Origin of the sequence: Paenibacillus sp. cl141a (assembly GCF_900109305.1) — a bacterium.
GTDB lineage: Bacteria > Bacillota > Bacilli > Paenibacillales > Paenibacillaceae > Paenibacillus_AQ > Paenibacillus_AQ lautus_A.
Window position 1 is genome coordinate 803,270 of sequence record NZ_FNZO01000002.1, and the last position, 57,671, is coordinate 860,940.

General features: G+C 52.7%; 48 protein-coding genes and 3 pseudogenes (1 of these 51 cut by a window edge). 32 read left to right on the forward strand and 19 right to left on the reverse strand.

Going from position 1 to position 57,671, the window contains the following annotated elements:
* Positions 1 to 7 precede the first annotated feature (7 nt).
* Positions 8 to 808, forward strand: a complete 801-nt coding sequence (locus tag BMX45_RS08810) for a TetR/AcrR family transcriptional regulator (RefSeq protein ID WP_090909546.1) — start codon at positions 8 to 10, stop codon at positions 806 to 808.
* Positions 809 to 1,087: 279 nt separating this feature from the next.
* Here BMX45_RS08810 and BMX45_RS08815 read toward each other — a convergent pair whose 3' ends face one another.
* The 3 genes from BMX45_RS08815 to BMX45_RS08825 form a co-directional block, all read right to left on the reverse strand.
* Complete coding sequence (locus BMX45_RS08815) at positions 1,088 to 1,879, reverse strand: ABC transporter permease (RefSeq protein ID WP_015736796.1); 792 nt, start codon at positions 1,877 to 1,879, stop codon at positions 1,088 to 1,090.
* Entirely contained in the window at positions 1,876 to 2,760 is an 885-nt protein-coding gene (locus BMX45_RS08820; protein ID WP_090909340.1) for an ATP-binding cassette domain-containing protein, read from the reverse strand. The genes BMX45_RS08815 and BMX45_RS08820 overlap by 4 nt, the downstream gene beginning before the upstream one ends.
* 226 nt (positions 2,761 to 2,986) lie before the next feature.
* A complete protein-coding gene (locus tag BMX45_RS08825; RefSeq protein WP_090909341.1) occupies positions 2,987 to 4,336 on the reverse strand; it encodes an alpha-L-fucosidase in 1,350 nt (449 codons plus the stop codon).
* Between the two features lie 119 nt (positions 4,337 to 4,455).
* On the opposite strand from BMX45_RS08825, the gene BMX45_RS08830 reads away from it, so the two are divergent.
* Entirely contained in the window at positions 4,456 to 5,283 is an 828-nt protein-coding gene (locus tag BMX45_RS08830) for an AraC family transcriptional regulator (RefSeq protein ID WP_090909342.1), read from the forward strand.
* Positions 5,284 to 5,352: 69 nt separating this feature from the next.
* Here the strand turns inward: BMX45_RS08830 and BMX45_RS08835 are convergent, their stop codons facing one another.
* The 3 genes from BMX45_RS08835 to BMX45_RS08845 all read right to left on the reverse strand — a co-directional run bounded on the left by BMX45_RS08835 (position 5,353) and on the right by BMX45_RS08845 (position 7,214).
* Positions 5,353 to 5,655 (reverse strand): putative quinol monooxygenase, encoded by a 303-nt coding sequence (locus BMX45_RS08835; RefSeq protein WP_009591286.1) that lies wholly within the window; start codon positions 5,653 to 5,655, stop codon positions 5,353 to 5,355.
* Between the two features lie 5 nt (positions 5,656 to 5,660).
* Positions 5,661 to 6,653 (reverse strand): helix-turn-helix transcriptional regulator, encoded by a 993-nt coding sequence (locus tag BMX45_RS08840; protein ID WP_090909343.1) that lies wholly within the window; start codon positions 6,651 to 6,653, stop codon positions 5,661 to 5,663.
* Positions 6,654 to 6,716: 63 nt separating this feature from the next.
* Positions 6,717 to 7,214, reverse strand: coding sequence for a DinB family protein (locus BMX45_RS08845; protein ID WP_090909344.1), 498 nt, complete (start codon positions 7,212 to 7,214; stop codon positions 6,717 to 6,719).
* A 268-nt stretch (positions 7,215 to 7,482) separates the two neighbouring features.
* Here BMX45_RS08845 and BMX45_RS08850 point away from each other — a divergent pair, with 268 nt between their 5' ends.
* Entirely contained in the window at positions 7,483 to 8,418 is a 936-nt protein-coding gene (locus BMX45_RS08850) for an aminoglycoside phosphotransferase family protein (protein ID WP_090909345.1), read from the forward strand.
* Between the two features lie 73 nt (positions 8,419 to 8,491).
* Positions 8,492 to 8,863 carry a VOC family protein gene (locus BMX45_RS08855; RefSeq protein ID WP_090909346.1) on the forward strand — a complete coding sequence of 124 codons (372 nt, stop codon included), beginning with the start codon at positions 8,492 to 8,494 and terminating at the stop codon, positions 8,861 to 8,863.
* Between the two features lie 204 nt (positions 8,864 to 9,067).
* Here the strand turns inward: BMX45_RS08855 and BMX45_RS08860 are convergent.
* From BMX45_RS08860 to BMX45_RS08870, 3 genes and pseudogenes are all read right to left on the reverse strand, one after another.
* A pseudogene (locus BMX45_RS08860) lies at positions 9,068 to 9,403 on the reverse strand (glutathione-dependent formaldehyde dehydrogenase); the annotation flags it as partial.
* Between the two features lie 723 nt (positions 9,404 to 10,126).
* A complete protein-coding gene (locus tag BMX45_RS08865) occupies positions 10,127 to 11,488 on the reverse strand; it encodes a dipeptidase (RefSeq protein ID WP_036660112.1) in 1,362 nt (453 codons plus the stop codon).
* A gap of 133 nt (positions 11,489 to 11,621) precedes the next feature.
* On the reverse strand, positions 11,622 to 12,512 hold the full coding sequence (locus BMX45_RS08870; protein ID WP_175495065.1) for a LysR family transcriptional regulator: 891 nt from the start codon (positions 12,510 to 12,512) through the stop codon (positions 11,622 to 11,624).
* Between the two features lie 163 nt (positions 12,513 to 12,675).
* Between BMX45_RS08870 and BMX45_RS08875 the strand changes: the two genes are divergently transcribed.
* The 4 genes from BMX45_RS08875 to BMX45_RS08890 are packed head-to-tail and all read left to right on the forward strand — an operon-like array spanning position 12,676 to position 17,267.
* The gene (locus tag BMX45_RS08875; RefSeq protein ID WP_090909348.1) at positions 12,676 to 13,800 is read left to right on the forward strand and encodes an extracellular solute-binding protein; all 1,125 of its coding nucleotides are present in this window, start codon (positions 12,676 to 12,678) and stop codon (positions 13,798 to 13,800) included.
* Positions 13,801 to 13,810: 10 nt separating this feature from the next.
* A complete protein-coding gene (locus tag BMX45_RS08880; protein WP_090909349.1) occupies positions 13,811 to 15,520 on the forward strand; it encodes an ABC transporter permease in 1,710 nt (569 codons plus the stop codon).
* A gap of 17 nt (positions 15,521 to 15,537) precedes the next feature.
* On the forward strand, positions 15,538 to 16,617 hold the full coding sequence (locus tag BMX45_RS08885; RefSeq protein ID WP_090909350.1) for an ABC transporter ATP-binding protein: 1,080 nt from the start codon (positions 15,538 to 15,540) through the stop codon (positions 16,615 to 16,617).
* Complete coding sequence (locus BMX45_RS08890; protein ID WP_090909351.1) at positions 16,614 to 17,267, forward strand: metallophosphoesterase; 654 nt, start codon at positions 16,614 to 16,616, stop codon at positions 17,265 to 17,267. The genes BMX45_RS08885 and BMX45_RS08890 overlap by 4 nt, the downstream gene beginning before the upstream one ends.
* Before the next feature lie 430 nt (positions 17,268 to 17,697).
* Here BMX45_RS08890 and BMX45_RS31740 read toward each other — a convergent pair.
* Positions 17,698 to 18,246 (reverse strand): annotated as a pseudogene (locus BMX45_RS31740) (cupin domain-containing protein); the annotation flags it as partial.
* Positions 18,247 to 18,407: 161 nt separating this feature from the next.
* Positions 18,408 to 19,583 carry an MFS transporter gene (locus tag BMX45_RS08900; RefSeq protein ID WP_090909352.1) on the reverse strand — a complete coding sequence of 392 codons (1,176 nt, stop codon included), beginning with the start codon at positions 19,581 to 19,583 and terminating at the stop codon, positions 18,408 to 18,410.
* Positions 19,584 to 19,782: 199 nt separating this feature from the next.
* Between BMX45_RS08900 and BMX45_RS08905 the strand changes: the two genes are divergently transcribed.
* The 5 genes from BMX45_RS08905 (at position 19,783) to BMX45_RS08925 (ending at position 26,355) form a co-directional block, all read left to right on the forward strand.
* Positions 19,783 to 20,127: a winged helix-turn-helix transcriptional regulator gene (locus BMX45_RS08905; protein WP_090909353.1), complete on the forward strand. Its 345-nt coding sequence runs from the start codon at positions 19,783 to 19,785 to the stop codon at positions 20,125 to 20,127.
* A 152-nt stretch (positions 20,128 to 20,279) separates the two neighbouring features.
* The gene (locus tag BMX45_RS08910; protein ID WP_090909354.1) at positions 20,280 to 22,553 is read left to right on the forward strand and encodes a helix-turn-helix domain-containing protein; all 2,274 of its coding nucleotides are present in this window, start codon (positions 20,280 to 20,282) and stop codon (positions 22,551 to 22,553) included.
* Between the two features lie 333 nt (positions 22,554 to 22,886).
* A complete protein-coding gene (locus BMX45_RS08915) occupies positions 22,887 to 24,503 on the forward strand; it encodes an ABC transporter substrate-binding protein (protein ID WP_090909355.1) in 1,617 nt (538 codons plus the stop codon).
* Between the two features lie 10 nt (positions 24,504 to 24,513).
* Positions 24,514 to 25,425, forward strand: a complete 912-nt coding sequence (locus BMX45_RS08920; protein WP_009595317.1) for an ABC transporter permease — start codon at positions 24,514 to 24,516, stop codon at positions 25,423 to 25,425.
* 45 nt (positions 25,426 to 25,470) lie between these two features.
* On the forward strand, positions 25,471 to 26,355 hold the full coding sequence (locus BMX45_RS08925) for a carbohydrate ABC transporter permease (protein ID WP_090909547.1): 885 nt from the start codon (positions 25,471 to 25,473) through the stop codon (positions 26,353 to 26,355).
* A 193-nt stretch (positions 26,356 to 26,548) separates the two neighbouring features.
* Here BMX45_RS08925 and BMX45_RS08930 read toward each other — a convergent pair whose 3' ends face one another.
* Positions 26,549 to 27,436, reverse strand: coding sequence for a LysR family transcriptional regulator (locus BMX45_RS08930; protein ID WP_090909356.1), 888 nt, complete (start codon positions 27,434 to 27,436; stop codon positions 26,549 to 26,551).
* Positions 27,437 to 27,569: 133 nt separating this feature from the next.
* On the opposite strand from BMX45_RS08930, the gene BMX45_RS08935 reads away from it, so the two are divergent.
* Positions 27,570 to 28,250 carry an O-methyltransferase gene (locus BMX45_RS08935; protein ID WP_090909357.1) on the forward strand — a complete coding sequence of 227 codons (681 nt, stop codon included), beginning with the start codon at positions 27,570 to 27,572 and terminating at the stop codon, positions 28,248 to 28,250.
* A gap of 158 nt (positions 28,251 to 28,408) precedes the next feature.
* On the opposite strand, the gene BMX45_RS08940 is transcribed toward BMX45_RS08935, so the two are convergent.
* The 3 genes from BMX45_RS08940 to BMX45_RS08950 form a co-directional block, all read right to left on the reverse strand.
* Entirely contained in the window at positions 28,409 to 31,576 is a 3,168-nt protein-coding gene (locus tag BMX45_RS08940) for an MMPL family transporter (RefSeq protein WP_090909358.1), read from the reverse strand.
* Positions 31,573 to 32,025, reverse strand: coding sequence for a MarR family winged helix-turn-helix transcriptional regulator (locus tag BMX45_RS08945; protein ID WP_090909359.1), 453 nt, complete (start codon positions 32,023 to 32,025; stop codon positions 31,573 to 31,575). Before BMX45_RS08945 ends, BMX45_RS08940 begins: the two co-directional genes overlap by 4 nt.
* A gap of 189 nt (positions 32,026 to 32,214) precedes the next feature.
* Positions 32,215 to 33,411 carry an oxalate decarboxylase family bicupin gene (locus BMX45_RS08950; protein WP_090909360.1) on the reverse strand — a complete coding sequence of 399 codons (1,197 nt, stop codon included), beginning with the start codon at positions 33,409 to 33,411 and terminating at the stop codon, positions 32,215 to 32,217.
* A 235-nt stretch (positions 33,412 to 33,646) separates the two neighbouring features.
* On the opposite strand from BMX45_RS08950, the gene BMX45_RS08955 reads away from it, so the two are divergent.
* From BMX45_RS08955 to BMX45_RS08985, 7 genes are all read left to right on the forward strand, one after another.
* Positions 33,647 to 35,035 (forward strand): four-carbon acid sugar kinase family protein, encoded by a 1,389-nt coding sequence (locus tag BMX45_RS08955; RefSeq protein WP_090909361.1) that lies wholly within the window; start codon positions 33,647 to 33,649, stop codon positions 35,033 to 35,035.
* Positions 35,036 to 35,069: 34 nt separating this feature from the next.
* Complete coding sequence (locus tag BMX45_RS08960; RefSeq protein WP_090909362.1) at positions 35,070 to 35,726, forward strand: GntR family transcriptional regulator; 657 nt, start codon at positions 35,070 to 35,072, stop codon at positions 35,724 to 35,726.
* A gap of 54 nt (positions 35,727 to 35,780) precedes the next feature.
* Entirely contained in the window at positions 35,781 to 36,803 is a 1,023-nt protein-coding gene (locus tag BMX45_RS08965; RefSeq protein ID WP_090909363.1) for a zinc-dependent alcohol dehydrogenase, read from the forward strand.
* A gap of 78 nt (positions 36,804 to 36,881) precedes the next feature.
* Positions 36,882 to 37,868 carry a TRAP transporter substrate-binding protein gene (locus BMX45_RS08970; RefSeq protein ID WP_090909364.1) on the forward strand — a complete coding sequence of 329 codons (987 nt, stop codon included), beginning with the start codon at positions 36,882 to 36,884 and terminating at the stop codon, positions 37,866 to 37,868.
* A 30-nt stretch (positions 37,869 to 37,898) separates the two neighbouring features.
* Positions 37,899 to 38,399 (forward strand): TRAP transporter small permease, encoded by a 501-nt coding sequence (locus BMX45_RS08975; RefSeq protein ID WP_090909365.1) that lies wholly within the window; start codon positions 37,899 to 37,901, stop codon positions 38,397 to 38,399.
* Entirely contained in the window at positions 38,399 to 39,679 is a 1,281-nt protein-coding gene (locus tag BMX45_RS08980) for a TRAP transporter large permease (protein ID WP_090909366.1), read from the forward strand. The genes BMX45_RS08975 and BMX45_RS08980 overlap by 1 nt, the downstream gene beginning before the upstream one ends.
* 73 nt (positions 39,680 to 39,752) lie before the next feature.
* Positions 39,753 to 40,415 (forward strand): class II aldolase/adducin family protein, encoded by a 663-nt coding sequence (locus tag BMX45_RS08985; RefSeq protein ID WP_090909367.1) that lies wholly within the window; start codon positions 39,753 to 39,755, stop codon positions 40,413 to 40,415.
* 239 nt (positions 40,416 to 40,654) lie between these two features.
* On the opposite strand, the gene BMX45_RS08990 is transcribed toward BMX45_RS08985, so the two are convergent.
* From BMX45_RS08990 to BMX45_RS09000, 3 genes and pseudogenes are all read right to left on the reverse strand, one after another.
* Positions 40,655 to 41,209 carry an HXXEE domain-containing protein gene (locus BMX45_RS08990; RefSeq protein WP_090909368.1) on the reverse strand — a complete coding sequence of 185 codons (555 nt, stop codon included), beginning with the start codon at positions 41,207 to 41,209 and terminating at the stop codon, positions 40,655 to 40,657.
* Between the two features lie 154 nt (positions 41,210 to 41,363).
* On the reverse strand, positions 41,364 to 41,972 hold the full coding sequence (locus BMX45_RS08995; protein WP_090909369.1) for a TetR/AcrR family transcriptional regulator: 609 nt from the start codon (positions 41,970 to 41,972) through the stop codon (positions 41,364 to 41,366).
* Between the two features lie 310 nt (positions 41,973 to 42,282).
* Positions 42,283 to 43,160 (reverse strand): annotated as a pseudogene (locus BMX45_RS09000) (LysR family transcriptional regulator).
* 132 nt (positions 43,161 to 43,292) lie between these two features.
* Between BMX45_RS09000 and BMX45_RS09005 the strand changes: the two are divergent.
* Together BMX45_RS09005 and BMX45_RS09010 are read left to right on the forward strand one after the other, a co-directional pair.
* Positions 43,293 to 44,213 carry an NADP-dependent oxidoreductase gene (locus tag BMX45_RS09005; RefSeq protein ID WP_090909548.1) on the forward strand — a complete coding sequence of 307 codons (921 nt, stop codon included), beginning with the start codon at positions 43,293 to 43,295 and terminating at the stop codon, positions 44,211 to 44,213.
* A 281-nt stretch (positions 44,214 to 44,494) separates the two neighbouring features.
* Complete coding sequence (locus BMX45_RS09010) at positions 44,495 to 45,400, forward strand: DUF4097 family beta strand repeat-containing protein (RefSeq protein ID WP_254778001.1); 906 nt, start codon at positions 44,495 to 44,497, stop codon at positions 45,398 to 45,400.
* Positions 45,401 to 45,487: 87 nt separating this feature from the next.
* Here BMX45_RS09010 and BMX45_RS09015 read toward each other — a convergent pair whose 3' ends face one another.
* A complete protein-coding gene (locus BMX45_RS09015) occupies positions 45,488 to 46,189 on the reverse strand; it encodes a MerR family transcriptional regulator (RefSeq protein ID WP_090909371.1) in 702 nt (233 codons plus the stop codon).
* A gap of 497 nt (positions 46,190 to 46,686) precedes the next feature.
* On the opposite strand from BMX45_RS09015, the gene uvrA reads away from it, so the two are divergent.
* The 9 genes from uvrA to BMX45_RS09055 form a co-directional block, all read left to right on the forward strand.
* Positions 46,687 to 49,188 carry an excinuclease ABC subunit UvrA gene (gene uvrA / locus BMX45_RS09020; RefSeq protein WP_090909372.1) on the forward strand — a complete coding sequence of 834 codons (2,502 nt, stop codon included), beginning with the start codon at positions 46,687 to 46,689 and terminating at the stop codon, positions 49,186 to 49,188.
* 29 nt (positions 49,189 to 49,217) lie between these two features.
* Entirely contained in the window at positions 49,218 to 50,981 is a 1,764-nt protein-coding gene (locus BMX45_RS09025) for an ABC transporter ATP-binding protein (protein WP_090909373.1), read from the forward strand.
* Between the two features lie 98 nt (positions 50,982 to 51,079).
* Positions 51,080 to 51,469: a tautomerase family protein gene (locus BMX45_RS09030; RefSeq protein ID WP_090909374.1), complete on the forward strand. Its 390-nt coding sequence runs from the start codon at positions 51,080 to 51,082 to the stop codon at positions 51,467 to 51,469.
* Positions 51,470 to 51,806: 337 nt separating this feature from the next.
* Entirely contained in the window at positions 51,807 to 52,709 is a 903-nt protein-coding gene (locus BMX45_RS09035; protein ID WP_009593611.1) for a LysR family transcriptional regulator, read from the forward strand.
* A gap of 277 nt (positions 52,710 to 52,986) precedes the next feature.
* Entirely contained in the window at positions 52,987 to 54,177 is a 1,191-nt protein-coding gene (locus BMX45_RS09040) for a glycine C-acetyltransferase (protein WP_090909375.1), read from the forward strand.
* Between the two features lie 17 nt (positions 54,178 to 54,194).
* On the forward strand, positions 54,195 to 55,163 hold the full coding sequence (locus BMX45_RS09045; protein WP_090909376.1) for an NAD-dependent epimerase/dehydratase family protein: 969 nt from the start codon (positions 54,195 to 54,197) through the stop codon (positions 55,161 to 55,163).
* Positions 55,164 to 55,196: 33 nt separating this feature from the next.
* Complete coding sequence (locus BMX45_RS09050) at positions 55,197 to 55,766, forward strand: helix-turn-helix domain-containing protein (RefSeq protein ID WP_090909377.1); 570 nt, start codon at positions 55,197 to 55,199, stop codon at positions 55,764 to 55,766.
* 270 nt (positions 55,767 to 56,036) lie between these two features.
* A complete protein-coding gene (locus BMX45_RS30980) occupies positions 56,037 to 56,303 on the forward strand; it encodes a hypothetical protein (RefSeq protein WP_139212442.1) in 267 nt (88 codons plus the stop codon).
* A gap of 956 nt (positions 56,304 to 57,259) precedes the next feature.
* Positions 57,260 to 57,671 carry the 5' portion of a TetR/AcrR family transcriptional regulator gene (locus BMX45_RS09055; RefSeq protein WP_090909378.1) on the forward strand. Its footprint extends 233 nt past the window's final position, so 412 of the gene's 645 nt are visible here — the first part of the coding sequence; its start codon is at positions 57,260 to 57,262; its stop codon lies beyond the right edge, outside the window.

A 57,671-nucleotide genomic window follows, 5' to 3' on the forward strand; every position in this document is an offset into this window, starting at 1 on the left:
CATGATCATGTCTAACGATGAGACGATGGATCCGGATATTGGATCCAAGCTGCCCAGAGGGGCGGCTCTCAGCTGGGGATTGGTAAAGCCGCCGCAGCGTGGACCGAAACGGGAGATGAGCCTTTCGCAGATCGTAGAGACGGCCATCGACATCGCCGATAAAGAAGGGCTTTCAGCTGTCTCCATGAATCGAATTGCGTCCACTTTGGGTTTTACCGCCATGTCCCTGTACCGGTACATATCCAGCAAGGACGACCTTTTGGTGCTGATGCAGAACGCCGCGTGCGATATTCCCATTCCGCCCGAAGATTCTGCTGACTGGCGCGAGAATATGCGGATCTACGTCAAATCGACTATGCAGGTATTCCGGGATCACCCCTGGTTCGGAGACATTCCGATTACGGGTATTCCCATTACGCCGAACAATCTGCGATTTATCGATTGGGGTCTGCGGTTTATGAAGGATCTCCCGCTGAATGATTATGAGCGGATGTCTTTGATTCTCTTGTTAAGCAATTACGCTAGATCAAGCGGCATGATGCAGCGGGATATGGACCGCGCCATACAGGCAGGCTCCACCCCGGAACAGTTCAATGGACTCGATTATACGGAAGCGCTGAAACAGCTTATGAAGCCGGATCGGTTTCCGTTCTTGTACCCGGTAGTGATGTCGGGGGTCTATACGGAAGACAGCGAGGAAGAGAGTCCGATAGGTAATGACATTGATTTCGGGTTAGAACGCATTCTGGATGGCATCGAGCAATATTTTCAAGCCAAGAAACAACAGGGACCATCGGACAAGGTATGATGTCGGTCAAGTTACGGGGCTTGGTCGATCCAAAAAGTGCAGCAACAGCCGAGCAAAAAAAACGATCCTCATGAGGATCGTTTTTTTTGCTGATTGAGTCGGCCCAAGCCCGACTTGTTCAGCGCCCGGTTGGTTGGTATCGTTCCGGCCAGACTTTCATTAACGTTAGTTACGGGGGTACTGGTGGAATGACCGACTATGAGATAGGAAGGACACGGCAGCCTTCCGGAAGCGGATGGAGTATCCTTCGTGCGCCCTTAGTAACGCAACCACCCGTATTTAGCGTCGCCCGGCTTTCCTCTTAAACGTCCACATGCTCCATACCATCGAGCCAATCAGGATGAACAGGCACCATCCGATCGCCCAGCCGATCTGATCCTGGATGGAGCCTCCCGTCAGTAATCCGCGAATGGATTCGATGACCGGCGTAATCGGCTGGTTGCTTGCGATCCCTTGCAGCCAAGCCGGCATCGTCTCGGTGGGAACGAAAGCACTGGAGAGGTAAGGGAGAAAGAGCAGGATGAATCCATAACTGCTGGCCGCTGCCGGACTGCCTGCAACGAGACCGATAGCGGCGTAGAGCCAGGTAAAGGCAAAGATGAAAAGCGCGATCAAACCGATGGCGAGTATCCAATCCATAAGCCCTGCTGATGGCCTGAATCCAACGAGCAGAGCCACTGCGATAACAACGCCTGTCGCAAGCATGTTCCGGGCAAGGCTGGCGACCACATGCCCCGTGATGACACTCAAGCTTTGAATGGGCATCGTGCGGAAGCGATCAATGATGCCATTGGTCATATCCTGGGAGACGTCGACGGCCGTGCTGGACGATCCGAAGCCGGCGCATAGCAGGATGATCCCCGGAACCACGTAGTTAACATACTGTCCGCTGGGATCGAGGGCACCGCCAAATACATAGGTGAACAGCAGCATCAGCATGATCGGCAGCACCATTGCCGTTATCATCGCCTCCGCGTTGCGGATGCTGTGACGCAGGCTGCGGCCGATAAAGACAGACTGGGTAACTGCTAGGGACGTTGTTTTTGTTTTCGCAGCCGTTGCTCTTATCATACAATTCCCTCCATTTTCTTGTCGGTAAGCGACAGGAATACATCATCCATATTGGGTCTGTGAAGACTTACGCGCGTCTCATTCGGGAGCAAGCGTATAAAATCCTGAAGCGTATGTGCGACGTCGCCGATGCTGCCGCTTGTCGGAATCCTGTGGATCACTTCGTCACGCGCATCGCGAAGCTCCAGCATTTCACCACCGACCCGGGTCTTCAGCTCGGCCGGACTACCTTCAGCCACGATTCGTCCCCCATCCAGAACCGCAATCCGGTCCGCGAGCTGGTCGGCTTCCTCCAAATACTGCGTGGTCAGCAGGATGGTAATGCCTTGGCTCTTCAATTGCAGGATGATATCCCACAGCGCACGGCGGCTGCGCGTATCAAGTCCTGTGGTCGGTTCATCGAGGAACAGCACGGGCCGCGGCACGGCAAGGCTGATCGCCAGATCAAGCCGTCTCTTCATCCCGCCGGAATACGTCTTCACGCACTTGGCCGCCGCGGCCGCCAGATCGAAGTGCTCCAACAGCTCGGCGGTTCTCCGCCCGGCTTCCGCTGCGGATAGACCCGACAGCCTGCATATCATCCTGAGGTTTTCTTCGGCGGTCAGCACTTCGTCAACGGCCGCGAACTGGCCCGTCAGACTGATGGACCGCTGCACATCCTGCTTGTGACCGCGGAGATCGAACCCGTTGATCCTCACGCTCCCGGCATCGGGCGTCACCAACGTGGACAGGATGTGAATCAAGGTCGTTTTGCCGGCCCCATTAGGACCGAGAAGAGCAAATACGTCTCCTTGCGGCACGCTCAGGTCGATCCCGTCCAATACGGTCTGGTGCCCAAAGCTTTTACGAAGCTGACGAATTTCAACAGCATGGTTACTCATGAGCCGAACATCTCCTTCAATTAATTGTATATTATATAAACAGTTTAATTAATAATTAGTATATTGAATAAACAGTTATTGTGCAATACGATTTTTTCTTGCGTTTGACAACTGCGTGATGATCTGGGAGGAGTAGGCGTCCGGACATAAAAAAACCTGACGCGATGTAGCAAAACATCGCGTCAGGCTCTTATAGAGCTTAGTTCATGTATAAGCGATCTTATCGTTACGAACGATCTGATTCATCATAAAGCTCCAGTTCAATGACGGTATTGCGTTTGTCGGGGAGCGGATAGGTGAAGTGTTCAGGACGCGCGAAGTTGACGAATGCGTCTTCGACGAATTCGGCCGCGCTCCATGGGCGGCTGAGGAACAATTCGTATCCGTCCGCGAGCAGCCGGGCCTTCTTCACCTTGTCGGCCATGCCGATGAGATTGATCGGTCCGATGGACTCCTCAAAGACGTGGGCATAGAGCGTATTGCCTTTTTGGGTATAACGCCCCCACTCCGGTTTCGGATAATCGGCAGCCGCGCAGCCATAGATGCTGTCTCCGTTCTTGCTCATCCATTCGCCGATCTCCTCCAGCACGTCGAGGCTCTCCTTCGGGATGGAGCCCTTCGCGTCAGGACCGACGTTCAACAGCATGTTGCCGTTCTTGCTGACGCATTCCACCAGCTTGCGGATGATGGTGGTTGCCGATTTGTAATTGCGGTCAGCTGCGGCATAACCCCAGTTGTTGTTCAGCGTAATACAGGCTTCCCATGGAATCGGGGCACCTGTCTGGTCCACAACCCCGTGCGGCGGAATGATCTGTTCCGGCGACGCGAAGTCGCCGCTGTATACGGACGGATCGGTGGTATAGATGCTGCCGCCGCTCTCGCCGCTTCCCTCCAGCCGATTGTCGATAAGAATGTGCGGCTGAAGCTCGCGGATCATTTTCATCAGCTCGGTGGCGCGCCACACCTCGCCGCGCATGTTATCATAAGAGAAGTCAAACCACATGATATCGAGTTTGCCGTAGCCTGTGAGCAGCTCACGCACCTGTCCATGCATGTAATCCAGGTATCGGTCGAAGTTTTTCGGATCGCGCTTGAAGGCTTCGTTCGCCCGCATCGGATGGATCCGGTCTCCATAAGCCGGGTAGTCCTCATGATACCAGTCGATCAGCGAGAAATAGAGGCCGACTTTAAGGCCTTCTTCACGGAAAGCTTCCAGAAACTCTTGTACGAGATCCCGGCCGGCTTTGGTATTCGTCGACTTATATTCCGTCAGCTTGCTGTCGAACAAACAGAATCCGTCATGATGCTTGGCCGTCAGCACCGCATATTTCATGCCTGCTTTCTTGGCCGCTTTGGCCCACTCCCGAGGATTATAGTCAACGGGATCAAATTCATCGAAATAGGCCTGATAGTCCTCGATGCTCATTTGTTCCGTGCTTCGGAGCCATTCGCCTCGGGCCGGGATGGAGTAAAGCCCCCAGTGAATGAACATGCCGAAACGGTCGTTCTGGAACCATTGCACGCGCTGGTTTCGATCATGGATGACTTGATTGGTTGGAGTGGTAGTCGTTGTCATGGATTCAAACCTCCGATTCTTGGAATTGTCGAGTTTGATTTTAACAAGAATGTGTTAGTATGAATAGATAATTACTTAACTCCGACGGGTATTATAATAACTTTAGAGGATAACTGAAGATGAAGAATGAACGAAATGAACATGAGGCCATTCAGCAGATGCTCCTGAACATGCAGGTCCAGATCTGGGAGGCCGAAAGAACGCAGTGCTGGCCGGAATGGAAGGAATTCGACTACACCGTGTCGTACAACAAGCTCTATTTTATCCTGGATGGGGAAGGGTGGGTGAAGATCGGCGACGAGGAGCTGTATCCCGTACCGGGTCAATTGGTTCTGATGCCGGCACGGACCCGGCAGTCCTACTCTGTCATCAGCGGCCGTCCCTATCTTAAATACTGGTCTCACTTCTCGGCGACCGTGGGCGATTCCGATGTGTTTTCCTGGCTGAACGTGCCCCATTGCTACGATTTGTCGGAGAACGAAGAGATGCCGGCATTATTCCAGCAGCTCGTCGATGCGCATCGTTCCGATACCCTCGCCGCGCGATTGAGGGAAAAGTCCGTGATGCTGGACATTCTCTCCCGCGTGTTCGAACACCAGCAGCCGCAGATTCATGCGGACAAAATGGAGGATATGGGCAGGCTCCACAAAGTGCAGCAGTACATCAAAAATCATCTGCATGAGGAGATTACGCTGGAGCAGATGGCGGGAACGCTGCATTTGCACCCGAATTATTTTATTAAGTATTTCAAACGACATTTCGGAATCACGCCGCAAAAATATTTAAGCCTCAAACGGATGGAGCAGGCCAAGCTCATGCTGAGGACGACGTCCCTAAGCATCAAGGAAATTGCGGATGCCACCGGTTTTGAATCGGCGAACTATTTCTCGAAAACGTTTCGGAAAGAGGTAGGCTACAGCCCCTCGGAATATCGCAACAATATATAGCAAAAAAAAAAGAGGCTGCTCCTGAATTTCGATTCGGAAACGGCCTCTTTTATTCCTAACGGGAATTACCTAAAACCCTTTGCCTCCAAGCGGCTTAAGCCTGAGCGGCTCTGCGCCGGCTATCAGCGCCCGCCCGCGCTGCAGCAGCTCGGACGTATCCGCCCCCTGCAAGGAAGCGGCATGCGCGTCTTGGCTGCTCCACAATTCCGTGACCCATACGGCATTCGGATCGCTGTCCGAGACGTTGACGATATAAAGCTCACAGTCTTCGTTATCGCGGAGCATTGCGGCTGCTTCGAGCAGGATCTCCGCAAGTTCATCCCGTTTGCCGGGATGGGCGATCAATTTCCCGTACATTGCAAATTTCTCCATGGGAATCATCCTTCCTTAGTGGTCATGCCGGTTAACATGCGTTCGTAATGGAGCGCCAAGCTTGTCGTGATCTCGGACAGTTTCAGGACAAGCGAAGCGGGCTCCAGAATGGTTAAAGCTTTACCGTAGGGGAGAAGGAAATAGGGCACATAGGACGTCAGCGAAGACGTGTCCAGCCCGAAACGAGCCTCGCCATCATGGCGCGATACGAGGGTATGCCCAAACAACCAATGCTGGCTCAATTCGTTCAGAACATGCTCGTGGGCTTGGATGACAACATCGACCAGGGTTTCCGAGCTGCCTGGATCCGGGAGAAGACTGCCAAGCAATACATCCCTGGCCGAAAAATCAACGGGCCGCTCAAAGACCAGGGCTGTCGTCTCCAGACCGAGAATCCGGTCCACGCGAAAATTGCGAATCTCTTGGCGCAGACGGCAGTAACCCGCAGCATACCATTGGCCCTTCCAATGGATAATGCCGTAGGGATCGAAGTCTCGGACGGCTTCGGCGCCTTCCCGGCCCTTCGAATACGTCATCTTCAGGGTTTGTCCCTGTGCCGCGGCATTCTCCAGCATCTGCAGCAGCGGGCGAAGCCCGTCATGGACCGGAGGCTGCAAAACGGCGATGCCGCTGCTGTGCCGTTCGATCTGATGAAGCTGCTCCTCGTTCGTATAAAGCTTCAGCTTGCCGATCGCCCGCTCCAGCGCGTCCGTGAACGGATAGCCGGTTTCTTTGGCAAAAATTGAGGCATGCACCAAAGCCTTCTGCTCTTCCGCATCAAACATCAGCGGGGACTCGGCGAACGGTCCGAGAATCCGAAAGCCGCCGTTGGGCCCGGAATCGGCGATGATGGGCGCGCCGCTGGCGCATAACGAATCGATGCAGCGGTACACCGTTCGAACATGGATTTCCAGCTCATCGGCGATTTGCTGCGCGGTCATCTTTTTGCCCGAGCGAAGCATCCACAGGATCGACAGCATATTATCCGCTTTGGACATCAAAACGCGCTCCTTCCTTAGGGACGATCCCGACTGTTTACTTTTAAGTAGATTGTATCTTTTTTATACGAGCGGGTCCATGCCCTTGTCGATCCAGGAATCGTAGGTCGGACCGTAGAGCTCGGGAATCCGCAGGCCGGCTTGTCTCATCAGCACCGTCATCTGTCCGCGGTGATGCGCTTGATGAACCAGGGTAAAATGCAGGAATGCCGCATTGGTCCAAAGCTCTCCGTCGAATTCACGGGTAGCGCGAAGATCCTCCTCGCTCCACTGCGACTGAACCGCATCCAGGAGGGCATGCCGGATCCGGCGGTAGCTGTCGGTCATTTCGGCAGCCGAATCGGGAATTTCTTGCTCGCGGGACGGGCCCTCAAATTCCAAACCGAGCATGGTCATGTATTGAATCGACATAACCAAATGCCACGCCAGCTGACCGAGCGTGCGATGCTGCTCCGTCATGGCGGTTTTAAGCGAATCGTCGGTTAAAGCGTTCATGACTTGTTCCGTTATATGCGCCTCTTTTAACCATTCTGTCGTAAAATCCGCTTTGCTCATGTTCATGTGTTAACCCTCGCTTTGGTTTAGGATGTGTGCTGCAAATCGAGTATATTACATCATTCCTGACAGTTACGGTCAGTGATTATAGGCCAAATTAAAAAATGGGATTGTATGCTCGACTATGTCGCAGCAGAATGTTTGGCTTGAGGTCAACACGGGGACCCGAAAAGAGACTGATATTTTTCATCTGATTGGTCTAAGTTTCCTTCTTCATTTATAATGAATGAGGATCAAGAATCGTGAGGAATTTAAGATATAGGAGGTGCAGGGCATGCAGGAAGCGATTCGTGATATCCCGGGGGCTGATGGATGGATTGTCATTCAAGCGGTTGACAAGGGCTGGTCGGCAGATCGTAAATATTATATTCAGGATATGCAAGGCGAGGAGCGGCTCCTCCGGCTATCCGATATCTCTCAGTTCGAGAGGAAAAAATGGGAGTTTGAAACGGTTAAAAAGCTGGATCCCATCGAAATGCGAACGTCTCGCCCGATAGATTTTGGCGTCTGTCATGGTGGCCGGCAAGTGTATTCCCTGTTCACATGGGTTCCGGGAGAAGATGCAAGGGAGGCGATTCCTTTGCTGGATTCAGAGGAGCAGTACCGGCTTGGCGTTCAGGCAGGCGCATATTTGAACAGGATGCATGGCATTCCGGCTGAAAGCGGATGGGATACGTGGGCGTCTTACTATAATTCAAAAATGGATCGGTACATAAAAAATTATGAGAGCTGCGGCATCCGGCTTGCCGGCGCTGAGAACATCATCCGTTTTATGGAGTCGCACCGGTATTTGTTAGAAGAGCGTCCCGTTGCTTTTCAACATGGGGATTATCATGTCGGCAATATGGTGGTTTCGCCTGAAGGGGAACTCGGCATCATCGATTTCAACCGGGCGGAATACGGTGATCCTTGGGAGGAGTTTAACCGGATTACGTGGGACGCCGCGATTAGCCCGTGGTTCGCTTCGGGTCGTATCCATGGATATTTTCAAGGACGAGAGGTGCCGGATTCATTTTTCAGATTAATGGCGCTTTATATCGCGAGCAATCAGATTTCCTCCATTCATTGGGCCATCCCGTTCGGAGAGCAGGAAGTGGAGGTTATGATGAATCAGGCTCAAACCGTGCTGAATTGGTATGATGGATTCCGGACGCATGTGCCCAATTGGTATATAACGAATGCCGAGGTTATGCCGGATCGCCGCGAATAACAGCAATCTGGAAGAATTTAACCAAGCTGCTGCATGATACAATGGCAAAAAACCACAATGGAGGTTTGCGCTCATGACATCAGCGGATATTCAGTTTATCGGCGGAAATAATATGGCCATTAAGATTCCGAAGCACAAGTATGAGGAGACCGTGCATTTTTACAAAGAGGTTTTACGGCTGCCATATTTGGGCTTCAGGGACGGGTCGCATGCTTTTCAGCACGGCCCAAATACCTTATGGCTGGACTGCATGCTCAACTATTCGCAGCAGGATGTTTGGCTCGAGGTCAACACGGAGGATCCGGAGGAGGCTGCCCGATATTTGAGAGAGCACCGGGTGGACCGCAGGGATGAGGTGGAGGTTTACGAGAACTCGCGGGGCTACTGGATATCGGATCCGTGCGGGACGATCATCCGGGTGAATCCCGGAAAAGCGAGTGAATAGACAGCCTACCCGGTAAAAATGGTTGCCGTTGACTACGCACCCCTTGAGACGTGTGAGGATATGTCGAAGCGACTAACACGCACCCGGCCAAATTTTAGGCTCACTCCCTAAATTTCATGAACCGGGACACAAAAAACCAAGCATTTCCTATCCAAGAAAAAGGATGTGACAGGGAATGCTTGGTTTTTATTCTGTGGAACTACGCTACGGCTTCAGAACGACCTTGGTGCATTCGTCCTCGTGATCGTTGAATATCCGATAGGCATTGCTTGCCTGTTCCAAAGGAAGCCGGTGGGAGACAATCTCCGTCGGATCAAATTCGCCGGCGGTTATTTTCTTGAACAGCTCCGGCATGTAATGGATAACGGGAGCTTGTCCCATGGTAAGGGTAATGTTCCGTTCAAAAATATGACCGAGCGGGAACATATTGTACAGCGAACCGTATACGCCGGTCAGCTGGACGGTGCCAAATTTGCGCACGGCCTGGATGGCGATATCAATCGCGCTCAACGTTCCCCCCTGGAGCTTCAGCTTTTGGCCGGTACGTGGTCCATGACATGTAACGGCTGTCTACCATATTGTATACTTCGGACTTTAGCGGACACAGGATACGTTATTTGCTCTGATAAGAGCTAAACTTTGATACTTGCGGACATGAGGTCCGTTATTTGCATAAAAAGTCCGTTTTTTGGCGGCGAAGGGGTTAAATAACGGAACTGGTGTCCGTTGCACTTAGAGAATGGCCTGATTTGTGGTAAATAACGGATCTGTAGTCCGATGGGTATGGGGATAACGGCGCTTGTTTGGCATGGGAACCGCATGTGATGGGAAGAAGCTACCTGTTTAATGGAAACCACAAGTGTGTTGAAGAAACTGCCTGTTGGTGTGGAAACCACATGTGTGGTGAAGAAACTGCCTGTTGGTGTAGAAACCACATGTGTGGTGAAGAGCTGCTTGTTGGTAGGAAAACCTCCGCATACATAGGACCGGCAACCATGTAATATGGCACCGTCTGATTGGGGATCTGCAGGTGTTTAGTCGTGCAGACACGTCCATGGCCGCTTTTCGTCGGTAAATCGAGGCACCCGCGCCAATAACCGGCTTATGAATGGCAAGTGGCTCTCACGCCAATGGCCGGCTTAAGAATGGCAAGGGACTCTCACTAAAACAAAAGAACGCGTATTGGAAGGGATTCAATTATCCCGCCATACGCGTTCTTATTTAGGATGTTACTATGTTACTTTCGGTCTGTTGGCGTCACCGTTACACCAGCTTTAAATATTCTACGATCGTCAGCAAGCCTTTATCGAAATTCTCCAAATTAAAATGCTCGTTCGGCGCATGCAGATTCTCGTCCGGCAAGCCGAAGCCCATCATGACGGCAGGGGCGTTCAGCGTGCTGGAGAGCTTCTCCACGATCGGAATCGATCCTCCGTCTTTCGTGAACAGTGCACGCGTGCCGTACACGTTCTCGAAGGCGTCTGCGGCTTTTTGCAGCATCGGATGGGATGGATCGATATTGAAGGCGAATGCCTTTTCCTTCGGCTGGAAAGTGATCTTGGCTCCGACCGGGGTATGGGCATGCAAATGCTTCTCGATCGCGTCGAGCACAGCCTGCGGATCCTGGTCGGCGACCAAGCGGCAGGTGATTTTCGCATGGGCTTCCTTCGGAATGACCGTTTTGCTGCCTTCTCCCTGGAATCCGCCGTATACGCCGTTCAGCTCAAGGGTCGGACGCGCTCCCACTCGTTCAACGAAGGAGAAGCCTTCTTCGCCGTACAGGGAATCCAGGCCGAGGTCCCGCTTCAGCTTATCCTCGTCGAACTCCTGCTTGGCAAATTCCTCGCGCATTTCGGGCGACAGTTCGAGTACGCCGTCATAAAAGCCTTCAACCGCGACGCGGCCCTGCTCGTCATGGAGCGAGGAGAGCAAGGAGACCATCGCGTGCAGGGCGTTCGGCACGCCGCCGCCGTATGTACCGGAATGAAGATCGGTATTGGCTGTTTCCAGGGACAATTCCAGCGAGCACAACCCGCGAAGACCCGTGGAAATGGCCGGTTTGCCAGGCGCTAGCAGGGATGTATCCGAGATCACGATGGCATCTGCCGCCAGCTTGTCCTTGTTGTTGTCAAGATAGAGCGGCAGGTTGGGGCTGGATACCTCTTCTTCGCCTTCAATGCAGAATTTGATGTTGACCGGAAGCTCCTTCTCTTGCTTCAAAATGGCTTCGACGGCTTTGACATGCAGGAAGAGCTGGCCTTTGTCGTCCGTTGCTCCGCGCGCGTACAATTTGCCGTTGCGGACAGCCGGCTCGAACGGCGGCGTTTCCCACAGATGAAGCGGATCAACGGGCTGAACGTCATAGTGGCCGTAGACGAGCACGGTCGGCTTGCCTTCGGCATGCAGGTAGTCTGCCGTAATAATCGGGTGCCCGGCCGTCTGGTGAACCTCCACATGCTCAAGTCCCGCTTCGGTCAGCTTGCCTGCGAGCCACTCGGCAGCCTTGGCGACATCGCCTTTGTGCTCGGACAAGGCGGAAATGCTCGGAATGGACAACCATTCCTTCAATTCATTCAGATGGGTTTCGCGGTGTTCAGCGAAATACGCTTTATAATCAACGCTCATGAATATAGAACCTCCTTCGATTTACATTGGCATTCAAAAAGATGCCGTATCTTACTATTCTAACCGTTTTTCGGAGAATACGAAATACAGCCGGATCAAATCGGAAGCTTGTCTGGATTCCCATCCGCCGCTGTCATGCAAAATTGTCCAAAAGATTTCTCCAGAACATGCGCAGTGCCGGACTGATCAGCTTATTGCGGTGTCGAACCGCATAAATCTGACGTTCAGGCACCCAGGACGGAATAGGTCGTGCATGCAGCTTCCCCTCTGCCACATCCTCTTGTATGGCGGCTTCTGCAATCATGCCGTAGCCGAGACCGTGCCGGACGGCGGATTTCAGCGCCTCGGTCCCCGAGATTTCCAGTGATATTTGAAGATGTAGACGATGTTTGTCTGCCCAGTTGTCAATAAGCTGCCTGCTGATAGAGCCCGGTTCATGGGAAACGAAAGGATGTTCGACCAGATCGCCGGGCATTAAATCGTTTAGGCTTGCGAATGGATGATCCGGGGCGAATATAAGAACCAGGTCATCATGGATCAACGGCTGCGCGATGAATTCCGGGTCATCCACTTGCGTGTTCGAAATGATGCCTACATCGAGTTCATATTTCTTGACTTTTTCCAGAATATAGGCCGCAGGGCGGACATCCATAAGGATCGACAATCCCGGATAATTGAGCTTCAGCTGCTTCAGGAACGGCGGTAGCAGATAGGTGGCAGGCGTATGGGTGCTGCCGATCGCTAGCACTCCCGCAGCGGTTCCGCGGTATACGTCCATGGTTGATGAAGCTTCCTCAGAGAGGGAATGAATCTGCGATGCGTAATGATAAAAGGCTTCACCGGCTTCCGTAAGCTTGATGACATGATAGGACTTGGTGTGAAACAGAGCAAGGCCAAGCTCTTCTTGCAGCTTGTTCAAATGAAAGGTGACGGTTGGCTGGGTAATGCCCAGCTTCTGCGCCACAAGGTACAGTTTCTTCAATTCGACGGTAAGTACAAACACTTTGAATTGCTGTAAGTTCAAATTGCATCCCTCTCTTCCCATTTCAAACATCGATGATATTAATCTTATCTTTCATTTGATAGATATTATTTAATTCTTTGTTAACGCAGCGATAATTTTTAATTGAATCTGGGACGTTATGCTGAAATGGAAACAAGAAGGCAATCAGAAACAGGAGGGTGACATGAACAAGAAAACAGGATTCAAACATGGAATATTCATTGCTTTGACTGCGCTCATGTGGTTGTTGTCGGCATGCGCGCAAACGGATGGACAGCCAACGGTTCGCTCGGGGGAAACCACGGGGCCGACGGCCAGCGGAAGCGGAGGTGCAGCCGGGCAGCCGGACATAACCTTAACGAATGGCAATCCGGAGGATACCGGGGAAACGATCTACTTATACGGAAATGATTTTGTGGATTACATTGCCCCGAAATTTATGGAAGAGACAGGCTTCAAATTAGAAGCCGTGCATTATGGAGGGGGGGAAGCATTGGCCAAAATTGAGGCGGAGCAGGGAAATCCGCAATGGGACGTCTTGATGATGGATGGACACGGTTCGATGCGCAATTTGGGCGACCGCGATTTCCTGATGACGGATTGGGAGCCTGACAATCTCGGAAATCTGTCCGAGAACGGAAAGAGCCATGTACCCGAAGATTTCGCCTACTTCCCTGTCGGCATTCATGCAGCAGGTGTCATTGCTTATAACACAACGCTGGTAACTTCGGAGAAGGCACCGACGACTTGGGAGCAATTTTTTGCCTATGACGGCCCTGTCGGTCATGCCGATCCGGCCGTGGCAGCGCCTGCCTATCCGCTCGTATCCGCATTTTTTGAGCAATGGGGTGTCGAAGCCGCAGAGCAGACATACGAGCAGCGTTTTAAAAAAGGACTTCATGTATACCCCAAGAACGGTCCTGTCGGGAAGGCGCTGTTAAGCGGAGAAATCGAAGTTGCGGCGCTTCAGGAGCATAATGCTTATGAACTGAAGCTTGCAGGCGAGCCTATCGAGGTAATATGGCCGCGCGAGGGTGCGCCAGGGAGCTTGCGCGTTGTGGCGATCAGCAAGCATACCAAGAATCCGGCAGCGGCCAAAGCATTTGTTGAATATATGCTGAAACCCGAGACACAGCAGATGTTAACGAATCTGGATTCAACGGATAGTTTCTTTACGCCGCTTGTGGAGGGCGTGAGTGCACGAAGTGAGCGTGAACCGAATGGTGCCTTTATGCTGCCTTCCGCGAAGTGGGCATCCGAGCATGAAGTTGAGATCAAAACCTGGTTTGCGGATCAAAATGTAAGGTAGGAAGGGCGATATGAATACTTCGGAAGCTCGCTATGGAGGCGGGGTCACCCTCCTCCTGTTTGTTTTTATTTTTTTGCCGCTGCTCGCCGTCCTGATCAACGTCATCTTTCCCGGGCTATTTTTCGGGCAGATCGAGTCCAGCAGCCTGGGCTTGATCGGAGACATCATGAATCGGCCGTTATGGAAACAGTCCCTTCTGAATTCGGTCACATTATCGCTGGGCACGGCAACGATCGGTACGATCATTGGTGGCGTGCTTGCTACCATTCGGGCACGGTGGGACTTTGCAGCGGCCAAATTGCTGGATATGACGGCTTGGGTATTGTTAATAGCCCCGTCCTTCATGATCGCGCAGGGCTGGGTTTTGTTTGCCGGCTCGGACGGACTGGCTCATCAGTGGCTGGGGCTGACGTGGGTCACCTCGTTTATTTTTCAGCCTGTCGGGCTTATGTTCGTCATGTCGCTAAGTAAATTCCCCCTAGCTTATTTGGCCATTATGGCAGCTTCGGAGTGGAACATAAGGCAGTTCGGTAATGCGGCCAGGCTGAATGGCGCAAGGCCATTCACCGTCTGGAGAACCGTCGAACTGCCATTGGCTCTGCCTTCCTATGTGGCTGGCTGGACCCTGGTGTTCATGGATACCATCGGAGATTTCGGGCTGCCCGCCGCTTTGGCAACCGTGTATAAATTCCCAACGTTGACATACTCCATATACTCGGCAATCTACCAGTCTCCGGTCCGATTCGATATGGCGGGTGTGCTGGCATTCTATCTTGTCTTAATTCTGGCACTGGCGATGACCTTGCTTATGGTGACCCTGCGGAAATCCAGGTTCGACTTTTTGAATGCAAGAGCGGTTCAAATGGAGAAGGTAAGGCCGCGGAAGGCCTGGTTGTATAATCTGTCGATTACGATTTTTCTCTTTGTGAGTCTTGGGATTCCGATCGGAACCAGCGCAGCGGTGTCTTTCCTGAAGCAGGCTGGCGGAGGCATACATCTGGATAATCTCACGCTGGATCATTATCGCGAATTATTCGCAGGACAAGCCGGGGATCACAGGCTGCTCGGTTATCTGGAAGGCATGTATCATTCGCTTGTCATAGCAGCCGCAGCTGCATTGTTTAGCATGCTGATCGGGTTTGTTGTAGCCTATATGCTGACTTTTACGGAGTCTCGTCTAAGGCCGTTGCTTCAGCTATTCTCGATCATTTCTTTAGCGGTCCCCGGCGTTGTGCTAGGGATTGGCTATATTTTCATATGGAATCAGAAATGGCTGGAACCTTTAGGACTCCATCTTTACGGAACACCCTCGCTGCTTGTGATCGCCGGGATCGCCGGTGCCATCCCCTACGCAGTCAGGGTCCAGCTTGGCGCGTTCGGCAACATGTCCGGCACCATGCTCAAGGCGGCAGCCATTCAAGGGGCAGGCGTATTTGAACGAATGCGGGATATCGTACTGCCTATAGCACGCCAGTCGCTTCTAATTGCAACCCTGGCTTCGTTCGGAACCAGCGTGTTTGATCTGGCCCTGGCTTCCATGCTGAAACCGGCTAACTATTCGCTGATGCCGCTGGTCATAGACAGGGCCTTTGAATTCTCGCGCTACGGCTATGCAACGGCTGCTACCGTCGTTAGCTGCGGAACGGTCGTGCTGATCATCATTCTTCTGCAAGCAGCGGGGCGTACATGGTTCAGATGGCTGGATCGCAATAAATGGTAGAAGGGATGGAGAGTGGAATGATCTTAAAGGTAAAGGGCGTATCGAAATCATTCGGCTCACAGCAAGTATTGAAGCCGATCACGTTTGAGGTGGGAGAAGGGGAGCGCATATGCATTCTTGGCCCCTCAGGCTGCGGAAAATCAACGCTGCTCCAGATGATTGCCGGTCTTCAGCGTATCGATGCAGGGGAGGTGGAGATGGCCGGAGTCACCGTCGAACGGCGAGGGCATTATATTCCGCCGGAAAATCGCCCGATTAACATGGTGTTTCAAGATTATGCGCTATGGCCCCATATGAACGTGAAACAGAATATGGAGTATGGGATGAAGCGCCGAAAACTAAATGGGCATGACAGAGCGCGGACATTGGACCGACTCCAATCGCTTTTAAAGCTGGAAGGTTTATTGGACCGGCTGCCGGCCCAGCTGTCTGGCGGTCAGCAGCAGCGCGTCGGCATCGCGAGAGCGCTGGCAACAGAGCCGAAGCTGTTGTTAATGGACGAACCATTGTCCAATCTGGATGTCAAACTGAGAACGGATATGCGTGGTGAATTGGCCAGATTGCTGGGCGAATTATCCATCGCTACCCTGTATGTGACGCATGACCGGATGGAGGCCTTTACGGTGGCTGATCGCATAATGATATTAAGGAACGGGGCGATTGATCAATTTGGGGAACCGAGAGAGCTGTTTGAGCGGCCTGCGAGCCCTTGGGTGGCGCAGCTTATGGGTTACCATAACCGATTGGAAGCCAAACTGAGCCCGAATGGGCAAACTGCAGCCATACTATCCGGAAGTTTGATTGGCGGAAAACTGATAGATACAAATCATGGTGACGACGGTGCCATCGTCATGATCCATCCTGAATCGATCGAAATATGCAGTGACGAAGCTACACCGGAAGGGAACTCGCTGAAGGTAACCGTCCTGCAGACGGTCTACGAAGGAACCAGATGGAGAATCATAGCCGAGACGACAGACCGGCAGCCGATTCATTTATTCCATCATTGCAGCGTAGAAGCGGGAAGCGAACGAAGGATACGGGTGTCACCGGAACAAACCATGATATATGCAGAAAGCAGCATGTTGGCCACATGAGTCAGGTGTATGCGGTTTCGGACATTCACGGCTACGGTTATCTGCTTGAGATCCTGCTGCAGCATGTACATTATCAGCCCGAGGCGGATCGTTTATTTTTGCTTGGGGATTATGTGAATAAGGGACCCGATTCAGCCGGGACCCTGGATTACGTGAAGGAGCTGTGTTATGCCGGCGCAGTAGCGCTACAGGGGAACAATGAACGCAAATGGCTGCATCAATTGCCGGAACAAGCCGGTTTCGTCGCTCCTCAAGGGTTACAATATCAACAATTCATTGCAGCTATGCCGCTATGGATCGAGCATGATAAGTATTTGTTTGTGCATGCGGGCATTCGACCCGATATTCCGCTCCATGCGCAGAAGCCGGAGGATCTGACGGAGATCCGGGAACCGTTCCATCAGTCGCCGCGTTTGATGGATAAAACGATTGTGTTTGGTCATACATCCACGTTTCGCTTGGGTGTACAGCCCCATCAGCTCTGGTTCGGCGACGGTAAGCTGGGAATTGATACAGGCGCTGGGCACGGATATTATTTAAGCCTGGTGAATTTGACTTCGGGCATTCATTGGTCCATATCGGTTACACGGCCGGAGAACATTACGTGCCGGAAGCTAAGAATAACGGGAGCATCCGGTCTTGCTAAATAATATAATTCCATATTAAAAAGAGATACGCAGCATCATGGACGAATCGTGATGCTGCGTATTTCAATAGAGGACTCATTTATCGGAGGGTTGATCAGAATTTATCCCAGCCATTTCCTATTAGCTGGCGCTGCAGGAATGGCAGCTGCTGCTGTTGCTGAATGAACTGCTGACGCTGTTGTTCTTGTAATTGCTGTTGCGAACGGAACTGCTCTTGTGCTTGAGTTGGTGTTCGCTGCGGTTCAGCAGCATACGTTCCATGCTGGGTTTGATCCTGAGCATTGAAATGCTGCTGGAACAACTGCTGCTGTTGCTGGAACTGCTGTTGCTGCTGCTGCTGAAGGAGCTCATAATCTCGCTGGCCAGGCGTTCCTTGATGGTAATAATGCTGATTAAGATGAGACGCGTGAGGCTGATGCTTCATCTGCCCTTGCACTTGCCCTTGCTGCGGGCAGTTTTTTGGCGGCCCGATGACAACCGTGTCGGTGATCGGCGCCAAGGTCTCTTTGACTTTGGCTTCATCCAGGCAGTAGGTGTGAGCGAATACGCTGGCCGGCGTCAATCTCAAGAGATCCGAACCTCCAATGAATTCAGGCACCGGCGCGTCAAAGACCGCGATCAGATGCGTGTTGTCAACCGTCGCCATTTCATAATGCCACCAGCCTTGGGGCACGAGCGCAACTTGACCGGGCGTTACCGTGAAGTTCAGCAGCTCTTTCGTAAACGGATTGACAAGGGAAACGATGGCTGAGCCGGAAACGACATATACCAGCTCCGATGCATTTTGATGGATATGCGGCTCCACTACGTTTCCGGTACTGAGATATATATCCAGCAGGGAAGCGTTGCCGAGCGTGTTCAATTCTTTTACGGAGAGAGAATTAATGTAATTTTGACTATCTTTTTTGAAAAACGGGTTATTGTTCATATCGTAAGTAAACCGAACGGATGGTGAGGTGAAATCCATATAAGAGACTGCCACTGTGACTCCTGCCCTTCATCATGTAATAGGCGTTGACCCATAACACACGTTATGCCCATGGGCAAACATCCGTGAGCCCATTTTTAACAATCAGCAGGATGGCAAGCCGCCCGTTGACAGGGCGGCTTGCGCTAAACACACATAGAGTGGAGCAGGCGAGGTCAGGCCGATTTCGGGATGGAAACCGGCGACTTCCGTCCGGCCGAGAAGCTGACCAGTCCTGCCGCCAAGCCAAGCGCGAGCACGAATCCCCCGAGCCATGGATGGTATTGAAGCGTGGATGACGTATTGACCATGAAGCCTCCTGCACCCGCTCCTGCGGCTAACCCCAGATGGACAATGGAGGTGTTTATGCTGAGAACCAGATTGGAAGAACCCGGCGCCCGCTGGATAAAATAGCTCTGGACCGCCGGGCCCGCCGCAAACATGGACATCACCATGACTCCCATCAGCGAAAGTCCAATGACCGATTGACCGGCGAGCAGCGGAAGCAGCGCAAATACCGCAATATGAACGAGCGTGCTGAAGACAATCACCTTGGCCGCCCCAAAACGGTCGACGCCATAACCGCCGAGCCTGGAGCCGATGGCTCCCAATAGGCCAAAGCCGAGCATCGTGATGCTGATGCCGGATGGCGCGATGCGAAAAATATCCTGGATAAACGCCGTCACATACGTGAACAGTACCGAGTTGCCGGATTCCCGGAAGAACGTAAGCAGCAGGGCGCTGACGATCACGAGACTCCCCAGCACTTTGAATTGCTGGCGGAAGGGTACGGGGGCATCCCCTTGAACATCCGGCAGGAGCCTGATAAGGACAAAAGCGACCAACAGACTGAGCAGAGCCAGCAGCAGAAAAATGGACTGCCAGTTCAGCAGATTCGTGATCCATATGCCGATCGGAACGCCCAGCACCATGGCGCTGCTGAAACCCAGCACGATGGTGCCAATCGCACGGCCTAACGTTTCCGGTGGCACCATCTTGGCTGCGGCACCCATTGCGGCAACGAGATAGACGCCTGAGCTTACGCCCAGAATGACACGGGAAGCCATGAGCATCCATACCTCGGTGCTAAAAAAAGAAACAAGACTGCCGGCAATGAATAGCAGAAGCGAGCCGAGCAGCACCTTTTTTCGATTGATTCGAGCGGTAAGCGAGACCAGAAACGGTGTTCCGATCGCAAAAGCAAGCGAATAGGCGGTAATCAGCTGGCCGGCAAAAGCCAAGGAAATATGAAGATCGTCAGCAATCGCGTACAGAATACCCGAGACGACCAGTTCCGAGGTAGCGGTAAGAAAAACCCCGAGCGCCAATAAATATATCGTATATCGATTCATATCCATTATCCTTTCCGTTGGGAGATCGATACCCTCAATCGGATCATGGCTAGCACATGCCGTATCGGATAGTAAAGCATGAAATCTCTTTGTGTTTGTATTATAAGCAGCGCGCATATATGATGTAAGAAGGCAAAGTATTTGGATATTATCCAGTCATTTTGACTAACTTACGATTAGTTAGTGATGGGGTGAGGCAGTGGAGCCGGTTAAAGAAGACTTTCAGGAAAAGCCAGCGTTCAATCATATCTGCTCGGTGCTGCAAATTCTTGGAGCCAAATGGGCGTTCCTTGTCATCGCGCAATTAGCCCAGGGACCGAAACGGTTTAATCAGCTTCACCGGGATGCAGCCATCATCAAGACGCAATCCTTGACGGATGTCCTGCGCCATTTGGAAAGCAGCGGCATCGTGAGACGCGAGGTATTCCCTACCGTTCCGGTCTCCGTGGAGTATTCATTGACCGAGAAGGGGATGGACTTCCTGGCTTCTTTGAAGGAGATGGAGAAGTGGGCCGAAAAATGGGGAGTGGAACAATCCTCCTGACGTTCCCGCTGCCGCCAAAATGGTATGATATCAGAAAACTCATTTCCGACGCGTATACAGCGGAAATGAGTTTTCTTTTTTTTGAAAATTTCGTATTCTTATAGATAACATTTTCGAAAATGGGAATGAAGTGATAGGGAGGTGGTTGCCGTTTGCGAATCCATAAGATTAACCTGCTGACCAAGTTGTTGATTTCCTATTTGCTTGTGCTGATGTTTCCCGTGATCGTCATCCTGTGTTATTACTATCCCTATTCGGCGGACGTTGTTAAAGAGAAGGAAATGGACTGGAATGCGCATATTACGGAGCAATTCATGACATCGATGGATACGTTTACCCGGTATGTATACAATTTGCCGTTCGAGCTGGTGCAGAATCGGGAATTCAAGATGTACAAGGCCGAGGAAAGCGACTACCAGCGTGTCCTCATTGCCAATGAGATGAAAAAATACAATGCAACCGATGCATTTATTTACAACACCTTGCTGTATGTAAAGAACATCGGTTATTTGTTTTCTAAAACTGGAAGCGCATACAGTTTGGACGACCTGTCCATTCCGGGCGTCGGTTACTACTATGAAAACTGGGCCAGCGAAGATATGATCCAGACTTTGAATGATCTCGAGTCTCCCGTCGTCAGGCCTGTCGAGAACGTGATTGTGCCCGGCAACAACCGGGTTCGAATGCTGACCTTCGTGCAGCCGCTGCCGGTAGGAGGCACGAATTCACCCGGAGCCGTCATGATCATGGTAAGGGAAGATACGATCGTCCGGATGATGAAGTCCGTCTCGGAAACCTATAGCGGCGATTTTTTTGTGTTTGACGGCCAGGGAAGGCGGTTGGTATCTTCCCATGATACGTCATACCAATCCTCCGATGACTTCAGGAAGCTTGTGCAGGGCATAGGGGAAGAGACCTCTTCCTCTTCGGGCATTTATGCGATCAGCGGATCGGATTATCTGGTATCGTCCTCGGTTTCGGACAAGAATGGCTGGAAATACGTGAGCCTGCTGCCGGTAGCCTCATCCCTTCAAGGCATTCGGACGATTCAGTTGAATACGGCCATCCTGGTCGGCCTGATCCTGCTGCTTGAAGTGTTAATCATCTATATATCGATCCGGAACAACTATCAGCCGATTCGCCGCCTGGTTGATCTTGCCGTTCAAGTCTTCGAACCGCGGGAGGGGAAGCCCATGAACGAGATCGATACGATCAAATATACGCTGGAGGAGCTTTCGCTGGCCAACAGCAAGCTTGACGAGCATGTGAAGGGATCGTTGCCGATTATGCGGGATAACCTGCTGTTTGAACTGGTGAGCGGGCATCTTGCAGGCTGGGACGATTTCGAACGGGAAGCAAGAAAGGTCGGCCTCCGGTTTCAGCATGATTGCTTCTCGGTTGCTGTACTATGCTGTGAAGCGGATGGAGGAGAGATGGAGAAGATACTGGATTACTGCCGGCGCTATGAAGGACGGCTGCCGGAGGATATCCAAGGTTATTTCTTTAAAAGCATCTATCCGCAGGAATTGATTCTGGTGTGCTCCCATGCGGAGAATGTCCCGCTCACATCCTGCCTGGAACTGATGCAGGATGAAATATTGGAGCACACGGGCCGGGGAACGGTGATCGGCATCGGCAAGCCAGGCAAAGCCCCATCTCCGCAGGACCTCCATCTCTCTTACCTGCAGGCACTCCGAACGGCGGAGTTTCTGCGCATCCGAAAGACCGACGCCGTGCAGGTCTTTGATAATATCGGGATTCCCCAGACCGGAGCTGTCTCCTATTATGCCGAAATCCTGCAATCCCTCGAGCTTGCGATCCTCAAGAATGATGCAGCCATGCTGGCCTCTCTAGCAGAGAGAATGATCGGTTACCTAAGCAATGACAGCCTGCCGCCACATATGATTCAGAGCGTGTATCTCAATACCGTTACCGTCATCTTCAACGGCCTCCAGCGGTTCCGTCATGACGATCAGAGCCTGCTGCGGCTTACGGATGCGGCTTTTAACCATCGTTATACGCTGGAACAGATGATCGGGATCATAAGGGAAAGCTATGCCAAGCTGTGCGATATGATCAAGGAAACCCTCCCCATTTCCCGGGTGGCAACCCAGGATGAGATCCTGTCCCTGATTGCGGAGAAAGGAATGGATCCGAACTGTTCGCTGCAGATGATGGCCGATTATTTTGATATGTCGGTCTCCAACTTCAGCCATCACTTCAAAAAAACGATGGGGCAAAATTTCAAAGAGCATATCGATCAGCTTCGAATCCAGAAATCCATTCAGCTTCTGCGGGACAGCGAGGAGACGCTCGAAGCCATCTCCCAACAGGTCGGGTATACCAATACCTCGAGTTTTATCCGCTCCTTCAAAAAAATGGTGGGTACGACGCCGGGGCAATATCGAAATACGCATAAAGCTTAAAACGAAAGACCGCTGATGCCGATGACAAGGCCGATTACAGCGGTCTTTTATAAACCTGCTTGAATAGAAGCTATTCCTAGGCAGCTGTTTCACAGGTTAAGATGTTTCAATTTTTGAACATATACAAAATTTGAATTCCCTGTACCGGCTTGTAATGATGCGTTTACATATATGGGATGATGGGCTCCTTCAAAAAATGAGGATGCCTGAAAAACTGTCCGTTTACGGTGCTCGCCGCCTTCATTTAGAGTGAAAACTGTCCCAAGGCAAGGCCGACCCAAGGCCGCATACCCCCATGGACCAGACCAATAAACGAAACCAGGAGGTAATGGAATGAAGAAAAGGGTAAACGTTTTCATCTCGCTTGTCGCCATCACGGCCATGTTGCTAACAGGCTGCAGCGGGGCCGGAGGCGGCCAGAACGACTCGGCGGAGACTCCCGGAGACCAAACCGGCAGCAAAGTCAAGCTAACCGCCATCATTACCAAGCACCCGCTCACGAAGCCGCTGGCCGAAATGGAGTGGCTGCAAAAGGTTGAGGAGACGGCGGGCGTGGACATCGAATGGCAGGAGATTACCGCGGATTGGGGACAGAAGAAAGGGACGATGCTGGCCAGTGGCGATATTCCGGATCTGTTCATCGGGCCGAACGTCATTACGGATGCAGACTTTGCGCAATTCCAGGGTTTGTTCCAGGATCTGTCCGGCATGCTGGAGCAAGCGCCCAACGTACAGAACATGTTTAATGAAAAACCGGATACGAAAATAATCGCCACGCAGTCGGACGGCAAAATCTACGGTCTCCCGAAATATCAGCGGTTCTGGCCCGCTACCGCGAGCAGGCAGTTCATTAACCAGCAGTGGCTGGATCACCTCGGTCTGAGCATGCCGACCACATGGGATGAGCTGTATGAAGTGCTGGTGGCTTTCAAAGAGAAGGATGCCAACGGCAACGGCGATCCGAATGACGAGATTCCGATGGATTGGCCGGGAGGCATCGGCGGATATTTTAATCCCGCGGTGCTCCTGGGCAGCATGGGCATTACGCTGACGGACGGCAGCGGACAGGGTTATTTCGTGGAAGACGGTCAGGTGAAGAACTTCCTGACGGATGAACGGTACAAAACGATGGTCGTGTTTCTGAATAAATTGTACAAGGCGGGTCTGATCAACCCGGAAGTGTTCACGCATGATTATACGAAATTTCAATCCATCGCGCGCGGGGAAGGGGATACGGCCAAGGTCGGCTTTACCTGGGGATGGGTGGCGTCCGACCGGTTCGGCGAGCAGCTGGCACCGCAATATGCTTCCATGCCGCCGATGAAGGTGTCGGCAGATTATGCAGGGAAGCTGTCCTGGAGCTACGATCATTACTCCCTGAATTATGGCACCAACCATATCGTCATGTCCGCCAAGACCAAGAACAAAGAAGCGGCCATGAAATTCATCAACGAGCTTTATGCGCCCGAGGTGGGCATGCAGGTGCTGTTCGGATCCCTCGGACCGAACATTAAAGATAACGGAGACGGTACATATGCCGTTCTGCCTCCGGCCGATGCCAAGATGGATCCGGGCACGTGGAAATGGACCTCGACGATGGCGGACAACGGCGCATTTTATATTCCCGATACCTTAAAGCTGACGCTTGGCACCGATATGCAGGAGGTGCTGGGTCAATCGGAGCCGCTGGAGGCGGCCTTGGACGTGGATCCCGATAAAGACGTGTTCCCCGGCATGTTCATCAAGTATTCCACCATGGACAATAACGCCATGAGCCTGAACAATACCAACGTTATGAATCTGGCGGAATCCAGCTTTGCGAAATGGGTCACCAAGGGCGGCGTGGAAGCCGAATGGGACGCGTATATCAAGGAAAGCGAGAAGGCAGGCCTGAAGCAGAATCTTGAGATTATGCAAAAATATTACGACGATTACATGAATCAAAACTAGGAGGGAGGATATGGGGCCTCGCAAAAGATTGGACACCTTCAGACGTGATTACCAGCTGTGGATTATGATTTTTCCGGCGATTGCCGTCATTCTGTTGTTTAACTATGTGCCGATGTACGGCATCCAGCTTGCGTTTAGGGATTACGATTTCAGCCAAGGCTTGACCGGCGGAGAGTGGCGCGGACTCGCCTACTTTCAGCAATTCATCGACAGTTACCTGTTCACCGATTTGATGCGAAACACGTTTCTGATCAGTCTGGCCACGATCGTGCTCGGCTTTCCGGCCCCGATCATCTTAGCGCTCATTCTAAACCAGATTCGCAGAAAAAGAATGAAGCAAGTGATGCAGACCACCGTATACCTGCCTCATTTCATATCCATCATCGTGCTGGTCGGGATGCTGAACGTGCTGCTGTCCTCCGAAACCGGGGTTGTCGGTCACTTCATGAAGGCGGTGGGGCTGGGGCATATCAATTTGTTAGCCTCCACCTCGACCTTTATTCCGGTGTACGTGCTCTCCGACATATGGCAGCACTGCGGCTGGAACAGCATTATCTATCTTGCGGCCTTGTCCACCGTGGATCCCCAACTGTACGATGCCGCCAAGATCGATGGGGCCAGCCGTTGGCAGACGATCCGGTACGTCGACATTCCCGCACTCGTTCCAACCATCATCATCCTGTTCATTCTCAGCATGGGGAATATCCTCGGGACCGGCTTCGAGAAAATATTCCTGATGCAGAATTCGCTGAACCTTCCCGTCTCGGAGGTCATAGCCACCTATGTTTACAAAATCGGGATCATCTCCAACCAGTTCAGCTTGGCTTCGGCCATCGGTTTGTTTAACACGCTCATCAATTTCGTATTTCTGTACGCGATGAACACGATATCGAAGAGAATGTCGGAAACGAGCTTATTCTAATGATCGGGGAAGGAGAAAACGGTTGTGGAACATGAAACTGCCAGAATGCGCATCAACGGCAAGGAGCTGGGATTTAAGATCATCTTGGGTTTTCTGTGCGTTTTGATTTTTCTGCTGATTGCGTATCCGCTGTATTTTATCATTATTGCTTCGTTCAGCGACTCAACGCTCGTCTCTACGGGGAAGGTCATGTTTATCCCCAAAAATGTTAGTTTTTTCGGTTACCAGGAAATTTTCAAGGATATGCGGATTTGGACCGGGTACCGAAATACGTTGTTTTACACGGTGTTCGGCACCCTGGTGAACATGCTGTTCACGCTTCCGGCAGCTTATGTGCTGTCCAGAAAGGAATTTCGCGCCAGACGCATCATTATGTTTATTTTCGTGATCACGATGTTCTTCAACGGCGGGCTGATTCCGACCTATTTATTGATGAAGGGTCTTGGTTTGACCAACACGATCTGGGTGTTTATTCTCCCGTTCTCCGTGAATGTGTTTTATTTGATCATTGCGAGGACGTTCTTTGAAAACTCGCTGCCGCAGGAGCTGCATGAAGCCGCCGTCATGGACGGATGCTCTCACTTTACCTTTTTCTTCAAAGTGGCCTTGCCGCTGTCCAAAGCGCTGGTCTCCGTCATCGGGCTCTATTATTTGGTGGGGCATTGGAATGATTTCTTTACGGCGCTGATCTATATCCGGGATACGAAGCTCCAGCCGCTGCAGATCGTTCTGCGGGATATTCTGCTGTCGAACCAGGTATTCTCGAGCGGTGCGGGAACGGGCGGGGATGCCGGAGGGTACGCGCAGCGATATGCCGACCAGATCAAGTACGGCGTCATTATCGTTTCAACGCTTCCGATTCTGCTCATTTATCCGTTTATGCAAAAATATTTCGAGAAAGGCGTCATGATCGGCTCCATTAAAGGGTGACGCGCGGCGATTTACCGCGATCGTACCCTAAACGTATGAAAACGGTAGGGCAGATCCCAGTGAAAATAACGCAAAAAACAACCCGTATGCCGGAGCAGCATACGGGTTGCTTTCTTTGACAAGGCCCCAAGGAATAATGCAGGCAAGCTCCAAAAAGCGCCAGCTCCATCTTCCCAAACGACATACGATTAACTTATGGCCGTTCTCGGATCATCTCCACGAAATTCATGGCGGCAGCGGATAACGCTTCATGCTTGCGGGTGCAGACCGCAATGATATTTTGCAGCTCGATGCCATCGACGTATACCTGGCTGAGCTCACCGCGCTCCACGTATTCCCGCACTACGAGCGAAGACACGAAGTTGGCTCCGTACCCGGCAATGACGGCCGTGATCGCTTCGTGCAGGCCGTTGAATTGCAGCGTGATGCGGGGCGAAGGCGCGCTGTGGGTACGGCATAAGGCAAGTAACCGTTCCCGTGTCGAGCTTCCTTCCTCCCGCATGACAAAAGGCTCTCTCATCATTTCATCCAGGGAGATATGCTGATTGGCATAACGGTGGTCGGGGGAGACGACAAACCACAGCTCATCCCGGAACAGCTCCTCGGTCTGTATCGTATCCGGCGATTCCTCAGGGAGGCCGCCGTATATCGCAAGATCCACGTCCATGTTCAGCAGCTGCTTAAGCGCATCGCTGGAATTCGTGGTGGTAATGCTCATTTCCACGTCTTCGTACCGCTGCTTGTATTTTGCGAGCCAGGCCGGCAGAAGAAAATGGGAGGGGAGGTAGGTTGCGGCCAGTCGGATATGCCCCCTCGAACCGCTGCGGTAATCCCGGCAGAATTGTTCGATCTGCTGCTCAACCGAAAAGAGCCTTTTGGCAAGGGGGAGCAGCTCGGCGCCAGCCTGCGTCAATCCGATGCCTCTGCCCTGCGGCTTGAACAGGGTAAGGGAAAGCTCCTTCTCGAATTTCTTAACCTGTGCCGTGATGGCCGGCTGACTTATATTTAATAATTCGGCAGCCCGGGTGACGCTGCCCGATGTGGCAATGACGTGAAACAGCCGTAAGGCATGTAAATTCATATGGTGCCGCACTCCTGTCTAATTTATATATTTTATTTATATAACCTACTTAATTATATATTATTTTTATAATACTAAATCACATACAATGAATGTGTAAAATCCAATTTGAAGTTTAAGGGAGGAAACAGGCATGAAAGCGAATGCGAATGATGCTGCGACTTGGGGCAAAGTGGACGATTATGTGACGGAACATTTGATTCCTTATGACGAGGTGCTGGAGAAGGTGTTGGCCGCAAACCGGGAGGCAGGCTTGCCTGAGATCGATGTATCTCCCGCTCAGGGCAAGCTGCTGAACGTGATCGTGCAGATCAAGGGAGCGAAACGAATCTTGGAGATTGGTACGCTTGGCGGTTACAGCACGATTTGGATGGCTAGGGCGATCGGGGCAGAAGGGCGGCTGATTTCATTGGAGCTCGATCCGCATCATGCGAAGGTTGCCAAATCCAACGTAGCGTTGGCCGGACTGGAGGATAGGGTCAGCATCCGCGTAGGCGATGCATTGGCGCAGCTGGAGCAGCTGGCTAAGGAAAAGGCGGAGCCGTTCGATCTGATTTTCATCGATGCCGATAAACCGAACAATCCGAATTATTTGAAGTGGGCGCTGCAGTTCTCCAAGGCCGGCACCGTCATCATTAGCGATAATGTCATCCGGAACGGAGAAGTCATCGATTATCACAGCACAGACCCTCGGGTGCATGGCATCCGAAAATTCATGGATATGCTGTCGGCAGACTCCTCGATTGCCGGCACGGCCATTCAAACGGTTGGAAGCAAGGGATATGACGGGTTTTATATCGGAATTGTGCAGTAGAGGGCATATCGGCCCGTACCATGCTCTGAATGCGATAGCCCTGCCCTTACGGGAGAATGGTATGAAGATCCCGATGTTTGGGAGGGAACGAGAAAAGGGCTGCATCCCCCGTATGCCTTACGCGGGTGCAGCCCTTTTTATCGTATTTAAAATGTGAATTACATCTTCAGATCTTGCCCCGTTCTGGAAGCGTCGCCCTGTTCCTTAGGGCTGAACGGCCACCAGTTGGCCCGGCCGAAGATGCGAACCATCACCGGCACGAAGAATGGCAGGAACAGGAGTGCATAAAGCACAAGTCCAACCAAGACGACCGTGGCGATCTGCATCATGGACAATACGCCGGATGGATACATGGCCGCAAAGGTACCGCCAAGAATGACCACTGCGGACAGAATGACCGTGCCCATGTTGCGCATGGCATGGAGAATGGCATCCTGAACGTTCCAGGCTTTGTTCTCGTTGAAGCGTGCCATCAGGAAGATGCTGTAATCCACCCCTAGCGCGATCAGCATGACAAAGCTGAAGAACGGCGTGGCCCAAGTAATGCCGGAATATCCGAAGCCGTGGACGAAGATCATCTCCGTAACGCCGACGGCGGTAAAGTACGTGATGACAAGCGAAATAATCAGGTAGATCGGCATCACGATGGATCGCAGCAACACGACCAGGATAATGAAGATTCCGCTCAGCATGAGAATCACGGTACGCGTGTAATCTTCATTCGAGATGCTCTGCAAATCGTTGTTGGTGCTGGTGATGCCGCTGATGGCAACTTCGGCGTTCTCCAGCTTCGTGTCTTTTACTGCACGGTCGACGGCTGCCTGAATCTGTTCGACGCTGCCCAGCGCTTCTTCGCTGTACGGATTGGTTGACAGCACCACATCCAGCGTCATCACTTTGCGGTCATCGGACAAGTAGGTATCGAATACCGTCTGGAATTCTTCGTTCTCCAGAGCTTCCTGCGGGATGAAGAATCCGCTGAGGTCCTCATCCTGAACGTCCTGAATTTGCTGCAGGTAATCCTGAGCGGAATGCAGTCCGTCCGAAATTTGTTTCAGCCCGTCGGCGCTGGAATTCAGCCCTTCCGTCAGCTCTCCGATCTGTCCGGTAAGATCGCCGAACCCGTCGGCAAGCTGCTTCTGGCCGCCCTGCAGCTGGTCCAGTCCGCCTGTAATGGAAGGGATCTGGCTTACGATTTGGCCCTGCCCGTTAGCGGCTTGCGAGAGCCCGGATTGAAGCTCTGCGATCCCGGACACAAGCTGCTGAAGACCGTCGGCAAGCGCCGTTTGACCTGCGGCTGCCTTGGCATAGCCGGCGTTGGCTTCCGATAGGCCAGCCGATGCACCCTTAAGCTGCTCGGAGATCTGTCCCAACCCAGCGGCCAGCTCGGCCGTGCCTGCTGCCGTTTGGGTAACGGTGCCTTTAATCGTTTGATAATCGGTATCCTGAACGAGTTCCGGATGACTGCTCTCCAATCCCGTGAAGGAGCCTTCAAGTCCTTTCAGAGCCCCGGCAACGCCGCCCAGCTGTTCCTGGATTCCGGCGACGCCGCCGTTTAGGGCCGCTAATCCGGTGTCGAGCTGCTTGTAGCCTTGAAGCAGCTGGTCGTGGGCAGCAGCCAACTCTTTCGCGCTTTGCGCTGCCTTGGCAAGTCCAGCTTTCAGCTCGCCGGCGCCGGCGCTTCCGCTTTGAATCCCTTTTTGAATAGCGCTGAGACCCTGACCAAGCTCGGTGATGCCGTCCTTCAGGTCGGCCGTTCCCTTCGTCAGCTCTCGCGCTCCCGCAGCAGCCTCATTCAGCTTCGGCGCATTCTCGCTGAGCTGCTTGCCTGCTTCGGAAAGTCCGTTCTGAATTTGGGTCAGCCCGTCTTTGGACTCTCCCAATCCTTCATTTAACGTTTTGACTTGAGTCGGAATGAGGAAATCGTTGATTTGCTCGCCGGTTGGACGCGAAAGTCCGCGAACGCTCGAAACGCCTTCAACCTTTTCCACTTCCCGGCTGATTTTTTCCGCGAGTCCCATGTACTCCGCCGTATCCATCCGGTCATCGTTCTTGATCACGATGGTGGAAGGCAGCGACTGCCCGGGACCGAAGCTGTCCGAAATGATATTAAAGCCCTTGACCGAATCATAACTCGGACCGATTTCCTCCAGGCTGTTAAATGACAGCTTGCCGCTGTATGTAGCGAGGAAGGGCCCGACGATGACGGCCACGACGAGCATGGCGGCCCAAGGGCGCTTGAGGGAGAAGGAACCGGCCGCTCCCCATAGTTTATTTTCGCTGTGTTCCAGCTTGCCGCGTGACGGCCAGAAGAGTTTCTTCCCAAGGACTGCCATGAAGAACGGCACGACCGTGACTAACGCAAGAAGCATAACCGCGATGCCGATCGCAACCGCAACCGCGGATTTATACAGAATGAACTTGGATAAACCGATGGCTGCAAAGCCGACGAATACGGCAAGCCCGGAATAAAGCACGGTGCCGCCGGCTTTCCGATAAGTTTCGATAATGGCCGATTGGGTATCTTCGGACGTGGAGAGTTCTTCCTTAAACCGGCTGATCAGCAGGATGCAGTAGTCGGTTCCGATCCCGAACATGACGGCCACCATAAAGATCTGGGTGAAGGTGGATATCGGGAAGTTGAACTGGTCCACGAGAAAGGACACGACCGACTGGGACACGAGATAACTGAGCCCTACGGTCAACAGCGGCACGAACGGTGCCACGAAGGAACGGAAAACAACGAACAGGATCAACAGAATAAAGATGACCGTAATATATTCCGTTTTCTTCAGGCCTTCCTCGGAGCTGACGATGGTATCTTCGTTGATGAGACCTTCGCTGGTCAGATAATGATCGGCTTGAACGCCTTCGAGCACCTGATCGACCTTCCCGGGCAGCTCTTTCACGGCTTCCTCGCCCCCGCTGACCTGAAGCGCGACCATGATGGTCTTGCCGTCTTTGGCGATGAGCGTGTCTTCCAGCTCCGTCTGCGTGAACGGTTCATTAATGGAATCGATGTGAAGGCTGTCTTTATTGTCGTTTAAAGCTTGAACGCCCAGCCGGATGCTTTCCTTATCCGCTTCGCTTAACCCGTCGGGTTTGTTGAAGACAAGCGCAACCTGGTTCAGGGTTTCCCCGCCCTCGCCCCCGGAGGCTTCCTTCAGGATTTCAGCCGCGCGCGAAGAGGTATATCCATCCGGCACGGATAGCTGGCCCTTCTCCCGCACCAGGTCCGCCATGGAAGGCGCGAACATAAACAGCGCGACGGCGGCCGCCAGCCACAGCACGATGATGGCCCATCTTGCTTTCAGTATAGCTCTCAATTCTTTCTCCCCCCTGATTCAAACATCAATTGCCCCAGTTTCTCGAACATCGAGATAAACATTTCGATATCTTTTTCTTCAAAATGCTGCAGGTAAGGGGAGATGATCTCCCTCATCTGCTCCTGGGCCGATTCAAAAATCGTATGTCCGTACTCCGTTAAAGTCAGATACACCAGCCTGCGATCCGCTTCGTCCCGGGTTCTGTCGATAATGCCGGCATCCACGAGGCGGTTGACGATGGCCGTGACCGAGCTTTTGCCGACCGCGAGCGCTTCCGCCAGATAGGATGAGGTACAGCGATCCATGCCGTTGATCAAGCGTACCACCTGAAACTGGTCGCTGGTCAGGTCTTCGCCGAGCTGCTCCCGGATCTGGGCATTGATCCGCCGCGATACCAGCAGGTAGACATCGACATACCGGTCGATCCACTGCCTTGCTTTGTCGTTCAATGATAGTTCTCCTCTCAAATAGTTCACGTATGAAATAGTTTTACTAATGAACTATATGGCAGAAGGAAGAAAAAGTCAATCTCAGCATGAGAGCACATGCAGACCGCCTCGGAATCAAGCCCTTTGGCAGGCCTGCAAGGCCTTTTGATAAAACGGGCTATGTCTGAGACAAAGAAGGGGAGTGGAGCGTTATCGCGGATAATACGAAAATCCCGGATATTTTACGACGGGCCACTTCTCCTTGCGCAAAGCGTCGGTGACTTCGTTTCCGACGTTCAGGTTATCCCGGACCAGGTCCCGTGGCGTCAAGGCCATCCATTGATTCAAGGATATATCCTCGAACCGGTCGCTTCTGAACATTTCCAGAAACCATAAGGATTCCGTCCCCGTGTTCTGTATGTAGTGACCGAAGGCAAAAGGCACGTAACCGACGTCGCCGGCTCTGTAGTCGAAGGTCCGAGCTGCTCCATTGCCGGCGAATACGGTCATTCTTCCCTGCCCGGTCAAGTAATACTGCCATTCATCCTGATTCGGATGCCAATGGAGCTCCCGCATGGCGCCAGGCTTGATCTCGACCAGCGCGGCTGCAACGGTTTTGGAGATCGGAAAATTGCGGGAATCTACGATTCTAACGCTTCCGCCAGGGGTTATGATCGGTTCTTGAGCCAACAGCCGGTGCTTGAAGCTGAGCGGCACCGTTCCGTAGGGAGACTGCACCTCCTGGCTGGCAAGCGAACCCGGTACCTGGTCTTGAAAAATATAAACCTGCTCCTTAGGGATATGATCAAACGCGTTCTCCGGCACGCCGAAGTTGGCGGACAACACGTCCTTAGGCGTGTGGGCAAACCAGTCGGAGATCGATAAGGTGTTCAGGTCTGAGAAGTGGCCGTCGTCAAAGACCAGCAGAAATTCACAGCCTTCCTCGAGTCCCTGGATCGAGTGGGGGAGGCCGGCCGGAAAATACCAAAGGTCGCCCGGTCCCACATCCGCTATAAAATTCCTGCCGCTTGCATCCATGGCCGTAATCCTGGCGCTGCCCCATATCATATAGGACCACTCCGCCTGCTGATGCCAATGCAGCTCCCGAACTCCGCCGGGCGTCAGGCTCATGTTCACGCCGGCCAGCGTGGTCGCAATCGGCAGGTCCCGTACCGTAATTTCCCGCGACCAGCCGCCATGATTCAGCTGCATATGCGTGTCGGAGAACGACATTTTCAGATTCGGTATCAAGCCCGCATCCGTGACCGGAGGGACAAGCATGTCGGGATTCTCGATATCCCTCATCACATCCCGCGGACCATAGTCCGGCCCGCCAGCACCGTCGCTGCGAATCGGCTGGGGTATACGGCCGGCATGTTCTCGTTTCTGGTTCTGATCCTCCATCATCGGTATCTCCCTCCACATGGTTTTTACGAAACGCATCAGTTTAAACTGCCATCGATTAAGTTTATGAGCCGGCGCTTGGCTAATATGTTGAGGAAGCGAGGTCGCCCAGGAAGAGATTCGCAATGACATATCTCACGTTCAATCGAAAAGAGTGTTGACATTTGAAAGCGCTGCACATACAATAGGTCTCAAATAGATCTATGATAGATCTATCATAGATTCAGGAGGGACAAGCATGAACGATAATGAGCTGCTGCTTGCTTTCTATGGCGATGATTTTACGGGTTCGACGGATGCGATGGAGGCGCTGGCCCGAAGCGGTTACCGCACGGTGCTGTTTTTGGAAGCTCCTTCACTCGATCGGCTCAAGAAGTTTGAAGGCCTGCGCTGCATAGGGGTAGCGGGCACCAGCAGAGCCAAATCCCCGGAGGATATGGAGGCCGAGCTCCGGCCGGTATTTGAGAAGCTGTCCATGAGCGGCGCGCCGATCGTTCACTATAAGACGTGCTCTACCTTCGATTCGTCACCGGAGGTTGGCAGTATAGGCCGCGCGATCGGGGTGGCCAGAGACTATTTTTCCGATCAGGTTACGGTTCCGCTGCTGGTCGGAGCGCCACGCCTCGGACGCTATACGCTGTTCGGACAGCATTTTGCGAAAATGCATGATACGGTGTACCGCTTGGACCGGCATCCCGTCATGTCACAGCATCCATCCACGCCGATGCATGAGGCGGATTTGCGTCTTCATCTCGCGGAGCAGACGGCCGATACGATTGCATTGATGGATATCGTTGAACTGGATGGAGACCCGGATGCGGTTCTTGACCGATATCGTGATAAACTGGGAGAGAAACCGGGAATTCTGCTGTTCGATGCCTTGGATGAGGACAGGCTCAAGCGGTGCGGCCAGCTGATTCAGGACAGACCCGAAGGGGCGGGGGCATTCGTTGTCGGTTCGTCCGGCGTCGAATACGCTTTGGCAGCCCATTGGGATGAACTCGGGCTCTCTGCCCCTTCGTCTGAGAAAATCGCGCCCGCAGCGCCCGTCCGGCCTACCGATACGATTCTGGTGGTGTCCGGGAGTGCTTCCCCGGTCAGTCGGCTTCAGATTGAGCGGGCGATAGCCGCAGGCTTCCGCGGCATTCGCATTACGCCGGACGCCATGGAAGATACCCAGGGAACGGCCCGGTCGGAACTTGTTCGACAAGCTGTAGACGCTCTCGCAGAAGGGCAAAGCATTGTGCTCTATACGGCGCTTGGCCCGGAGGATGAAGCGATCGGCGAGACCCGGACGCGATTGAAGGCCATGGGTTTCACTGGAGCGGAAGCGGGCGAGTTTATCGGCAGAAGCCTCGGGAAGTTAACCAAGCAGATCATGGGGCAAGCCAAGCTCGGCCGGATTGTCGTCGCTGGAGGAGACACCTCCGGTTTTGTCACCAGTGAAATGGGCGCCTACGGGCTGGAGATGATATGGGACGTATCCCCGGGAGCTCCGCTCTGCAGGGTATATTCGGACGACGCCAGCCTTGACGGCCTTGAATTGGCTCTCAAGGGCGGGCAGCTGGGATCACCGGATTATTTTATCAGCGTACGGGATGCCGGGTTCCCTGAATCGGATCAATAGCACGGATCAATTGCCAAGATAGGAGAATCAACGAATGACGATGGATAAAAGCAAAGGGACCGCTTCTTCACTTCTGTTAAAAGACGTGGCCTACAATGAAATCAAGGAAAGCATTCTGAACGAGAAGTTCGAGCCGGGGCGTTTCTTGTCCGAGCGTGAATTGATTGAGCTGCTGGGGATGAGCAAGACGCCGATTAAAGCGGCGTTGACGCGGCTGGAAGCCGAGGGCTTTGTCACCGTTTCATCAAAACAGGGCATTATCATCAACGATCTGTCCGTGAACCGGATCGTGGATATCTACGATCTTCGGATCGCGCTGGAGACGTTCAACTGCCAGCAGGTCGAATCCAGGCTTACGCCTGAGCAGATGCAGGAGCTGGAGAGCAATTTAGCCGAAACCGCCGATATCGTCAGCCGGCTTGACGTCAAAAATTTCGCACAGGCCGACCATGATTTCCACCTGATCATTTGCGAGTGTACGGGCAATCAGGAAATCCACAGGGTACTGCTGAACTACCACGATCATCTTCAGCGAATCACCCGCCGGCATCTGCGGAAGGATCCGCACAGGATGGAGAAGTTCCTTGAGGATCATTGGAAGATCTATGAGGCTTTGAAAACCGGCAAGGAGAGCAGCGCCGACGTGATGCGCAAGCATCTGCAGGAATCGAAGCAAGCGCTTTTTATATAACAGAGAGATACGGGATCAGACCGCCATCTTGAATTACTACGAGGGGGAGAGACAATGAAGGCTGTATATTTGGAGGATGCGTACAAAGTTGTCGTTAAAGACGTTGACGTACCGGAGATCGGGGCAGGGGAAGTTCTGATCCGGGTCAAAGCCGCCGGTATTTGCGGATCGGATATTCATACCTACAAAGGACTGCACTTGTTCCGGAAGCCGCCCGTCATTATCGGCCACGAAGTGTCCGGCGAAATCGTGAAGGTGGGCGAGGACGTCACATCTTTCAGGATCGGCGATCGGGTGACCGTGGAGCCCCAGGTCGGCTGCGGCAAATGCGATTACTGCCTGACGGGAAGAACGAATTACTGCGCCGAACGGGGAGCGCCGGGCCTCAAGGGCTGGTACGGTTCGATGGCCGAGTATTTCGCGGCGCCGGAGGCATGCGTATTCAAACTGCCGGATCAGCTGGACCATGAGCTGGGCGTGCTGGTTGAGCCCTTCGCGGTAGGGGTCCATGCGGTACGGAAGGCCGGGATCGAAGTCGGAGACAAGGTCGCCATCCTCGGTGCCGGACCGATCGGGCTGCTCGCCATGACGGCTGCCAAGGCTGCCGGCGCTACCACGCTCATGGTGACGGACGTCATGGATTATGCGCTAGCATCCGCGAAAGATATGGGGGCGACCCATACCCTGAACATTCGCGGCAAAGAACATTGGACCGAGGAAGCCAAGAAGGAGATTGCCGGCGAGTTCGATAAGGTGCTGATTGCTGCCGGGGTACCCGGGATCGTGGATGATGCCCTTGCCTTGCTTCGCAAAGGCGGCCGCTGCGTAACGATCGCCATGTTCCATGGCACGCAAACCTTCGATATCGTGAATCTGCAGCAGACCGAGAAGGAGATTGTGGGCTGCATGACGTACACACGCGAGGATACCATTTCCGCCATCGATTTGTTGGCAAGCGGAGCGGTGGACGTCAGAGCCGTCATATCCCACCGGCTGCCTTATGAAGATGCCGCGGAAGGGTTCCGCTTGGTCGACAAGAAGGAGGACTCATCCCTGAAGGTCATCGTCACCTTTTAATTACCAACATATCCCCGCAGCTTCTGCTTTCAGTGGCGGAGGCTGCAGGAACTTCATATCAGATTGGGGGAACGACAAATGTGGAAAAGACTCGCAGTTGTCATGGTGGCTGCACTGCTCATTGTAAGCGCTTTATTTATGACGAAGCCGAATACGGATGATGGCCCGATCAAGCTAAGGCTAGGTCACATTACGGGCGAATCCGATCCGTGGCATCTGGGCGCGCTCAAGTTTGCGGAGCTGGTCAAGGAGAAAACGGGCGGCGAGATTGAGGTAGAGGTGTACGCCAGCTCGATGCTCGGGAATGACCGTGACCTGATCGAGGGGATGCAGATCGGGTCCGTGGATTTTGCCCTACCGGCGGGCGTGTTATCGAATTTCTACAGTCCTTATGCCATCTTGGAGCTGCCGTATTTGTTCCGTGACAAGCAGCATTTGGAGAACGTGCTCTATGGAGATGTCGGCGATGAACTGAAGCAGAGCCTGCTTGACAATGCCCAGGTCCGCGGCCTGGAGTTCTGGATGAGAACCCCGCGCGAGCTGACGGCCAACAAGAAGATCGAAACGCCCAGCGATCTGCGCGGCTTGAAAATCCGCGTGCCGGAAATTCCGGCTTCCATTGCGGCTTGGGAGGCGATGGGCGCGACGCCGACGCCTATGGCTTTTGGCGAAGTGTATTCATCGCTTCAAACCGGGGTTATTGACGCGCAGGAAAATCCGGTTGCTTTTACCGCCAGCTCCAAGATTCAGGAAGTCCAGAAGTATATGATGATGACCGATCATGTATACGGTTACGTGATGCTCGCGATGAGTGAAGTGACGTATCAACGCTTGAATGAGTTTCAGCGTCAGGCTATTGAAGAAGCGGCCAAGGAAGCAACGGAATACGAGAATCAGCTGGTCTTTGAACAGGAAGAGCAGATCATCAATGAGCTTAAGGATTTCGGTACGGAGTTCGTGGAAGTGGATAAGGGACCGTTCGAAGCGGCGGCCAAATCGGTGCATGAACGCTTTGCCAACCTGTACGGAAGAGAGCTGTACGACAAAATCATTAACACGCCATAACCATTTTTTCTTCAAGAGGGGGGATAAGCCATGCGGCAGACATTAAAAGCGATCGATACGCTCAACAAACTCGTGGGCATCGCAGTGGCCATGATCCTGGGTGTCATGTCCATCCTGATTATCATGCAGATTATTTACCGGATTGTCGGGTATCCGCTTCACTGGTCCGAGGAGCTGGCCAGATACTTGATGGTATACCTTGTTTTCCTGGGTTCCTCGCTGGCGCTGCGCCATCATCGGCTGGTAGCGATCGAGCTGCTGCCGGAACTCGTGAGTGAAGTCAACCGAAAGGTGATTCGCATCACCGTCATGGCGATATGCATCGTGTTTTTCGTTCTTTTGCTGGTCCAGGGCATCGATATTTTGAACCGGGTCTCCGTGCAATCGTCGGCAGCGATGGGGCTTAGCATGTCGGTTCCATATGCAGCTATTCCGATTGGCGCGGTGCTACTCATCATCAATGCGGTAGCGGTCATTCTGGAAACGATCGTTTCCGATACAATTCCGCCAGCGAAGGAGGAAGGTCTATAATGCCTATCGTATTATTCGGATGTTTGATCCTATTCTTCGCCATCAGCGTTCCGATTGCCGTCTCGATGGGAATGGCGTCTGCGGTAGCGATCTGGTGGGAAGGCGGCACGCCGCTGCTTGTACTCGTCCAGCGTTCGTTCACGTCAACGGATTCATTCCCGCTCATGGCGATTCCGTTCTTCGTATTCGCGGGCACCTTGATGGAATTCGGCGGAATATCAAGACGGCTGGTGAATCTGGCGAATGCACTTACAGGCCATTTGCCAGGCGGACTTGGACTCGTAACGATTGTAACCTCGATGTTCTTTGCCGCCATATCCGGTTCCTCCGCCGCGGCAACCGCGGCGCTTGGCAGCATCCTGATCCCGGCTATGATCTCCCGGGGCTATCATAAGAACTTTACGGGTGCCCTTCAAGCGACGTCTGGTGAGCTGGGGGTTATCATTCCGCCAAGCATCCCGTTGATTCTATACGGGGTCGCTGCCGAAACATCGATTGGCGATCTGTTTATGGCGGGGCTTATTCCAGGAATTATGATTGGTTTATCGCTGATGATTGCCGTTTATATCATTGCGAAACGAAAAGGCTATGCACGCGAGAAGAGAAAGACTCCAGGTGAAGTATGGCAGGCTTTCAAGGAATCCTTCTGGGCGGTCCTTATGCCGATCATCATTCTCGGCGGAATATACGGCGGCATCTTCACGCCGACCGAAGCTGCGGGTGTAGCCGTAGCGTATGCGTTCATCGTTGGCGTATTTGTGTATAAGGAGATTAAATTCTCCAAGCTGATCAACATTCTGACGCAATCCACGATTACGACTTCCGTCATTATGTTCATCATAGCAAGCGCAGGATTGTTCAGCTGGATCATGACGCGGGAAGGAATTCCGCAGGCGGTTGCAGGCTTCTTCGTGAACATATCCGACAACCCGATCGTGTTCCTGCTGCTGGTCAACGTGTTCCTGCTCGTCGTGGGCATGTTCATGGAGTCCAATGCATCCATCATCATTCTGGCACCTCTGCTGGCGCCGGTAGCGGCCGAGTTCGGCATCGACCCGACGCATTTCGGCATCATCATGATCGTGAACCTGGCGATCGGGATGTGCACGCCGCCGCTCGGCATCAATCTGTTCATATCGGCCCAAATCGCGAAGATCCGGCTGGACCAAATCACAAGGGGCATGGTGCCGTTCTATATCGTGTTGATCATTGACCTGATGCTGATTACGTATCTTCCGCAATTGTCGATGTTCCTGCCGAACCTGTTAGGCGGCAAATAGCGGTATGCGGGTACTCGTCTTATAAGTAGTTATTGGTTGTAAAATAGGTATTGAAATACAGGAGGTATTGATCATGGCTAGCGTGGAAACGATTAGAAAAGAACTGCAGCACACCGGCAAATATATGATGCAATATGACCTTGCGTGGGGCAATGCGGGGAATATCTCCGCCAGAACGGAAGGGGACCGTTACGTGGTTACGGCGAGCGGGACGTTCCTTGGCGAATTGGAGGAAGCGGACTTGATCGAATGCGATTTGTCCGGAAACGTATATGGCGCAGAGGGTCGCAAACCTTCCAAGGAAACGCCCATGCATCGGGCGATTTACGAGAGCCGTCCGGAGATCGGCGCGGTGCTCCATGCTTCTCCGTTCTACACAACGCTGATTGCCTGCTCCGACCTGGAGCTCCCCTCGAATATGTTCGTTGAGACGATGTATTATCTCGAGCGGATCGAACGCGTGCCTTACTATCATCCGGGGAGCGACGCGCTGGGCGAGGGCGTTCGGGAAAAGGCCAAGCTTGCCAACGTGCTGCTGTTAGAAAACCATGGTGTGGTGGTATACGATACGACCATTCGCGAAGCGCGGATGGCCCTGCAGACGTTGGAAGTGGCCAGCCGGATGCTGATTACTTCGATGAGCGCCAAGGTTGGAATTCAGGGTCTTGGCCCAGAGACGGAACGGGATTTCCTGGAGAAGGCAGGTTATAAGCCAAGGCGCAACTGGAGCTTGTAGGATAACGCCAATTAGTAACGAATCGAAATGCCGTCGGATGATCGGATCCGGCGGCATTTTTTCTTGTAATGCAGTTTTTGGCGAGGCTAACCAACTCTATTGTTTTAAGAAAAATACCGCTAAATGCGGCCTGACTGCCGAGAAAGTACGTCGATAGACGTTTCTTGTATAGTTCTGCAAGCTGCGGCTTGAAATGTTGGGCAGTCGCTGTTTTTTTCTGCAATGCTCATTATTGGAGCCTACGTATTTATGCGGTGCGGCGCGATCCGTTTCCCAAGCGTTAAACCAAACCAGACCAGAAACAGAATGAGAGGCAGGGAGACCAGGGTTCCCATCACGAATGCCGTGACATCCACGATTCCAGTGGACAGCAGGCGGTTGAGCGCATAAATGCCGTATGGAATTTCAAGGACCGCAGCTGTAATGACGCCAGGGGTGTATGCCTTCAGCGCGATTGAGGCCCCCACATGTTTCACGCCGTCCAGCAGGAACACCGTAACGAACCCCGCGAACAGGGCGTTGAACGGGCTGCCGATATCGAAGGCACGCGCCGTTAGAAACGTTACGCACGTGAGGATGAACCCGATCAGCAGTACAGCAAAGGAGAATTGCAGGGTGATGTTCTTATCCCACGGAATGGAGACGGGCGAAAATTTCGTGATCCAGGGGCTGTTCTTGTTCTTCCTGAGCCACCATTCCATCGTGGCAATCTCTTCTCCGTCGTGAATGAAAAATACAACCGGCAGCAGCCACAACATCATGAGAAAACTCCAATCCGGCATGAATGACAGCATGATCCTCATCTCTCCCTTCAATCTAACCATATTAGCGATGCCTAAAGAAAAGAAACTGAGTAAACACACAAATTGTGCGGATAAAAGAAGCCGATGCAGCATGTTCTATACGGCCATCAGCTTTTTGTATACATCGTTCTTCACGTAGAAAACGTCATGATCCGGATTCTTCGCCCATCCCATGCAGCAGCAGCCGGACGAGCTCGCGAATATAGGATTCGTCCCCGAGCGGGAGTGCTTCCTCTCCGAAACGGGAATGGAGCATGCAATAGACCAGGATGGAGGAGGTCATCATCAGCATGGCAACCTGAACCGTGTGTTCCGGTTGATGATTGGATCCCGCCGCCTGTTTGAGCATGCTGCTGCCAGCTGTCCCAAAACCACCGATCAGCCGCGAAACCTCTTTTGATACCTCGGCATCCCTTATGAGTTCAGGTGACCAGATGAGCATCAGATAATCCATGTTCGTCCTGAGGAACTGGAGATATGCGATGCCGTATTGAAACAGGGCCTCGTCCGCAGGAAGCTTCGACAATTCACCTGCATCCTCTTGAAGCTGCGCAGCAAAGGAAAAATTGTTCACAAGAAAGAGCAGCAGCTTCCGTTTATCTCCAAAGTGGTAGAAGATCAGCCCTTCGGCCACACCGCTTTCGGCCGCAATCTCTTTGGTTGTCGTTGCATGGAATCCCTGCCGGGAGAACAGCTTCAGAGCGGCGTTCAATATCCGTTCCTTCTTGGCATTCCGACGGGTTGTTGTAGGCATAGGCAGATGTTTTTCTCCTTTGGAATGAAATAGGCAAAACTTCCTTGTGGAGCTTCCGGTTTCCATGGATGCTAAATAGTCATGAGTGATGAATTCAGAATACTGAGTGTTTACTCAAAAGTATAATCACTCCCCAAATATTGTCAACCCTCGAAGTATCACCGCAGGGACTGTTCATTGTGGTCATGTTCTACCAAGGTGCACGGACAGACAACGTGCCCAAATGGAATAGCCAGAGAGTGAAACGGCGCTGCAGGGTTTGAAATTGCGATATCATAAAAAACCACGTCGTTTACGACGTGGTGATGTCTCAATTACCGTGATCCGCGTAATATTCGACGAGGTAATCACGGAAGGCAATCGCGGCCTTGGACAAGTATCTGGATTCCAGCCATGCGATTTGGAATACCCGGCGTGCGAGAGGTTCTTGAATGCTGAGCTTCTTCAGCTTTAGTTCCTCGCTGCTTCTGCATTCCCCGATTAAAGCCACGCCAAATCCCGAACGGACCAGATCGGCGATGGTCCCGGGGTCTTCCACCTCGCAGACGACCTTCGGTTGAAAACCGGCTTGTTTGCAAAACTCGTTATTCATCTTCTGATACGGATGGCCCTCTTTATAACCCACAAAGGATTCTCCGGCAGCCTCGCTTAAGCGGATGCGATTGTTTCTGGCTAAGCGGTGGGTGGGGGGGACTGCCAAGAACACCTCTTCCACGTGAATGGCAAGCTGCGTATATCCGGATGCCGGACGGGCATGGAAGTCAGAAAGAAGTCCACTTCATTATGTTCAATCGTCTGAACCATATCCTCCATCGAGGACTGGATAATATGAAAGTTGACCTTCGGATGTTCGCGCAGAAACAAGCGTAAAGGCTCGCGGAGCTGCTCCATGTTGGACAAGGCCAAATGAATGCGCCCATGCTCCAGCCCCGCAAGATCTTCCACTTCCCGCCGGCCCTCTTCCAGCAGCTGCAGGGCAGCGGTGGCTTTCGCCAAAAATGCTCTGCCGTACGGATTGAGGCGGATTTGCCGGCCTTGGCGTTCGAATAACGGAACCCCGAGATTCTCTTCGAGTCTGGAGATGGTTTTGCTGAGCGCCGGCTGAGCAATATGGAGCTCCTCTGCGGCTTTGGTCATATGTTCAAGCCTTGCTACGGTAACAAAATACTTCAGCTGCAACATTTCCATTACGGTTCACCGTCCCTGCTTATATACTCCAGTATATATATACATAGATTATTTTGTATTTTTTATTATCTATCGATGATTATAGAATGGTCTCAGAAACAAGATCAAGGAATGTTTGAAAGGATGATCGATATGAGAGCCGCTGCGTTCAGTACGATTGGACCGCCGGAAGTTTTACGCGTTATGGACTTCGAAGATCCTCAGGCCGGCAACGGCCAGATCAGGGTTAACATCAAGGCGGCAGGCGTGCAGCCGGCCGACTGCGGAATTAGGGGAAGCGGCTGGGCACCGCCCGCGGTGACATTGCGGATGCCGCAAATTCTCGGCAACGAATTCGCCGGAACGGTTGATCAGGTAGGAGAGGGAGTGACGGACTTTGATGTTGGGGATGACGTCATTGGCTGGTCATTACTCGCCTGCTACGCTGAATATGTCGTGGTCAGCGCAGACCAAGTTGTACGGAAACCCGATTCGATGCCATGGGAGGAAGCGGGTGCCTTGACCGCATCGGGGCAAACCGCCCATACGGCACTTGGGATGCTAGGGGTTGGCCATAAGGATACGGTTTTGATTCATGCGGCAGCGGGGGGAGTCGGCTCCTTTGCCGTCCAGATCGCACGAGCCTGGGGAGCGCGGGTCATCGGGACCGCAAGCGAGCGAAACCATGATTATCTTCGTGCGCTGGGCGCCGTTCCCGTTGTTTATGGATCAGGCCTTGTAGACCGGGTCAAGGCTTGTGCCCCCGAGGGAGTGACCGCCGCGCTTGATGCCGCCGGCGAAGAAGCGTTGCGGGCCTCGGTGGCGCTTGTCGGCGACCGGAGGCGAATCGGAACGATCGTGGCCTTCGATCTGGTAGAAGAATTGGGGGTGCTCCCGATCCGCAGCCAGCGCTCGAAGCATCGATTAGCGGAACTGGTTCAAATGTATGAACAAGGGAAGCTGAAAATCCATGTGTCGCAGACGTTCTCGCTGAGCGAAGCGGCGGAAGCGCATCGTGCCGTGGAATCCGGTCATGTTCGGGGAAAGGTCGTGCTGCGGATAGACCAGCCATGAGAACCGCGCATGATTTTTGAGAAAAGGGTTGTTCCAAGAGTAGATCTTATACTGCGGGAACTCCCTTTTCTTTTTTTAGTTTTGTCCCCGAATTTCTACCGTTACAAATCCTTGATTGAAATTTAGGGCAACAGCGATTGGAGGAATGATCCGTACGTGCAGCGTCATACAAAAGACGGAGGGGGCGTCCCAGACTAAGGTCCAGGAAGAAACTGGTCCGCGGCAGCGTGTGAACTTATTCCTCTACGATATAATGGACATATACATAAACAAGAATGGACGTGGAGGATTTGAAGAGAAAACAGGGTATGATGGCCGTGAAAATTTCGTCGCTGTTGATATTTGCCGTGCTGGTCGGATGCGATGCTGCCCAAAAAGCCGATGAAGCGGTAAACCGCGAGCTTGATAAATTAGCGCAAATCGGGAACCTAGCCGGCGAATCGGCGATAGCCATCAGCGATCAAGTAAAACGGGAAGGGAAGGAGTTCGAATGGACGACGGCTCAGGAAGCCGGCATAGCCGAGGGACTGGTCATCGACCATGCCGTAGGCAATATCGAGCTTATCGCGGTACCCGGTAGCGAGGTCAACGTGAAAACAACCGTATGGTTCAACGAAAGTTTTTTCAAGAACGATAACATTCGCACCCAGGTGACGGAGCAGGCCGCTACCTCCTTGACGCTCCAGGATGGCATGCTGGAATTAAGGACGCATCCTAGAGACGACTCCGGCATTAACCTGTGGGACTGGTCGCAGAAGCAGTTCGGCGATTCCGGATTCATGATCGATTATGTGATCGAGATACCGGAAGCCCTGCAGAATATCCGCATCAAGAATGATGTCGGGAAGGTAAGGGTGAACGAGTTGAAGGGGGCTTTCGAGCTGCAGCTGGGAGCCGGGGAAATTCAGCTCAACCAAACGGAAATCACGGGCAGTTCCAGGATCGTATCCGAAGCAGGCAGTATCAAGCTGGATATTGGGCAGATCGACCCGGACGGCTCGCTGACGGCCAACACATCGGCAGGCAGCATCACCGCTGCGTTCGCGCCGTCCATGAAATATACGCTGGATACCGAAACCGAGCTGGGACAGATTACTGGAGCAAGCCGGGGGCAGAGCGACGTCAACGGCGGTGGAGCGAAAATATCCCTGACGACCTCGGTCGGCTCCATCAAGGTTAATCCATAAGCGGCGCATACGCACAAACAAACCCGGAGGGGCTCCGGGTTTGTTTGTTTTGTTACAGCAAAAACCAATGTGCAAATGGATAGCGGATTACATTAACTTCAATACTTGGCACAACTGATATAAGTAGTGCACGCCGAGTATTTGGTTATGATTGAGGTGATTGAGGTACACCAGCGTATCCTTGAGCACCCGTCTGGCGTTATGAACCTGATGATGCTCGAGCTCGTGCAGGACGTCCTTGATGACTTCAAGCGGGTAATTGGCTGAGCGGAGAATCCGAATGATCATAATCTGCCGGATTCGGGCACCATCGAATTTCCGGTAGCCGTTATCCTGATCCCGAGGCAGGATAAGAACGCCTTCCTTCTCCCAATGGCGGATGGCCGAGGGGGGAACGCCGATCTCGGCCGCAACCTCCCCGATGGTCAACTCTTTCTTGCGGCCTCGGGCATCGACTGCGTCAAGCTGCTCCGTTTCCAGAATGCGGATGGTCCGCTCCGCAAGGATTTTATCCTGCTGGAGGCGGGCTTGCACCTCGTTTACGATCCAGAGCGCATCATCCAGCTCCCTTTCCTGCAGCTTCTTCATGACTTGCTTCGTCACGTCTACGCCGAAACCGGGAAACATGGCGCGGATGCACTCGAAATAAGCGGCATGCTCCTCGGTATATAACCGGTAGCCGTTTGGCGCACGCTCGGCAGGAGGAACAATTCCCCATTTTTCATAGTGCTTGAGTGCACTTGTGGTAATCCCGAGTTTCTTGGCGATATCAATCGGTCGGATGCCCATGATGTCCCCCTACTTCATCCGGATCTGCCTGAATCCTTACTTATTGGGGGATTGTATCATGAAGTGCGTTTCCATGAAAAGACAGATAGAAAAATATAGCTTCTCAGCTTGGGTTTGAATCATGCCAGTATCATTGCCGTTCCAAAAATGCCCGGATGTATTGAACGATATCCGGTCCATGGGATTCACAATGCAAAACTGTTGATTTGAGCCGGATGAAACTGGATTTTATGTTCCATTGGATAAACGCCTCCTTGAATACTTGCGATTTTTTTTCGGCATGAGTGCCTCTCCTCCGAACACACGATGCGTAGATATTTAAAGTCAATTGCGGTGCACAGACAACCAACAGGACTTCAAACATTGTACATAAACCTTAAAGCTCCGTGACGGCTTTCGCCGTTGAAAACAGTGACGGAGCAACCTTTGCAGGTATGAAATTTTGTACTTGCATCAATGTTGTAAGATGGGTTTGTAAAATTAAAGGAGGTTAGGAAATGGAAGGAACGATTAAGATTCGCGGTGCCAGGGAGAACAATCTGAAAAATGTTTCGCTTGAGATTCCAAAATACAAACTGGTCGTCATGACAGGTCCGTCCGGCTCGGGCAAGTCCACGCTGGCCATGGATACGCTGCAGCGGGAATGTCAGCGGCAGTACATGGAATCCATGGGCATGGTATCGGACTCGGTGAGCAAGCCGAAGGTGGACTCGATTGAAGGGCTCTCCCCGTCGATCAGCGTGGGTCAGCACATAACGAACAGGAACCCGAGATCCACCATCGGAACGGTGACGGATATCTACACGCTGCTCCGGATACTGTTTGCCAAGCTTGGGGAACGAAGCTGTCCTTCCTGCGGCGACAGGGTGATACCGAGCGTGGACGGAGAAGCCTATCACGGTCCCTCTGACGAGGAAGAGATCAGCGATTCCCACGAGACGGTTCATTGTAGGCGATGCGGTCATGGTCTCGACAAATTGACGATGTCGCATTTTTCCTTTAACAAGCCGGAAGGCGCATGCGAAACGTGCAGCGGACTCGGTCAAACGGTCAGCCTGAACATGGATGCCGTGTTCCAGCTTGACTTAAGCCTAAGAGACGGCGGGGTGGCAATATGGTACAGCGCTCTCACCGATTATAACATCAGCATTCTGAAAGCAGCAGCCAAGTATTACGGGTTTGTGTTCGATGAGTTTATGCCGCTTCGGGATTATGGGGACGTTCAGCGCGATCTCCTGTATTACGGCGTGGAGAGCGAGGCGTTCAGCAGGCACTTTCCTGACGCGAAGCCGCCGAAGTCCGTAGGACAAGGCAAGTACGAGGGCGTAGTCACCGGAATATGGAGAAGATACCGGGAGAAGGGGAGCGAGACCGGGGAAGCGTCCCTGTTTCATGAGCATGTCTGTCCGGATTGCCACGGAACGAAGCTGAGGGAGGATAGCCGCCGCGTCCGGGTTGACGGCGTCTCCATTAACGAAGTTAACGCATGGTCGATCGGGGAAGCGCTAAATTGGATGGAGGCGCTGCTGAAGAAGCTGACGGCGGACCAATTATCGATCGTGGAACCGCTCATTTATGATTCCGTCGTGAGACTAAAGCGCATCATGGATGTCGGACTTGGTTACATGTCCTTGGAGAGGCAGGTCGTTACGATGTCGGGCGGGGAAGCCCAGAGGCTTCGGCTCGCATCGATTCTGGGCTCCGGCCTCACGGGCGTGCTGTACATTTTGGACGAACCGACGACGGGTCTGCATCCCAAAGATACCAGGGGACTTATCCAGGTTCTGAAGCAACTGAGGGATCTCGGCAACACGGTGCTTGTCATCGAGCATGACGAAGAAGTGATGCGGGCCGCCGATCATATCATTGATATCGGACCGGGTGCGGGAACGATGGGCGGCACGGTTGTCGGTCAAGGAACGCTGGAGGAATTGATAGGGAATCCCGAGTCCGTGACCGGATCGTATTTCCGGGATTCCACGATGCTGGCGGCTCCGATTCGGCGCAGGACCGGAAACGGCAACCTGCTGACGATCGAGGATGCACATCTGAGAAATCTGAAACATATTACGACCTCTTTCCCGCTAGGCTGTCTCATATCGGTGACAGGCGTATCGGGATCTGGTAAATCCACGCTTTTATTTGATCTTCTGGCGGAAACCGGAAGCGATCAATCAACTCCAACCGGCTGCAAAGCCATCACGGGCTGGGAATCGGTGGGACAGCTGATCAAGGTTGACCAATCGCCGGTATCCCGAATGCAGCGCTCTAACATCGCTACCTATACGGATGTTTACACTCATATCAGAAACTGGTACGCCAGCTTGCCGGAAGCTAAACAGAATCAATTGACGGCCAAGCACTTCTCCTTTAATACGCAAGGCGGGCGCTGTGAGACATGCCAAGGCCTTGGCCTCGTGTCCGTGCATATGCACTTTCTTCCGGAGCTGGAAGTACGCTGCCCGGACTGCAAGGGCAAGCGCTTCAAAGAAGAGGTTCTCCGCGTGACTTTTAACGGCTACACCATCTCCGATATGTTGGATATGACGATTGAGGAAAGTCTTGCCTTGTTGGCAGTGAAGCCAAAGATCATGGAATTGACCCGGCTGCTCTGCGATGTCGGACTTGGATATTTGAAGTGGGGACAATCGGTGAGCACCCTGTCGGGCGGCGAGGGACAGCGGATCAAATTGGCAAAGGAACTGAGTAAAAAAACGAAAAACCACACGCTTTATTTGCTGGACGAACCCTCGACCGGGCTTCACCCGGGAGATGTCCGGCAGCTTCTCGTCCTGTTAAATCGTTTGGTGGATGCGGGGAACACCGTGATTTTGGTTGAGCACAATCTGGACCTGATCTGGAATTCCGATTGGATCATCGATATCGGGCCTGGCGGGGGAGCAGCCGGCGGATCGCTGGTGGCGACAGGAACACCCGAAGAAGTGGCTGCAGTGGAAGCCTCGTTTACCGGCCGCTTTATCAAAGAAATCTATATGTGACGCGTTGAACGAGAAGGGAGGAAGTTTGAATGGAGCAAACCGTAGATGAGAAAGGCAAGGTAACAAAAACCACGGTTCGATATTTTATCAGGCTGCTGCGTTCTTCGGGCATTCCGAAGCTGGTGCTCTTTCTGGCGATCGTATTAAGTTTGGTCGGGGCGGTGACGGGACTTATCGTCCCGCTCATCACCGGCCAGCTTATCGATAATTTCGCCGCAGATGCGTTTAATATTCGCATGGTCGGCTTTCTGGCCGTCCTGTTCCTGCTGGAAGCCGTGGCCAGCGGACTTTCGTATTATATGCTTGCCTATGTCGGGAACCAGACGGTGAACAAAATTCGGAAGAGGCTTTGGACGAAGGTGTTGGCCTTGCCGGTTCCTTTCTTCGACAAGCATCGCTCGGCCGAGACGATGAGCCGTGTGACCAACGATACGAATGAAGTAAAGACCCTGATCACGGATCATCTGATCGCTTTTTGCTCGAATCTGTTGACCGTTCTGGGGGCTGTTGCGATCCTGTTTTACCTGGATTGGCGGATGACCCTCATCATCCTGATTGCCGTTCCGGTCGGGTTCGGCATTTTGATGCCCATCGGCGGAAAAATGTACAAAATCTCCATCAGCATGTATGGACAGTTGGCCCAGCTGTCCGCCATGCTGACCCAAGTGATCGGCGAGATCAGGCTGGTGAAAGCCTCCAATGCAGAGCGGAGGGAGGAGAAAAGCGGGTATGAGGATATGGACAGCCTGTACCGTTTCGGCATGAAGGAAGCCAAGATCAACTCGGTCCTGATTCCGTTGATGTCGATGGTCATGGTCGTTCTGCTGGTGGTCATCATCGGATACGGCGGCGTTCGCGTTTCTTCCGGTGCGCTCAGCGCCGGCGAGTTGGTATCGTTTATCCTGCTGCTCTTCCAAATCATGTTTCCTTTCAGCCAGTTCGCCACGTTTTACTCCCAGCTCCAGAAGGTGATGGCGGCAACCGAGAGATTGCGGCTTATCCTTGAATTCGAACCGGAGAGCGATCATCGTGCGGTACGGCCGGCACCGGAAGGCCATCGGAACGTTGAATTCAAAGAGGTCACGTTTGCTTATCATGAAGGAGAAACGATTCTGTCCAATGTGTCTTTTTCCATTCCAGCCAAGAAGGTCACTGCTCTGGTCGGGCCCAGCGGCAGCGGCAAAACCACGGTATTCTCCTTGATTGAGCGGTTCTATGCGCCATCCGGCGGGGAGATTTGCTTCGGCTCGGAAGCCATCCGCGATTATACGCTGGGGTCCTGGCGGCGAAAGCTCGGATATGTGTCCCAGGACAGCCCGCTCATGACCGGAACGATTCGGGACAATATCGTTTATGGACGGGAGGAGCCGGTCTCCGACGAGGAGATTGCCGAAGCAGCGAGGCTGGCCTACGCGGAAGGGTTTATCGAAGCTCTGCCGAGAGGGTACGACACGGAGGTTGGCGAGCGGGGCATCCAGTTATCCGGAGGTCAGCGCCAACGGGTCGCGATTGCAAGGGCTTTGCTGCGGAAGCCGGACATCCTGCTTCTGGATGAAGCGACGGCAAGCCTAGACAGCGACTCCGAGCACGAAGTGCAGAAGGCGCTGAACAATCTGATGGTGGAACGAACGACCGTGGTCATTGCCCATCGGTTATCGACCGTCGTCGAGGCGGACCAGATTATTGTGCTTGAGAAGGGTCATATTACGGGAAGCGGCACGCATGAAGAATTGATCCGAAGCCATCCGTCCTATGTCGAGTGGGCGAAGAAGCAGTTCCAGACCGGGGAATAGGGACGGGGCAGGAAGGATTATTTACTGCCTGAAACGAATATAACTTCAAGGTGACATATCCTTATAGTTGAGATGAGTTTAGAGGAGATGAGCAGAGCATGGCGCAGATCAAAATTTACGGCGTCCGGGAGCAGCTGAACCCGGTGAAGGAGCAGCTGTCGGAAGTGATACATTCGTGCGTGGTAGACGCATTTGAACTTCCGGCGGATAAGAAATTTCATCGTTTCTTCCCCATGAGCCGTGAGGATTTCCGCTTCCCTGACGGGAGAACGGATCGTTACACGGTGATCGAGATCAGCCTATTTGAAGGCCGGACGGTGGAGGCTAAGAAACAGCTGATTCGATTGCTGTTTGAACGGATTCAGCATACGCTGCATATCTCTTCCCAGGATGTGGAGATTACGATTTTCGAAACGCCGCAGCACAACTGGGGAATCCGTGGGCTTCCCGGTGATGAACTGGCTTTAGGGTATAAGGTGAATATTTAGAGGCGTAGCCTAGCCTTACAATTGCAAACAAGCGCTCGATTACCGCCGGCTCGGAAAGACTGGTGATCGGCGCTTGTTTTTATTTATTCGTATCCATCACGTTATTTATTATTCTGTGTTCGTTTTGCATTCAGCGTACGGACCAAATGTGTAGAACTGTTGGAGCTGTTGGAGATGATCTTTACATTGATGTAAAGGATCCCTTCTTATCGTGAAAAAGGGTTATAATGTTCTAAAAATGAGGGATAGCACTAGTCGTATTGGAAACGCGACTGTTTTGTTGCTTGTGGTAGACAAATATGTCCTTGTGCGTGAAGTATACAAAGGGGGAATCACCTTGACCTTACAACAATTAAAGTACGCCATCGAAGTTGCCAACCGTGGTTCCATGAACGAGGCGGCCAAACGATTATTTATTTCCCAGCCCAGCCTGTCCAACGCGATCAAGGATCTGGAGGAAGAGCTTCGCATTACGATATTCGAGCGGACGAACAAAGGAATATCCTTGTCCAAAGAAGGCGCGGAGTTTCTCGGCTATGCGCGGCAGGTGGTGGAGCAGGCGGAGCTTCTGGAAGGGCGTTATCTGAACGCAAAGCCTTCCCCGCAGCATTTTTCGGTATCCACGCAGCACTACGCCTTTGCGGTCAATGCCTTCGTGAAGCTGGTCCAGGAATACGGGCAGGATGAGTACGAATTGGCGCTAAGAGAGACGAAGACCTACGAAATCATCCAGGACGTCAAAACCCTGCGCAGCGAGATCGGCATTCTCTACTTGAACGAATTCAATGCCAAAGTGATCAACAAGCTGCTGAAGGATGCAGGGCTTCAGTTTACCAGCTTGTTTACGGCGAGGCCGCATATTTTTATCAGCATCAAGAATCCGCTGGCCAAGCAGTCCATCGTGACCATTGACGAGCTTCAGAATTATCCGTATTTATCCTTCGAGCAGGGGGAGTACAATTCGTTCCACTTCTCGGAGGAAATCCTCAGCACGCTGTCTCACAAAAAAAGCATCCGGGTCAATGACCGTGCAACCCTGTTCAATCTGCTGATCGGTCTGAACGGTTATACCATTTCGACCGGGGTGTTGAGCGCCGACCTGAACGGGAACGAGATTATTCCAGTTCCGCTCGCCTGCGATGAGACGATCAACGTCGGATGGATCAGCCATAAAAACGCGACCCTGTCCAAGCTTGCCGCAGCTTATGTCGAGGCGCTGCATGAAGCGATTGCCACCTAATTATTTGAAATAGCATCAATAGATTATAGCTGGCTATAGTTTATTAGAGTTACTATAAACAGCAGCATTATGGTATACCTTTCTTACTCGCCCTTTAGTGTTCATATAGGCAGGCTGGCAAGCAGCCTGCTATGAATGCTGAGGGGATTTTTTTGCTAGAAAATCTAATATAACATATTTATGTACAAGATATTGCATACGTGTGGCTTTTTGCATACAATGAAATGGTAAAGGATATGTACGTTACGATACTTCGGATCCACGGGAGGAATTTCATATGTCCAGTCAATCGTTAAGCGCTTTCTTACAGGATAATCTAACGGAACTCAAGCAGCAAGGGCTCTATAATACCATCCAGCCTCTTGAAAGTCCGAACGGTCCGCTCATTACCATTCAGGGTCGTGAATTCGTGAATTTATCTTCCAACAACTATCTCGGACTGGCAAATGATGAGCGACTGAAAGAAGCAGCCATCCGGGCTACGACCGATTTCGGAACCGGAAGCGGCGCCGTTCGCTCCATTAACGGAACGCTTATGCTGCATGTTGAGCTTGAGGAGAAGCTTGCGCAGTTCAAGGGAACGGAAGCGGTACTTACGTATCAATCCGGATTTAACTGCAATATGGCGGCGATTTCGGCCGTGATGGGAGCGGGGGATGCCATCCTGTCAGATGAATTAAACCATGCCTCCATTATTGACGGCTGCCGCCTGACCAAAGCCAAAGTCATTCGGTTTAACCATTCGGATATGGATGATTTGCGTTTGAAAGCGAAAGAAGCGAGAGAGTCCGGATTATACGGCAAGATCATGGTGATAACCGATGGCGTGTTCTCGATGGATGGCGACATTGCAAAACTCCCCGAAATCGTGGAGATCGCCGAGACCTATGATCTGATCACTTACGTGGATGACGCGCATGGATCGGGCGTGCTTGGCGGCGGTGCAGGCACCGTGAAGCATTTCGGGCTGTCGGATCGGGTGGATATCCAGATCGGAACCCTGTCCAAGGCGGTTGGCGTTGTCGGCGGTTATGTTGCCGGTTCGCGCGACCTGGTGGATTGGCTCAAGGTTCGCAGCCGGCCGTTCTTGTTCTCGACTGCGCTGCCCCCAGGTACCGTAGCCGCTTGCATTACCGCTGTCGACATCCTGCAGAACAGCAAAGACCTGCAAACGAAGCTGTGGGAGAACACCCGTTATCTGCAGGAAGGCCTTAAGCGCCTCGGTTATTCCGTCGGCCGCACGGAAACTCCGATTACGCCTTGCATCATCGGAGATGAAGCAACGACCCAGGCATTCAGCACGAGACTGTACGAGGAAGGCGTGTATGCCAAATCGATCGTATTCCCGACGGTGCCCAAAGGCACGGGAAGAGTCCGGAATATGCCAACCGCCATGCATACGAAGGAGATGCTGGATCGCGCACTTACCGCATATGAAACCATCGGACGCGAGCTGGGTCTGATCTAATAAGGGGGCACGAGCTTATGAAACGAATTATGGTAACCGGTGCACTCGGTCAGATTGGCTCAGACCTGGTGGCGAAATTGCGCCAGAATTACGGCGAAGAAGCCGTTCTTGCAACGGACATTCGTCAAATCCATCATGAAACGGTCCTATCGGGACCGTTCAAAACACTGGACGTAACCGATCACCATGCATTCCACGAAGCGGCTAAAGAGTTTCGGGCAGATACGATCATTCATCTAGCGGCTCTGTTGTCGGCCAAGGCAGAATCCAATCCGGCACTGGCCTGGAACCTGAACATGGGCGGTCTGTTAAGTGCGCTGGAGACGGCGCGGGCCTTGTCCTGCCAGTTCTTTACGCCGAGCTCCATCGCGGCATTCGGGGCGGACACCCCCAAGAACGCAACCCCGCAAGACACGCTGCAGCGTCCGCTAACCATGTATGGAGTCAGCAAGGTCTCCGGGGAGCTGTTGTGCGACTACTATTACCATAAATACGGAGTGGATACCCGGGGATTGCGCTTTCCGGGACTGATCTCCCATTCCGCGCCTCCGGGCGGGGGAACGACGGATTATGCGGTTGAGATGTATGTGGCCGCGATCCGCAGCGGAAGCTACACTTCTTTTATTGATAAAGGGACCTACCTTGATATGATGTACATGCCGGATGCAATCTCCGCCATCATTGCTTTGATGGAAGCGGATCCGGCTAAACTGAAGCATCGCAATGCTTTCAATGTTACGGCGATGAGCGTCGATCCTGAGGGAATTGCGGCCAGCATCCGCCGGCATATTCCGGATTTCAGCCTCGACTATGACGTGGATCCGGTCCGTCAAGCGATTGCAAGCGAATGGCCGGACTCGATTGACGCAACTGCGGCACGCGAAGAATGGGGATTTGATGTACAATATGATTTGAACCATATGACCGATGATATGGTCTCAAAGCTTATGGAGAAGCGGCGGGCTGATCAGAGCAAGATCAGTTAACGGCTTAGTTTCAAAAGGAGGATATGGTTACACTTGGAACCCATTCATAAAAAGGTAGGGAGAAATCTACAAGCCATTCGTAAATCACGGGGCCTCAGCCTCGATAACGTAGCCGAGTTGACCGGTGTCAGCAAAGCCATGCTGGGACAGATCGAGCGTGGGGATTCCAACCCGACGATCTCGGTATTGTGGCGCATTGTCAGCGGCCTCGGCATTTCATTCACCACGCTCATCGAGGAGGCGGAAACCGAAGTGACCGTGGTCTCTCCGGATGACGTGGAGCCTTTTCACGAGGCAGAAGGCGCGTACCGGGTGCACCCCTTGTTCTCCTACAACCTGCGTACCAAATTCGAGTCTTATATGGTCATCATGGACCCGGGCTGCGACCACGGGTCCGAAGCTCATAATGACGGCGTGGAGGAGTATATTTTTGTGCATCAGGGGGAGCTTGAGCTTTGGCGCGAAGATGAAAGCTATACCGTGCCTGCCGGAAGCTCCGTCCATTTCTCGGCTAACCGGCCCCATCGGTACGTCAACCCTGGCAACGAAACAACGAAATTTTACACGATTATATTCTATGCGGATGCCGCAGCCAGGGGATGAATACTACCTTTGTATCGGCAGGTCAGTGGTAGTGGTACCCTAAGCGCTAGTTTACGAGTTAAACGTGTTGTGAGTTGAGTTAATATGGCGATGTGACGGGGATGCTGGTATAGGTGTATCCGGCAGTGCGATGGCGCAATACCTTAAGGGTGCTTGCCAGCGTGGCGCGGTCAGCGACCGGCAATGCGGCTTGGGCGTGTGGCGCGGCGAAAGCGGATCAATGCCGCTTGGGGTGTGGCGCTGGTCAAAGCCTGGCAATGATGCTCGGTCTTGTGGCGCGGTCAAAGCCTGGCAAAACCGCTTGGGCGTGTAGTGCGGGGAAAGCCTGACAATGCCGCTTGGCGTGTGGTGCGGGGAAAGCCTGACAATGCCGCTTGGCGTGTAGTGCGGGGAAAGCCTGGCAAAGCCGCTTGGGTGTGTGGTGCGGTTAAATTCCGGCAAAACCGCTTGGGCGTGCGGTGCGGCGAAAGCTTGGCAATGCCGCTTGGAGTAGTGCGGCGAAAGCCTGGCAAAGCCGCTTGGGGTGTGGTGCGGTAAAAGTCCTGCAATGCCGCTTGGGGTGTGGCGCTGGTCAAAGCCTGGCAATGATGCTCGGTCTTGTGGCGGCTAAAGCCTGGCCTTGCGGAACAACGGTTATTATGCGTCCTGCCATGCCTCGGTAATCTGCCCAGTGTACACGCGGTGTTTAGCGGACACAGGGGACCTTATTTCGTAGAAAATAGAGGTTTGAGCGAAATTAACGGACAGGGAATCCGTTATTATCAGAAAATGGCGTTATTTTAACCGTTTGCGGAGTAAATAACGGATCTGGTGTCCGTTAGCACGTTTAATGGACCTCTTTTCTGGGAAATAACGGATCTGCTGTCCGTTACGATACATTGGCCTCTTATCTGGGAGAAAACGTATCTGATATCCGTTAGCTACGGCGTAGGCGTTCGGCGGGTGTTCTTGTCCCCCGTCGCCGCAGCTTCAATCTCGGCAGAATCACCCAAACCAAGTGTGGACGGATAAACGCTAGTTTCCTTTGCCGCCTATGCTCCTTCAAGCAGTTAGTTATCGACTTGTCTGATAGTGCATCACCGTTTTTTTGCATATCTATTATGAACAGAGGCGAGACCAGGAATGTTACCTGAAGCTTGCCTTTTTGTTGTACCCTCCTGAAAAGCAAACTCCCGGCAGTATGGGTCATCCTCGTTCATGTTCCCAGCTATTCTCTGCGTACCTTATCTCGCAAAATCACAAAGCACCGTTACCAGTTACCGCATTTTCCCCCATGTCTCTATCCAGAAAAAGAGGGGCATTTCTGCGCTTTCCTTTCCAAGTCATTGCTCCATGTATCCAATCTCAATAAACACACTATGATCGACGTTCAACCAAGCTAGCCGGGACCACGCACCGTGGACACGGTGTACTTACGGTGCACTTTACTTTGACAAAATAAATTAACCTATGTTAATTTATTTACAAGAGTTAACCAAAGGTGGTGTGTTCCCTTGCAACATCCGGATATCCCATTAAGGGAATTAAAAAAAGCCAAGAACAAAGTCGCGCTGTACGAAGCGGGATTATCCTTGATGAAGGATCGGATGTTCAGCCAGGTCATGCTGGAGGACATCTGCAGGAGCGCCGAAATATCCAAGGTCACTTTTTTCAAGTTTTATCAACGCAAAGAGGATCTGCTGATTTATTTTATGCGGGTTTGGCTGACCGAGCGGATGATCGAGATCGACCAGGAAGGGAAAAAAGGGTTTCAGGCATTCCGCCATCTGCTGTCCGAGGTCGCTAAGGAGCATCAAGTAAGGCCGGGCATGATGCCGAGTTTGATCTCTTTTCTCGCTGAGCAGAACATGCAGCCCTGCATGCCGGAGCTGAGCCGGGCGGAAGTAACGCTTCTCTTCCCCGGGC

What these genes read in the sequence shown, in the direction of transcription:
- BMX45_RS08825 (WP_090909341.1), bottom strand. Translation starts at nt 4,336, where the DNA reads ATGACAACGACTACCACTCCAACCAATCAAGTCATCCATGATCGAAAC.
- BMX45_RS08925 (WP_090909547.1), top strand. Translation starts at nt 25,471, where the DNA reads ATGCGCATCAACGGCAAGGAGCTGGGATTTAAGATCATCTTGGGTTTT.
- BMX45_RS08830 (WP_090909342.1), top strand. Translation starts at nt 4,456, where the DNA reads ATGAAGAATGAACGAAATGAACATGAGGCCATTCAGCAGATGCTCCTG.
- BMX45_RS09025 (WP_090909373.1), top strand. Translation starts at nt 49,218, where the DNA reads ATGGAGCAAACCGTAGATGAGAAAGGCAAGGTAACAAAAACCACGGTT.
- BMX45_RS08885 (WP_090909350.1), top strand. Translation starts at nt 15,538, where the DNA reads ATGATCTTAAAGGTAAAGGGCGTATCGAAATCATTCGGCTCACAGCAA.
- BMX45_RS08845 (WP_090909344.1), bottom strand. Translation starts at nt 7,214, where the DNA reads ATGAACATGAGCAAAGCGGATTTTACGACAGAATGGTTAAAAGAGGCG.
- BMX45_RS08900 (WP_090909352.1), bottom strand. Translation starts at nt 19,583, where the DNA reads ATGAATCGATATACGATATATTTATTGGCGCTCGGGGTTTTTCTTACC.
- BMX45_RS08850 (WP_090909345.1), top strand. Translation starts at nt 7,483, where the DNA reads ATGCAGGAAGCGATTCGTGATATCCCGGGGGCTGATGGATGGATTGTC.
- BMX45_RS09045 (WP_090909376.1), top strand. Translation starts at nt 54,195, where the DNA reads ATGAAACGAATTATGGTAACCGGTGCACTCGGTCAGATTGGCTCAGAC.
- BMX45_RS08890 (WP_090909351.1), top strand. Translation starts at nt 16,614, where the DNA reads ATGAGTCAGGTGTATGCGGTTTCGGACATTCACGGCTACGGTTATCTG.
- BMX45_RS08840 (WP_090909343.1), bottom strand. Translation starts at nt 6,653, where the DNA reads ATGTCCAAAGCGGATAATATGCTGTCGATCCTGTGGATGCTTCGCTCG.
- BMX45_RS08880 (WP_090909349.1), top strand. Translation starts at nt 13,811, where the DNA reads ATGAATACTTCGGAAGCTCGCTATGGAGGCGGGGTCACCCTCCTCCTG.
- BMX45_RS08960 (WP_090909362.1), top strand. Translation starts at nt 35,070, where the DNA reads ATGACGATGGATAAAAGCAAAGGGACCGCTTCTTCACTTCTGTTAAAA.
- BMX45_RS09005 (WP_090909548.1), top strand. Translation starts at nt 43,293, where the DNA reads ATGAGAGCCGCTGCGTTCAGTACGATTGGACCGCCGGAAGTTTTACGC.
- BMX45_RS09040 (WP_090909375.1), top strand. Translation starts at nt 52,987, where the DNA reads ATGTCCAGTCAATCGTTAAGCGCTTTCTTACAGGATAATCTAACGGAA.
- BMX45_RS08920 (WP_009595317.1), top strand. Translation starts at nt 24,514, where the DNA reads ATGGGGCCTCGCAAAAGATTGGACACCTTCAGACGTGATTACCAGCTG.
- BMX45_RS09030 (WP_090909374.1), top strand. Translation starts at nt 51,080, where the DNA reads ATGGCGCAGATCAAAATTTACGGCGTCCGGGAGCAGCTGAACCCGGTG.
- BMX45_RS08865 (WP_036660112.1), bottom strand. Translation starts at nt 11,488, where the DNA reads ATGAGCGTTGATTATAAAGCGTATTTCGCTGAACACCGCGAAACCCAT.
- BMX45_RS08915 (WP_090909355.1), top strand. Translation starts at nt 22,887, where the DNA reads ATGAAGAAAAGGGTAAACGTTTTCATCTCGCTTGTCGCCATCACGGCC.
- BMX45_RS08985 (WP_090909367.1), top strand. Translation starts at nt 39,753, where the DNA reads ATGGCTAGCGTGGAAACGATTAGAAAAGAACTGCAGCACACCGGCAAA.
- BMX45_RS08815 (WP_015736796.1), bottom strand. Translation starts at nt 1,879, where the DNA reads ATGATAAGAGCAACGGCTGCGAAAACAAAAACAACGTCCCTAGCAGTT.
- BMX45_RS08835 (WP_009591286.1), bottom strand. Translation starts at nt 5,655, where the DNA reads ATGGAGAAATTTGCAATGTACGGGAAATTGATCGCCCATCCCGGCAAA.
- BMX45_RS08950 (WP_090909360.1), bottom strand. Translation starts at nt 33,411, where the DNA reads ATGATGGAGGATCAGAACCAGAAACGAGAACATGCCGGCCGTATACCC.
- BMX45_RS08995 (WP_090909369.1), bottom strand. Translation starts at nt 41,972, where the DNA reads ATGCCTACAACAACCCGTCGGAATGCCAAGAAGGAACGGATATTGAAC.
- BMX45_RS08970 (WP_090909364.1), top strand. Translation starts at nt 36,882, where the DNA reads ATGTGGAAAAGACTCGCAGTTGTCATGGTGGCTGCACTGCTCATTGTA.
- BMX45_RS08935 (WP_090909357.1), top strand. Translation starts at nt 27,570, where the DNA reads ATGAAAGCGAATGCGAATGATGCTGCGACTTGGGGCAAAGTGGACGAT.
- BMX45_RS08955 (WP_090909361.1), top strand. Translation starts at nt 33,647, where the DNA reads ATGAACGATAATGAGCTGCTGCTTGCTTTCTATGGCGATGATTTTACG.
- BMX45_RS08820 (WP_090909340.1), bottom strand. Translation starts at nt 2,760, where the DNA reads ATGAGTAACCATGCTGTTGAAATTCGTCAGCTTCGTAAAAGCTTTGGG.
- BMX45_RS08875 (WP_090909348.1), top strand. Translation starts at nt 12,676, where the DNA reads ATGAACAAGAAAACAGGATTCAAACATGGAATATTCATTGCTTTGACT.
- BMX45_RS08975 (WP_090909365.1), top strand. Translation starts at nt 37,899, where the DNA reads ATGCGGCAGACATTAAAAGCGATCGATACGCTCAACAAACTCGTGGGC.
- BMX45_RS08810 (WP_090909546.1), top strand. Translation starts at nt 8, where the DNA reads ATGTCTAACGATGAGACGATGGATCCGGATATTGGATCCAAGCTGCCC.
- BMX45_RS08930 (WP_090909356.1), bottom strand. Translation starts at nt 27,436, where the DNA reads ATGAATTTACATGCCTTACGGCTGTTTCACGTCATTGCCACATCGGGC.
- BMX45_RS08855 (WP_090909346.1), top strand. Translation starts at nt 8,492, where the DNA reads ATGACATCAGCGGATATTCAGTTTATCGGCGGAAATAATATGGCCATT.
- uvrA (WP_090909372.1), top strand. Translation starts at nt 46,687, where the DNA reads ATGGAAGGAACGATTAAGATTCGCGGTGCCAGGGAGAACAATCTGAAA.
- BMX45_RS08965 (WP_090909363.1), top strand. Translation starts at nt 35,781, where the DNA reads ATGAAGGCTGTATATTTGGAGGATGCGTACAAAGTTGTCGTTAAAGAC.
- BMX45_RS08990 (WP_090909368.1), bottom strand. Translation starts at nt 41,209, where the DNA reads ATGCTGTCATTCATGCCGGATTGGAGTTTTCTCATGATGTTGTGGCTG.
- BMX45_RS09015 (WP_090909371.1), bottom strand. Translation starts at nt 46,189, where the DNA reads ATGGGCATCCGACCGATTGATATCGCCAAGAAACTCGGGATTACCACA.
- BMX45_RS08980 (WP_090909366.1), top strand. Translation starts at nt 38,399, where the DNA reads ATGCCTATCGTATTATTCGGATGTTTGATCCTATTCTTCGCCATCAGC.